Here is a 57,101-nt window from a genome sequence, read left to right on the forward strand (position 1 = left end):
ACCTGTGCGCTGATCTGGTTCGGCGTTGCAGGAAAGCGTGGGGGCAGGGTGGGTCTGGTCATTAGGATGGTCCGATTTCGACTCTGTTCAGGGGCGATATCCCGTTCTGGGGTCATGTGACAGGGGTGGTTTTGTCGCGCGGGTCCGGTGTCAGAATATGCCGCAGCAGGGCGACGGGATGCGCCCGTAGGCTGAGGCGGGTGGCGACGTAGTCCTCGACCACCTGCTCGCCCAAGGTCATTTTCGGCAGGTAGGCCTCGGGTTCATCCAGCGCCTCCCCCTCCAGATCTTGTGAGAACAGCGGCAGGGGTTTGGCTGTGGCGATCGCTTTGGCCTGCCACAATGCCTCGCGCCGTGTCAGGTCGCAGGCGGCGAAGGCATCCGCCTCGGCCAGCCGTTCGATCACCGATGGTCCCAAACCGGCACGGCGCCAGACATCGTCGACCTGATGATAGCCATTGCCGCGCGCGGCTGTCAGCCAGCTGGCATCTTCCTCGCTGAGGCCCTTGATTTGGCGGAAGCCCAGTCGCAGCGCCAGCCCGCCCTGACCGTCAGGTTCCATCACATTGTCCCAAAAGCTGGCATTGATGCAGACCGGGCGCACTTGAACCTCATGCTCGCGCGCATCACGGACGATCTGGGCGGGGGCATAGAACCCCATTGGCTGCGAATTCAGCAGGGCGCAGGCAAATATCCCCGGATGGTGGCATTTGATCCAGGCCGAGGCATAGACCAGCAGCGCAAAGCTGGCCGCGTGGCTTTCTGGGAAACCGTAAGAGCCGAAGCCTTCGATCTGGGAAAAACAGCGTTCGGCGAAGTCCTGTTCATACCCGTTGCGTTTCATCCCGCGCAAGAAAAGCGCGCGGAATTCGCTGACATTGCCGTGCTTCTTGAAGGTTGCCAGAGACCGGCGTAGCCGGTCGGCCTGTTCCGGGGTAAAGCCTGCGCCGACAATGGCAATCTGCATCGCCTGTTCCTGAAACAGCGGCACGCCCAGCGTTTTGCCCAGCACCTCGCCCAACTCGTCCGAGGGGAAGCTGACTTCCTCCTCTCCGTTCCGGCGGCGGATATAGGGGTGGACCATGTCGCCCTGAATGGGGCCGGGGCGGATGATGGCGACCTCAATCACCAGATCATAGAAATTGCGGGGCCGCATCCGGGGCAGAAAGTTCATCTGTGCTCGTGATTCCACCTGAAACACGCCAATCGAGTCCGCCTTGCACAGCATGTCGTAGACGACAGGGTCCTCGGGCGGCAGGGTCGCCAGCGTATAGCTGGTCTGATGGTGCTGACCGATCAGGTCAAAGGCCTTGCGAATGCAGGTCAGCATCCCGAGGCTGAGGACATCGACCTTGAGGATGCCCAGCGTGTCGATATCGTCCTTGTCCCAGCAGATGACCGTGCGGTCCTCCATCGTGGCGTTCTCGATAGGAACAAGCTCGTCCAGACGCCCCTCGGTGATGATGAAGCCGCCGACATGCTGAGACAGGTGACGGGGGAACCCGTCGATCTCATATACCAGCATTAGAGTCTGTTTTAGACGGCGATCTTCGGGGTCGAGGCCAATCTCGCGCATCCGTTCCGCCTCAAGCCCCGCAGCGGAGAAGAAGCCCCAAAGCTGAGATGAGAGCGCTGAGATCGTATCTTCGGTCAGGCCCATCGCGCGGCCAACCTCGCGGATGGCGCGTTTGCCGCGATAATGCACGACCGTTGCGCAAAGGCCGGCGCGATGGCGGCCATAGCGGTCATAGATGTGCTGGATCACCTCTTCGCGGCGCTCATGTTCGAAATCGACGTCGATATCGGGGGGCTCATCCCGCGCCTCGGAGACAAAGCGTTCGAAGACCATCGTGCCCATCTCAGGGCTGACCTCGGTGATGCCGAGGCAGAAGCAGACCACCGAATTGGCCGCCGAGCCGCGTCCCTGGCAGAGGATGTCGCGCGAGCGGGCGAAATGAACGATATCGCGGACTGTCAGAAAGTAGGGTTCGTATTTCAGCTTGCCGATCAGGGCGAGCTCATGCGCCAGCATCTTTTTCGCCTTCTCGGACGCGCCTGCCGGATAGCGCCATTGCAACCCTTCATGCGCCAGACGATGCAGGCGTTGGGTCGGGGTTTCCTGCTCGCTGCCCTCGCTGGGGTACTCATAACGCAGCTCGTCCAGCGAGAATGTGAGCTGTTCGCTGAGTTCATGCGCGCGGGCAACGGCCCCCTCATAACCTTTGAAGATGCGCAGCATCTCGGCCTCGGACCGCAGGCGTTGTTCGCCATTGGCCAGCGCCTCGCGGCCCAACTCATCGACCTTGCGGCGCAGGCGGATGGCGGTCAGCACATCCCCCAGCTTGCGGCGGCCCCCGTGATGCATCATCGGCGTGGCACTGGCGAGGGTGGGGATGTCGAGTTGCTTTGATTCAGTCTCTAATAAAAAGAAAAACGCGCTATCTGCGCCATCATACCGGGGGTGCATCAACAGATGCATCCGCCCGGCAAAGCGGCGCGTCAGCTGTTGCGCTTGTGTCCGCCATGCGTCCGCGCCGCCCGGAGACCGGGCCGTTTGCGGCCACAGCAGCAAGTGGAGGCCGTCGGAAAACTCCAGCAGGTCGGACAAGTGCAGGATGCAGTCGCCTTTTTCGGCGCGCAGGCGGCCTTTGGACAGGATACGGCATAGGTTGGCCCAGCCCTGCCGGTTCAGGGGCAGGGCGGTAACCGTGGGTGCGTCGGTAAAGATCAGTCGTGCCGCCGGTATCAGACGGGGCACCGCGTGGATCGGGTACGAGGGCGGTTTGGGGATGTGATCGGGGCAGGGTGGGCCTATGGAGGTGTTCTGCGCCTCCCACTCCAGCCGTTCGCGCACCTTGCGGGTGATCTCACGCGCCTGCGTATGGGCGCGGACGATCCCGGCGACCGAGTTGTCATCAGCGATGGCGATGGCGGGCAGGCCCAGGGTGACGGCACGCTCCATATACTCCTCGGGGTGGGACGCCCCGGTGAGGAAGGTGAAATTCGACGTGATCGACAGCTCGGCATACATGACGATTCCATATTATATTCACGTTTTGTTCTTTTTCGAGTCCTTTGCGCAGGAAACGGGTCGATTGGGTTTGGTCCGATGGGCAATGTCGGGAAAAAGGAGACCTGAAATGTTCAAAATCACCGCATTGCCCACCGAGGACGTACGCGCCCTTCAGGCCGGTCACCCGGATTCCTATGGCGCAACGCCAGAACGGACCGTTTCAACGGGTGCCGGTAACCCGTGTCGCCATTGTTTGCAGAACATTCCCGAGGACGAAGAAATGCTGATCTTGGCCCATAGGCCCTTTTTAGAGACACATCCATATGCGGAAACCGGGCCAATCTTTCTGTGTGCTGCACCCTGTGAGCGATACGAGGGGCAAGACCTGCCCGAGATCCTGACCTCGTCGCCCGACTACCTAATTAAGGGCTATGGCACAGATGACCGCATCGTCTATGGCACCGGGGCGATCACGCCCACGGATCAGATCGGTGCAAAAGTCAGAGATATCTTTGCCCGACCAGATGTGGACTACATCCACGTCCGATCTGCGCGAAACAACTGCTATCAGGCCCGAATCGACCGAGACTAAAGCTTGACCCTGTGCATCCCCCGGCGCGGCTGATCCGGATCAGCCGCCGGGGCGTCCTCGGAGCGGCTGGACGTCAAGGCGAGGAACACATCCTCTAGATCAGCCTCTTCAGTGCGGACGTCGCGAATGCGGATATTGGCTGCGCGGACGGATTCCAGAACTTGCTCGGCGTTGGTTTGGGCGCTGCGATATTGCAGAACAAGGTTACCATCGTCGCGCAAGGCGGCTTCGACCCCTTCGGTTGCGGGCAGATCGACGACTGGGCTGTCAGGAACGATGACCATGGTGCGGCTATCCATTCGGCCCAGCAGGTTGGCGGTGCTGTCCTGAGCGATTTTTTCACCGTGGTTGATGATGGCAATCTCGTCACACATTTCCTGCGCTTCTTCCAGGTAATGGGTGGTCAGGATGATGGTCATGCCCTGTTCGTTCAGCTTGCGCACATTTGTCCAGAGCATCTGGCGCAGTTCGATATCCACACCTGCCGTCGGTTCATCCAGCACCAGGATCTTGGGGTGATGCACCAGCGCCTTGGCCAGCAGCAACCGCCGCCGCATGCCACCCGACAGCGTGCGGGCATAGGCTTCGGCCTTGTCGCTGAGACCGACCAGTTCAAGGATCTCATCGCTGCGGCGTTGGGCCTTGGGTACGCCGTACAAACCGGCCTGCACCTCCAACGCGCCGCGGGGGGTGAAAAACGGGTCAAGGTTCAGCTCTTGGGGCATCACGCCAATCGCGGCGCGGGACTGGCGCGGGTTGCGGTCCTGATCGTACCCCCAAATCGACACTGTACCCGCAGATTTCACCACCAGACCGGCCAGAATGTTGATCAGGGTCGATTTACCGGCCCCGTTCGGACCCAGCAGGCCAAACACCGACCCCCGTGGAATGCTCAGGTCTATGCCCTTCAGTGCCTGTTTCTCGGGCTGGCCCTTGCCACCCCGATAGGTCTTGCGCAGTCCATCGATCCTGATTGCCGCATCGGTCATGAGACCCTTGCCCCCGGTTTGCTCATCGCTCATAAACGCACCTAATGCATGCCCGCGAGGCCGACAACCAATGAAGGATCGCCAGCCGTGACACTTGATGCACCGGAAACCAAGATCGTCGAAACCGCACGTGTTGCCTGTGACGGCGGCGAAGGCGCATTGGGCCACCCGCGCGTTTGGTTGCAGATCCCCGAAGATACGGGCTGGGTCGAGTGCCCGTATTGCGATTGTAAATACGTACTGTCGGAGCACAACGCGCAATAAATTCGGGGGCCGGATGCTTTTTGCAGTGCAGCTTTTGCGGGTGTCCGATCAGGACCCGATTGCCAGTGGCGGACATCGAGACGTGTATGCCTGCCCAGGGCAGTCCCACTTATTGGTAAAGGTGACGCGCCCGCGTAAACGGCCCAACCGATCCTTTGCAAAACGGTTGATCCGACGGCTCTTGCCCGATTCTGTCTTTCGCAATGCGCTGAAGGAAATCGAGGGTGAGATGAAGGCGGCGTTAAAAAGCGGCACCGACATCGAGCACCTGCCTTTGGCGCGATGTTTTGGCATAGCGCAAACCGACATTGGCCCGGCGATCATTGTGGAACGGATCGAATCCGATGACGGACAGCTCGCACATCCCCTAGCCAAGCTGTGCGAGGATGGAGCGCTGAGCGAAGATGTTCTGAATGAATTGAACAGCTTTGCCAAAAAACTGTTTAAGCTTCAAATTGTTGCCCGCGATATTCACGAGACCAACATTGTCTACGGGCTGCGCAATCAAAGCCGGATGTTTTTGCTGATCGATGGTTACGGAGAGCGCAATCTAATTCCCTTGCGCACGTTGAGCCGCAGATTGAACGACCGGTCGCTGCACAAGCAGATGAACGGCATCGCCGAGCGTGTGGGACTGATCTGGGACAGAACCGGGCAGGAATTCCGTGTCGCGTGATTGACGGCCTGCGTTGACGTTCCGGCACAGTTTTCCGGCCTCTTGTGTGGATTGACCACCTTCTTTGCTGGCCACCCGCGCGGGCCTGTGGCAGAACCGTTTCCAACCAGAACGGAGCGCGCGCATGAGCAATTTCGGAAAAGGGTGTCACCTGCATCTGATTGACGGATCGGCCTTTATTTTCAGGGCCTACCACGCGCTGCCGCCGCTTACACGAAAATCGGACGGACTGCCGATTGGCGCAGTTTCTGGCTTTTGCAACATGTTGCAGAAATATGTTGAAGGGAACGCTGGCCCGGACGCACCGACCCATGTGGCGGTGATCTTCGACAAAGGCTCGCACACGTTCCGCAACGATATGTATGACCTCTACAAGGCCAACCGTGAAGCGATGCCCGAGGACCTGCGCCCGCAGATGCCCCTGACACGCGAAGCAACGAAAGCCTTCAACATCGCTTGCAAAGAGTTGGAGGGGTACGAGGCCGACGACATCATCGCGACCCTTGCTGTGCAGGCGCGTGAGGCGGGCGGGCGTGTGACAATCGTAAGCTCGGACAAGGACCTGATGCAGCTGGTTGGCGGCGGTGTCGAAATGCTGGATGCGATGAAGAACAAGCGCATCGACCGCGATGGCGTGATTGAGAAATTCGGCGTTGGCCCTGAACGCGTGGTTGATGTGCAGGCACTGGCGGGCGACAGCGTCGATAACGTTCCCGGGGCTCCAGGCATTGGGGTCAAAACGGCCGCCCTGCTGATCAACGAATATGGTGATCTGGAAACGTTGCTGGACCGGGCCGAAGAAATTAAGCAGCCAAAGCGCCGCCAGACCCTGATCGAAAAGCGCGACCAGATCGAGCTGTCGAAGAAACTGGTGCAACTGGACGAGAACACACCGCTGGATTTCACGCTGGACGATCTTGAGGTGAAAGATCCCGAACCTGACACCTTGCTGGGTTTTCTGGCAGATATGGAGTTTCGCACGCTCACCAAACGGATAGCGGATAAGTTGGGTGCCGAAGCGCCAGCGATTGCCGATGCGCCGGCGCCGGCTGCTGAGGTGGTCGAAGCTGAAGCTATCCCCTTTGATGCGTCGAAATACGAATGTGTGCGGGATGCCGGTGCGCTGCAAAAATGGATCGACCAGGCGTATGAGCGCGGCTGGATCGCCATGGATACGGAAACCACCGGCCTGAATGAAATGATCGCTGATCTTGTCGGCATCTCTCTGTCAGTTGAACCGGGCGAGGCGTGTTACATCCCGCTGATCCACCGCGAAAGCGCCAGCGACGATCTGTTCGGTTCAGACGCGCTGGCCGAGGGGCAAATGCCCATAAATGAGGTTCTGAAGCTGCTGAAGCCGATGCTCGAGGATCCGTCGATCCTGAAGATCGGGCAGAACATGAAATACGACGCCAAGATTTTCGTCCGCTATGGTGTGAATGTGGCGCCAATCGATGACACGATGCTGATGTCCTACGCGATGCATGGGGGTGAGCATGGGCATGGTATGGATACCTTGTCCGAACGCTATCTGAATCACACTCCAATCCCGATCAAACCGCTGCTGGGTTCGGGTAAATCGGCGATCACTTTCGACAAGGTGCCGATTGATGAGGCGACCGCCTATGCGGCCGAAGATGCCGATATTACTCTGCGCCTATGGAAGCTGTTCAAACCGCAACTGCATCAGGTGCAGGTGACAACCGTCTATGAAACGCTCGAACGCCCGCTGGTGCCGGTTCTGGCCGAGATGGAGATGCACGGTATCAAGGTTGACCGCGATGTGCTGAGCCGGATGTCCAATGCTTTTGCTCAGAAAATGGCCGGATTAGAGGCTGAAATTCACGAGTTGGCGGGCGAGAATTTCAACGTCGGTTCCCCCGCTCAACTGGGCGAGATCCTGTTTGACAAGATGGGTCTGGAAGGCGGCAAAAAGGGGAAGACCGGGAAATATTCGACCGGGGCTGACATTCTCGAAGACCTCGCGACCGAGCATGAATTGCCTCGGCGGGTGCTGGATTGGCGGCAGTTGTCCAAGCTGAAATCGACCTACACGGACGCGCTGCAGACCCATATCAACCCCGATACGGGTAGGGTGCATACGTCTTATTCGATCACTGGGGCGAACACGGGCCGTCTGGCCTCGACCGATCCGAACCTGCAAAACATCCCAGTGCGCACCGAGGAAGGTCGCCGTATTCGCGAGGCGTTCATTGCCGAACCGGGCAATGTGCTGGTCAGCCTCGACTACAGCCAGATCGAGCTGCGAATTCTGGCCCATATCGCTGATATTTCGGCTCTGAAACAGGCGTTTTCCGACGGGCTGGACATTCACGCCATGACCGCGTCCGAGATGTTCGATGTGCCGCTGGACGAGATGACGCCGGATATCCGCCGTCAGGCCAAGGCGATCAACTTTGGTGTAATCTACGGCATTTCAGGCTTTGGGTTGGCGCGCAATCTGCGCATCCCGCGGGCTGAGGCGCAGGGGTTCATCGACCGTTATTTCGAACGCTTCCCGGGTATTCGCAAGTATATGGACGACACTGTCGCCTTTGCCAAAGAGCATGGCTATGTGCAGACTTTGTTCGGGCGTAAAATCCATACACCTGAGATTAACGCCAAAGGTCCGCATGCCGGTTTCTCGCGCCGGGCGGCGATCAACGCGCCAATTCAAGGAACGGCGGCGGATGTGATCCGGCGCGCGATGGTGCGGATGCCGGACGCGATCAATGGTCTGCCCGCCAAGATGCTGCTGCAGGTGCATGACGAATTGCTGTTCGAAGTCGCCGAGGATGCGGTGGACCCTTTGATCGATGTCGCACGCGACGTGATGGAAGGCGCATCTGATCCAGCTGTGAAGCTGGATGTGAAGCTGAGCGTGGATGCCGGGCAAGGCGCCAACTGGGCTGAGGCGCACTAGAAATTCATCAAGCGGGCGGCGCTGCTCATCAGGCCCGGCAGGCCCTCTTCGCAGCGGGTCAGCCCTGCGGTCTGACCCAGCCCTCGACCATACGTTTTACTGTTGGTCCAAGGGTCAGGATGACGGCGAAGGCGATGGGCCAGCAAAAAGCCCAGGAACTCATCCAGTCACCAAATGTGGACGGTCCGAAACCGACAGCTTTGACCGTGGCGATGCCAGTGACGATACAGGACATGAGGCCGGACATGATCAGTCCGAATACAGCGTGGGCCAAGCGGGCAGGGATCATTTCGGGCATCCTTAAAGTCGCGATGCCCCGGTTTTAGATATTTTCGCCCTGATTGCCAGACGGAATAGGGTATCTGGCGTCACATCCAGCCCAGTGAATGCACGGTTCTGGATGTTGACGGTGTGTATTCGGCGCTAACCCAACCGGAATATCCCGACGCCGTCATAGCGTTAAAAAGCTGAGCGAAATCCGTCGGACCGTGTCCCGGTTCAGAGCGGTCCGGGGCTGCTCCGACCTGGGCATGCACGACCCGTGGATGAAACTGTTCCCAAACCTGCAGCGCATCTCCGTGGATCATATGCGCGTGAAAGCTGTCATATTGCAGGCCGACATTCGGGCGATCCACACGATCCAGGATGTCAGCAGCCAGGTTGTAATCGTTGAGGAAGTAATCGGGCTGAGACACGGGGTTGAGCGGTTCAATCGTGAATTGTTGTTGTGGTGCAAGGTCGGCCGCCCATTGCAGGTTGTGCACCATGCATTCAAACGCGTCCGGTCCCGAGGAATAGCCTGACATGATGTGGATCAGCCCCGGGCGCAGAACCTGAGCATAGCGCAAAACGCGGCGGATATCCGACTGGAACCGGTCTTCACCACCGGGAACAGCGGCATAACCGGGATCGCCGCCGGTGTAATTGGGTGGGGGCGCATTGATCAGCACCAGATTCAATCCGTTGGCCAGCAACGCGCGGTGTGTCTCTTTGGCAGCCAGTTCGTAGGGGAACAGAATTTCAACCGCCTTGAACCCAGCCTTTGCTGCGGCCTGAAACCGGTCCAGGTAGGGAAGCTCGGCAAAGAGCAGAGAGATATTGGCGGCGAATTTTGGCATCGGAGGCCTTTGGTTAGCTGGTGCGCTGACCTTATCCGCGAGGCGATTTTAACAAAAGAGACTGAAAACGACAGTATGTCGAAATTCGACCAGATCCGGCTGACTGAATCAGCGAGGGTCCGGGCAACGCGGCGAATCATTTCAGAACGCCGTACCAACAAAAGGTTCGAACATAATGGCGATGAGCCCAGGCCCCGCGCGCGGGAACGCCCTTTCCGCGCCTGCCGGGCAAAATTCGGCCTTGTCCGGCAACGGCTTGGCAGTGGCGTCCATGCTGACGTGGGCGGCTGGGTTTCCGGCGGCCGAGGTGCTGTTGCAGACATGGCCGCCAGTTGCGCTGTTGGTTGCGCGCATGGCCATGGCTGTTGCGTTTCTACTCCCGATTTGGGTCATGATAGATGGCCCGGAACGGGTTCTACGTGCCCGTTGGGGACATGCGTTTGTCGTCGGCGGGTTTGGTATCGGTCTGGGGATGTTTCTGCTGATCGTGGCGCAAAAACTGACTGACCCGGTCACAACGGCCATCATTGCCTCATGCGCGCCATTGATTGCGACATTGCTGGAACTTGCGTCTGGTACTCGGCGACTCAAGTGGAATTTTGCTGTTGGGGTTCTAATCTCGGTAGTGGGCGGATTGATCGCCACCAGCGCGGTAGCCCCGGCACAGTTGGGTTTGGGCGCGGCCTGTGCCGTTGCAGCGACAGCCCTGTTTTGCTGGGGTAGCCAGGCAACCTCGCGAGATTTCCCCGAATTAAGCCAGACCGGGCGCGCAGCGGTCACATTTGTTGGCGGGTTCTTCATGGCAACCATCCTGATGGCCGGCGCACATCATCTGGGCATGGATATCGTGCCGTCCATTTCTATCGACACGCGTCAAATTGGGATGCTGGCGATCTATTCGCTGATTTCCATGGCGCTCAGCCAGATCCTGTTTGTCGCATCGATTGGCCAACTGGGCGTCGCGCTTACGTCCTTTCACATCAATGTCGCCCCCTTCTACGTGATGCTGATCATGCTGGTGCTGGGCGAAGAGTGGAACTGGACCCGAGCGCTGGGCGCAGGGGTCGTGGCAATGGCTGTTGTTCTGGCACAGGATCGTCGGGTCGCAAAACCGGCCTAGTCGGTCAGGCTGTCCGACCGGACAAGCGGGAAAAACTGCCCACTGGACCAGACGCCAAACCAGCCATCTTTGTGCGTTGCGATGTCCACAAGACGATAAAAGCTTTTGCGATCTATGCGCGCCTCAAGATTTGCGCGAACCAATACGTAAGGTGACGGCTCGTCTGTTTCGGGATCGATGACAATCCGGATCGGGTGATCAGGACCAGCTATCGCGGTATCACCAACACGGGTCGTAAATGTCAGTACTTGGGCCTGACCCTCGCCTGCCGCGTCAAAATCCACGGCCACAAAGGGCGCATCCTCGACAGTGATTCCCACCTTTTCCACCGGGGTCACAAGGTAGTATTTCTCGTCTTCTTTCTTAAGAATTGAGGAAAAAAGCTTCACAAGCTCGAACCGGTTGATCGGCGACCCTAAATAAGTCCAAGACCCATCTTTTGCGATATGGATGTCCAGATCGCCGCAAAACGGAGGATTCCACAGGTGAACAGGGGGTAAACCCCTGGTTTTGGCCGCTTTGACCGAGGCCGCCAGCCCATCCGGAGAGGGGGTCACAGGTTTTTGTCCGCTCATTGCTTTTGCCATTTCCTTTTCGCGCGATACACTTCAACCATAATAGTCCACGGAAGGGAAAGTCATGACCGAACCTGCCGACCTCGTGTCCGAGATCGAAGCGCTGGAAATTAAACTGCAAGAGGCCAAGGCCTCGATCACCCGTCGCTTTATCGGACAGGAAAGGGTCGTGGACCTGACGCTGACCGCGCTGTTGTGCGGTGGGCACGCCCTGCTGATCGGCCTGCCTGGGCTTGGCAAGACGCGGCTGGTTGAAACGCTGTCGACCGTGATGGGTCTGCACGGTAACCGCATCCAGTTCACACCCGACCTGATGCCCGCCGATATTCTGGGGTCCGAGGTTCTGGACACAGCCGAGGATGGCAGCCGCCACTTTCGCTTTATTTCCGGTCCGATCTTCTGTCAGCTGCTGATGGCGGACGAAATCAACCGGGCCAGCCCCCGGACTCAGTCAGCGCTGTTGCAGGCGATGCAGGAACGCACTGTGACTGTGGCTGGCGAAGACCGCGATCTGGGTGAACCATTCCATGTATTGGCGACGCAAAACCCGATCGAGCAAGAGGGTACTTATCCACTGCCCGAGGCGCAGCTGGACCGTTTCTTGGTTCGAATTGACGTGGATTATCCCGATCGCCAGACCGAGCGCGATATTCTTCTGGCCACGACTGGCGTGGAAGAGGACGAAGCGCACGAGATTTTCAGCAAGGAAGAGCTGTTGGCCGCTCAGACCCTGTTGCGCCGTATGCCGGTCGGGGACTCTGTTGTGGAACTGATCCTCGATCTTGTCCGCGCCTTCCGCCCCGAAGAGGCGGGTGTTTCCGAACGGGTGGCTGAAACCGTCGCCTGGGGCCCCGGTCCCCGTGCGGCGCAGGCACTCATGATGACGGTGCGCGCCCGGGCGATGCTGCAGGGGCGTTTGGCCCCAAATTCCGAGGATGTGCTGGACATGGCGCGTCCGGTGCTCAGCCACCGGATGGCGTTGAACTTTGCGGCGCGGGCGCGCGGTGACAGTTTGGCTGACCTGATCGACTCTACCGCCGCCGGTCTTGTCCGCACCGAGGCTGCGGCGTGAATGCGGCGCTGACCCTTCGAGAAAGATCTGAGGCCGAGGCGTCCCGGCTGCCGCCTTTGTTGGCACGAGCTGAGCAATTGGCCGGAACCGTTCTGCTTGGTGACCACGGCCGCCGCCGCTCGGGGCTTGGTGATGACTTCTGGCAATATCGCCCTGCTCAGATCGGTGACAGCCGCCGGATGATCGACCATCGACGCTCTGCCCGGGGGGATCAGCAATTCGTGCGCGAACGCGAGTGGCAGATTGCGCAATCGGTGATGCTTTGGGTCGATCAGGGCGCGTCGATGCGGTTTTCGTCTGACAAGAACCTGTCCACTAAGGCCGACCGCGCCCGCCTGCTGGGGCTGGCAACCGCGATCCTGCTAGTACGCGGGGGTGAGCGCGTCGGCCTGACCGGCACGACCCTGCCGCCACGGCGCGGCAACGCTCAGATCATCCGACTGGCCGAAGCGTGGTCCGAAGACGCCGAAAACGATTATGCGCCACCAGAACACCGCGCCATGATCCCGCATGCCCGCGCTGTTTTCATTTCCGATTTCCTTGGTCCACTGGATGAGGTTGAACTGGCCCTCACCAAAGCCGCCGACCGTGGGGTGCGAGGCTTAGTTCTGCAGGTTCTCGATCCCGGAGAAGAGACCTTTCCCTACCGGGGGCGCACGATCTTTGAAAGCGTCGGCGGGTCCGTTCGCCATGAAACCCTCAAGGCCGGAGATCTGCGCGAGCGGTATCTGGAACGGCTTGCCAAGCGCAAGGATGCGCTGACCCGGCTGTGCCGCGCGACAGGGTGGCAACTTGGGCTGCATCACACCGATGACAGTGCGCAAGCGGCTCTGTTGTGGCTCTATCGTGCGCTGGATGGGGGTACGGGATGACGGTTCTGGCGGGCATTGGCTTTACCGCACCGTGGGTGTTGATGGGTCTTTTGACCCTGCCGATCCTGTGGCTGATCTTGCGCGCCGTGCCACCCGCGCCGATCCGCCGGTTGTTCCCGGCCGTGACGCTACTGCTGGGGTTAAGGGATGACGAAAGCGTTTCTGACCGCACCCCATGGTGGCTGCTGTTGCTGCGCATGCTGGCGGCGGCGGCGATTATCATTGGATTGGCCGGACCGGTCCTGAACCCCTCGCGCGATCAGGCAGGCTCGGGTCCGTTGCTGCTGGTGCTGGATGCCAGCTGGGCCGGGGCGACCCGCTGGTCAACGACGCTGGATCAGATCAATGTGCAGCTGACCGAGGTCGGGCGCGCGGGTCGCACCGTGGCTATCCTGCGCCTGACCGAACCTGAAGCCCCCGTTTTCCAAGCCGCCGAAGCATGGCGCGGCCGTTTACCCGGGCTGACCCCGACACCGTGGCAACCGACCCGGGCGCAAGTCGATATGGCGCTGGCTGCCCTGGCTCAGGTGGACGGAGGGTTTGACACCCATTGGTTCAGCGACCGCCTGACCTACGAGGGGCACGAGGCGATTTTGGCTGCCCTGCGCGCGCGCGGTGATGTGACAGTCTATCAGGCCCCGTCGCCTGCGGTTGCGATTCTGCCTGCTACATATCAGGACGGGGTTATTCAATTGTCCGCGCAACGGGCGGAACCCGGTCCAGCAGATCGCATCACGATACTGGCTCAGGGGCGTGACCCCGCCGGTGCAATGCGTGTTCTGCAATCGGCCGAGATGGAGTTTGCCAGCGGTGAGACACAGACGCAGGTAGAACTGTCGCTGCCTTCAGAACTGCGCGCGCGCATCACCCGGTTTGAGATTCAGGGTGAGCGTTCGGCAGGGGCCGTCACGCTGACCGATGACAGCTTGCGGCGACGCGAAGTCGCCCTGATTGCCGGATCGCTGAACCGCGAAGGGTTAGAGCTGTTGTCGCCGTTGCATTACCTGACGCAAGTGCTGACCCCAACGGCGGACTTCGTCGATGGCGGATTGCTGGAAGTCCTGCCCGCCAATCCCGATGTGATCGTGCTGGCCGATGTGGCGAAACTGGCAGGGTCTGAACAAGCGGCTCTGGTCGAATGGGTGGAACAGGGCGGTTTGCTGCTGCGCTTTGCCGGTCCGCGGATGGCGGCCAGCGATCTTGGCCGGGATGCCGAGGACACCCTTTTGCCGGTGCGCCTGCGCAGCGGCGGACGCTCGGTCGGTGGCGCGATGAGCTGGGGCGAAGCCAAAGGGCTGGCACCTTTCCCGGAGAACTCGCCCTTCTACGGACTTCAGGTGCCGGAAGATGTCACAGTGACCACGCAAGTCATGGCGCAACCAGACCCTAATTTGGCGGACCGGGTGATTGCCTCACTTTCGGATGGTACGCCGTTGGTGACCCGCAAAGCGTTGGGTTTGGGGCAGGTGGTACTGTTCCATGTCACGGCGGATGCGGAATGGTCCAGCCTTCCCTTGTCTGGGCTTTTTGTTGAAATGCTGGACCGGCTGGCGGTGTCGTCAGCGGCGAAATTACGGCAGGAGTCACAGTTGCAAGGCACCACGTGGGAACCGATTCAGGTTATGGATGGCTTTGGTGTTCTGTCTGATGCCGGAAATCTACCGGGCGTCGATGGTGTTGAGCTTGTGACCGGTCAGATCGGTCCCGATTTGCGACCCGGCCTTTACGAAAGCGGCAAACAGAAATTGGCACGCAATGTTCTGACCGATGAAACGGTTCTCAGCCCAGTTGTCTGGCCGTCGGATGTTCCGATCAAGGGCCAGGAGGTCAGCACCGAAACACCCATTGGGGGCATCCTGCTGAGCCTTGCATTGTTGTTACTGACGATCGACGTCATCGCCTCGCTGGCGTTGTCCGGTCGCCTGGGTCTGGCCAGGGCGGCCGCTGTCGCACTGGGGGCGATTTTGCTGGTGCCCGAAGTACAGGCGCAAACGCCCGAAAGTACAGATTTCGCGTTGAGCGCCACACAGGAATTGGTTCTGGCGCATGTTCTGACGGGTAATCAGCAGGTTGACGATATTGCGGCTGCAGGAATGCGGGGATTGGCTCAGACGTTGTTTTTCCGAACCTCGGTAGAACCTGCTGAACCCATAGGCGTGGATCTGGAACGGGACGAGTTGGCGTTTTTCCCGCTGCTTTATTGGCCGATCTCACCCGATCAGCCGCAGCCGTCGGCTGAGGCTTATGTCAAGCTCAACGCTTACCTGCGCTCGGGCGGAATGATCCTGTTCGACACGCGCGACGCGGATGTAGCCCGCTTCGGGGCCGCCAGCCCGAATGGGCGCAAGCTGCAACAGATCGCGGCTCCGCTGAATATCCCTTCGTTAGAGCCTGTTCCGCGTGATCATGTCCTGACCCGTGCCTTCTACCTTTTGCAGGATTTCCCAGGTCGCTACGCCGGCACCGAAGTGTGGGTCGAGTCGGCACCCATGGATGCTGAGCAGATCGAAGGCATGCCCTTCCGCAACCTCAATGATAACGTGACGCCGGTGGTGATCGGCGGCAATGACTGGGGTGCGGCCTGGGCCATTGATCGCAACGGTCAGGCACTGCTGCCGGTCGGCCGCGGGTATGCGGGTGAGCGGCAGCGTGAGCTTGCAAACCGCTTTGGTGTCAATCTGGTGATGCATGTGCTGACCGGGAACTACAAATCAGATCAGGTGCACGTGCCTGCCTTGCTGGACAGGTTGGGACAATGACAGGAACCGTCATCTTCGATCCGCTGATCCCTTGGCCCATTCTCGCCATCGTAGTGGCGATTGCTGTCGCTGGGGTTGTTCTGGCCCTGTGGCGCGGTCTGTCTGGCTGGGCTTTGCGCGGTTTGGCGGCGCTGGTTGTGATCGCTGCGCTGTCAGGTCCGGTCTATCAGGTCGAGGATCGCGCGCCGCTGACCGATATCGTTCTGATGATCGAGGATGAAAGCGCCAGTCAGACCCTTTCGGACCGGGCGGATCAGACTGCACAGGCCACAAAGGAATTGGCGGCCGCGATTGAATCCCGTGACAATACGGAACTGCGCCGCATTCGCGTAGGCGACGGAGACGGGGACGAAGGCACCCAAGTTATGGCGGCCCTGAACGAAGCGTTGGCCGAAGAACCACGCGCGCGGATCGCGGGCATTTTGTTGGTGTCGGACGGCATCGTGCATGATGCCGATCAGGCCCCCGACCTGCCCGCGCCCATGCATCTTTTGCAGACAGGGCGCAAAACGGATTGGGATCGCCGTCTGATCGTCCGCAATGCACCTGCCTTTGCCATTATTGATGAACCCGTTACCTTGACCTTAAGGGTTGAGGATAGCGGTGCAGCACCCACTGGGGCCTCGACCGCGCCGCTCGAAATTTCGGTCGATGGGGCCGAAGCCGAACAATTCACGATTCCCATTGGTGTTGATGTTGAGCTGCCGGTCACGCTGCCCCATGGCGGGCGCAATGTGATTCAGTTCACTGTGCCAGAGGCCGAGGGCGAACTGACCGACCGTAACAACACCGCCCTGATCCAGATGAACGGCGTCCGCGACCGGCTGCGCGTGTTGCTGGTGTCCGGAGAGCCGCATCCGGGCGGGCGAACATGGCGCAACCTGCTAAAATCTGACAGTTCTGTGGATCTGGTGCATTTCACCATTCTGCGTCCCCCTGAAAAGCAGGACGGGGTGCCAGTGGACGAGCTTTCGCTGATCGCTTTCCCGACGCGCGAGCTGTTTCTGGAAAAGATCAACGATTTCGACCTGATCATTTTTGACCGCTACAAGCGGCGCGGCATCTTGCCAGCGATCTATCTGGACAATGTCACCAACTATATCAACGAAGGCGGTGCCGTTCTTGTTGCTGCCGGACCGGATTTTGCCAGCGCCGACAGTATCTTCCGCTCACCCCTGGCACCGATCTTGCCTGCGCAACCTACCGCGCGGGTGATCGAGGAACGCTATGTGCCGATGGTCACCGACCTGGGGCATCGCCATCCGGTTACGACTGACCTTGGCGACTCGGATAACTGGGGTGCTTGGCTGCGCCAGATCGACGTCAATCACCGCACGGGTGAGGTGTTGATGACGGGCGTGGATGACCGGCCCCTGTTGGTGCTCAACCGTGTTGGCGAAGGGCGCGTGGCGCTGCTGGCCTCGGACCATGCCTGGTTGTGGAGCCGGGGATTCGAAGGCGGCGGACCGCAGCTGGAATTACTGCGCAGGTTGGCGCATTGGATGATGAAAGAGCCGGAGCTTGAGGAAGAGGCTCTGTGGGCTGAGGCCAATGGTCAGGTGATGCGCATCATCCGTCAAACGCTGGGGGATGAGGTCGGGCCGGTAACCATAACTCGTCCGAACGGCGAAACGGTCGAGATTACCCTCGATGAGGTCTCTCCAGGGCGGTTCGAAGCACAGTATTTCGGGCCGGAAATTGGCCTCTACCGCCTGCAGGAAGGGGAACAATCCACCGTCATCGGGCTGGGCCCTGCTGCCCCCAAGGAATTCGAACGCACGATCGCAACGGCCGAGGTACTGGAACCTGTGACGGCAGAATTGCGCGGCGGTACGGTACGTTTGGAGGAGGGTTTGCCGTCGATCCGCAACGTACGTGCCGGGCGTCCCGCATCAGGGCGCGGATGGATCGGTCTGACCCCGCGCAACGCCTATGAAACACGTGACGTGACGCAGGCCGGGCTATTGCCACCTTGGCTTGTATTGCTGCTGGCGGGCGGGTTCCTTTTGGCGGGCTGGCTGCGCGAGGGGCGGTGACAGGTCAGTCAAACACCACGCTGACCGTGGGATTGCCGGGCAAGCCGTCGTAGGACACTGATGCCCCGCCTTTACCCTTTACAGGCGGGAATAACGGCCCGAATGATCCGACGGAAATCAAGTCCCCCGGTTGAAATTCAATCCCTTTGGACATCAGCCAAAGGGCGGCATTGGCCGGATGCCCCAGTACCGCTGTGCCCGGTACCTGCGCCAGAATCTCGTCATCTGCGGCACGGAGGGTGACAGTCATATCAGCCAAGGCCTGCACCATATCTGCCGGATCGGACACAGGGATTTCTACACCCAAAACGCCCAGTTTCGGAGCAACGCTAATTGCTGTCAGTGTGACCGGGGTGATCGGTTCACCCTCGGCAAAGGTCAGGTCAGGTAGTTCGATAAACGGGCGGATGGCTGAGACGCCTTGCAGCACCTCCTCTGGCGATGTGGCCTGATTGATATCCGCGTCGCCCACAACCAGCACCAGATCGGCCTCAAACACCGGTCGCGCACCCCAGTCTGATGGAACGGTCGCGCCGTCATCCAGCATCATGTCGCGGAACAAAACGCCCTGCACCGGTTCCGACGCGCCAAACCTTTCTTGTGCCGGCGCGCTGGTCAGACCGGCCTTGTAGCCGATGACCGGCCCTAAATGTGGCTCTAATGCGTACACTATTCGCGCTTGCGTACACAGTGCATCGTTCATTGTGCCATCAGGCGAAAGGGCAGATGTAGGCGTAGCTGAGAGGTAATCCGCGACGAACCGATCGATCTGACCATCCGTTGCGCAGCCCGCCGCCACAGGATGAGCAAATACGCCACAGGCCAACAACGCGCCGAAGAAACACCGCATATCACACCTCCGTTTTGGCAAGAGTGGCATGAGGTTCGATCATTGGGCAACGGCTTAAACAGTTCTTCACTCTCTGCCCGGATGCTGGACGCAGATTGTCCCGGAAACACCAAAGATGAGTCTTGCAGGAAAACTGTCACAGGAACGGCGCGCACGTCTGGCGGCCGAGCGGTTGTTGGAAATGAAACAGGCAGAGCTGTCGGCTGCAAACCGCAAACTGGGCCTGCATGCGATGGCATTGACCAAGCGGATCGGTGAAACCCAGGCCGAGGTTGAAACGGTTCGGGGTGAGAATGAAAAGGTCAAATCCGATCTGACGGTCGCCAACGCCAAAATCGAGGTGGCCGAGCGTCGCCTGTGGCATTCAATCCAAACCATTCAGGATGGATTCGCGTTCTTTGACGAGGAAAGTCGCCTGATTGGGGCAAACGCGGCTTACTTAAGCGTCTTTGACGGGCTGGAAGAGGTTGCGCCGGGTGTGACCTATCCGAGGATTTTGGAGATCCTGACGACCGAGGGGCTGATTGATCTTGGGTCCGAGCCGACGCCCGGCTGGCGCGATAGAATGCTGCAGAGATGGGCGATGCCGCACCCCCAGCCCGAGGTTATCCGGCTGTGGAACGGCCATTATATCAAGCTGATCGACCAGCGCGGTCATGGTGGCGATGTGGTGAGCCTGGCCCTAAACATCTCCGCATCCGTGCGGCATGAGGCCGAATTGACCGCTGCTCGTGAACGGGCCGAGGCAGCAAACCGCGCCAAATCGGCCTTTCTGGCCAATATGAGCCATGAAATTCGAACCCCGATGAACGGTATCGTGGGCATGACCGAATTGCTGACCGAAACACCTTTGGATGAAGAACAACGGCTGTATTTGAACACCATCCGCAATTCGGGCGAAGCGCTTTTGGTGATTATCAACGACGTCCTGGACTATTCCAAGATCGAGGCGGACAAGCTGACCCTGCACCCGGAACAGTTCGACTTTGAACGCTGCATTCTTGAAGTCGCGATGCTGCTGCAACCCAGCGTGCGCGATAAAGGTCTGACGCTATTGGTGGATTACGATCTGTTCCTGCCCACATTGTTTGTCGGCGATCCGGGGCGGGTCCGGCAGGTTTTGACCAATCTCGTCGGCAATGCAGTCAAGTTCACGTCCGAGGGCCATGTCCTGATCCGTGTCACCGGTGTGCCGAACCCGGATACCCAATCCTGCGGCGTGCATGTTGCAATCGAAGATACCGGCATCGGCATCGACGAAGACAAGATCGGGCACATTTTTGGTGAATTCAATCAGGTCGAAGACGAACGGAACAGGGCCTTTGAGGGGACCGGTCTGGGCCTTGCCATTACCAAGCGACTGATCACATTGATGGGCGGCGCTATCTGGGTGGATAGCGAGCCGGGGCAGGGGTCCTGCTTTGGCTTTCGTGTCTCACTGCCGACCGCTGAAGGCCCGCAACCTGCCCCGCCCGATCTTGACGGGCGCCTGCGCCATGTGATGATCGTCGAGGATTTGGCCGCCAACTGCGCGATCCTGTCCAAACAGCTAGGGCGGCTGGGGGTTCAGGGCACCGTTTGCACGTCGGGGCGAGAGGCGCTGACGGCGCTGGACGACAGTGTGGACCTTCTGCTGTGCGATCATGACCTGCCCGACATGGACGGGCTTGAGCTGGCTGTCCTGCTGAAAGACAGGGGGTGGGGCGCTCTGCCGATTGTCGTGATGTCGGCCAATCCCGGTGTCATTCACGCCCACCCCGCGCGCCACCTGATCGAAGGCGTTCTACAAAAGCCGATCCCCAGGGCTGAGCTATACGCGCGCCTGAAAGCGCTTGGCCACCCACAGGGCGTTGAGTCGCTTTCGGAGACCGCACCGATCAATCAGGCACCTAACCAACCCGCATGTGAAGGAACGCAGCGTATCATGCGTGTTCTGGCGGCCGAAGATAACCGGACCAATCAACTGATCCTTAAGAAGATGGTCAAAGATCTGAACATCGACCTGCGCTTTGCCGGCAACGGGATCGAAGCGGTGCAGGCGTATCAGGAGTTTGACCCAGACCTTATCTTTATGGATATCTCGATGCCTAAAATGGACGGCAAACAGGCCACAGCCGAAATCCGGCGCCGTGAGATTGAGACTGGCCGCCATGTTCCTATTGTCGCCCTTACGGCTCATGCGATGGCTGGTGACGATCAGGGAATCTTATCTGCCGGGCTGGATCACTACCTGACCAAACCGCTGCAAAAGCAGACGATTCACCATATGGTTCTGACCCATAGGCCGGATGATTGTTGCCCGGTTGTTGCAGAGGAAATCCGGGCTGACTAGATTGAACCCATGTCTGAAGATCGTGGATTTCAGCCCCGCGCGCTGGGTGAGATTGCCATCCGCTGTGTGGATATGGCCGCCATGGTCGCGTTTTATGAAAACGTGATCGGGTTAAAGCGTCTTAGCGGTGACCACAACAGCGCGATCACTTTTTTCCAAATCGCGCCCGGATATGGTGGCCATACGCAGGTTCTGGCCCTGTTTCACCACACTGCCGCCCCGCGACCAGGGTTGCACCCGACCGGGTCGCAAAACCCGGTGACGGGTGGCGCGTCATCCCTTCATCATATCGCATTGTCGCTGCCATTTGACGAACAAGATGCGGTAATGCGGTGGTATGACCACCTTGGCCAGCCCTACCGCGTCGAGCAGTTCGGATGGATCGGCTGGCGCGGCATCTTCACCGAAGACCCCGAAGGCAATACGGTCGAACTGGTCGCTTATGACCCATCTATGTTGGATCAGGCCTGATAGGGGCGCACGAAGACTGGTTTGTTTTCTTCTGACAAATCGGGGCGGTATTCATAACCACCTGAGTCAAAGTCCAGCAGTCCTTTGGGGGCGTCCAGCCTGTGCTGAATGACATACCGTGCCATCGCACCGCGCGCTTTTTTGGCAAAAAAGCTCACGATCTTAGGCGTGCCTGCTTTGTCTTCCATGAAAACAGGGGTGATAACGCGCAGCTTCAGTGCTTTTAGGTCTACTGCGCCGAAATATTCCTGGCTGGCGCAGTTCACCAGGACTTCTGATCCAACCTCAGCACCTTGCGCATTAAGCGCTTTGCTCAGTTGATCGCGCCAGTACTCATACAGGTTCTTTCCGCGGCGGGTTTTAAGCTTGCTGCCCATCTCAAGCCGATAGGCCTGAATGGAATCCAGCGGGCGCAGCACACCGTAAAGACCGGACAGAATGCGAAGATGATCCTGCGCCCAGGCCATCTCCTCGGCATCCAGCGACGCAGCTTCGAGCCCCTGATAGGTGTCGCCCGCAAAGGCCAGCGCGGCGGGGCGTGTCACATCCTCCTCGGGCGCGTCTGAGAATGCGCGATACCGGTCGCGGTTCAGGCGCGCGAGATCATCGCTTAGATCCATCAGTTTTTTCAGATCACCCAACGTCAGATTGCGGGCGGTTTTCGACAGGCGAATGGCATCGTCCTGAAAGTCTGGCTGCGTGACTTCGACATCCCGTTCTGCCCAGTCCAGCCGCTTGGCCGGGGAAATAACTACCAGCATATCCGCTCTCTTTCCTTGCCTGTTCTGGGCCGTATCTAGTCCGTCTGTCGCAGCACGTCCAGAAAGGCCGCTCCAAACCTTTCGTGACGGCGGTCACCCAGAACATGTTCGATCGCGCGCGGGTCACCTGACCGCAACTGTGCGACCTTGGCCAGTTGCGAGGCCGAGCAAGTTAGCGGCTTGTCGATCCCCTCCGGACCGCGTGACAGCTGCGACTGCACTTCAAGCAACTGATCATAGATATCGCCCTGATCGCGGCCAGCCAATTTGCGGCGCGCGGGATGAACGGCTTCAACCTCACCGGTGACGACTTCAAGAAACGTGTCACCATAACGTTCCAGCTTTTTCGCGCCGACCCCGCCAATTCGGGCCATATCGTCCAGCGACAGGGGGCGTTTCTCAGCCATTTCGATTAGCGTGCGGTCAGGGAAGATGACATAGGCCGGTACCCGCGCGGCTTCGGCCAAAGCGCGCCGTTTGGCTTTCAAGGCCGATAGCAGCGGCGCGTCTTCTTCGGACACCATCATTTTGACCGCCGGGCGGCGTCCGGCCTTGCGCAATGTGTCCTTGCGCAGGTTTATCCGGGCCTCACCCTTCAGGATGGGCTTGGCAGCCTCGGTCATTTGCAGTGCGCCGTGGCGTTCGGGGTCCGGGCGGACCAGATCATACCCCATCATCTGCCGGAAGATGGCCTGCCATTGGGGCCGCGACCACTCTTTGCCGATCCCATAGGTCGACAGTTGGTCATGGCGCCGGGCGCGGATCTTGTCGGTTTCATTGCCCAGCAGGATGTCGATCAGGTGGCCGGCGCCGAACCATTCCTCGGTGCGCAGGATTGCAGACAAGGCCATGCGGACGGGCGTGGTCCCATCGAACACTTCGGGCGGGGTGTCACACAGATCGCACTTGCCGCAAGGTTCTGCCTGTTCTCCGAAGTAGCCCAACAGAGTCTGACGGCGGCATACCAATGCTTCGGCCAGACCCAATAGAGAATTCAGGCGTGCATGGTCGGCCATGCGACGTTCTGGCGGGGCCAACCCTTCGTCGATTTGCGAGCGGCGCAGGCGAATATCGTCGGGGCCAAACAGGGTCAGCGTTTCGGCAGGGCCACCGTCACGGCCGGCACGGCCGATTTCCTGATAATAGGCCTCGATGGATTTGGGCAGGTCGGCATGGGCGACCCATCGAATGTCGGGCTTGTCGATGCCCATGCCAAAAGCCACGGTGGCAACCACGATCAACCCGTCTTCGCGGGCAAAGCGGGTTTCGACGATACGGCGATCCTCGGCCTCCATTCCGCCATGATAGTGGCAGGCAGAGTGACCTTCCGCGCGTAAGGCTTGCGCGAGCACCTCGGTTTTGTTGCGCGTGCCGCAATAGACGATGCCAGATTGCCCTTTTCGGGCACTGGCAAAGTCGAGGATCTGTTTGCGGGGGCCATCCTTGGCCCCAAAGGCAAGGTGGATATTGGGTCGGTCGAACCCGCGCAGAAACTTGTTGGGGGGCGTGCCGTCGAACAGTTTTTCGACAATCTCGTCCTGCGTTTCGGCATCCGCGGTGGCGGTGAAGGCGGCCAAAGGAACGCCCAACGCGCGCCGCAGCTCACCGATCCGCAGGTAATCGGGGCGGAAATCATGGCCCCACTGGCTGACGCAATGGGCTTCATCCACGGCAATCAGACTGACGTTGATCCGGCGCAGCATCCCCAGCGCCGACCCTGCCGCCAGACGTTCGGGGGCCATGTAAAGCAGCTTGAGCCGCCCGTCCTCCAGCGCTTCCCACACGGCATCTGTTTCTTCGGGCGTGTTGCCCGAGGTCAGAGCACCTGCTTCAACGCCGGCCTCTTGCAGCCCGCGAACCTGATCGCGCATCAGGGCGATCAGCGGGGAAATCACCACCGTCACGCCGTCCCGCATTAACGCAGGTAGTTGAAAACAAAGGGATTTACCGCCACCCGTCGGCATGATCGCCAGCACGTTTTCACCTGCGGTCACGGCATCGACGATCTCTTCCTGCCCGGGGCGGAAGTCATCGAATCCAAAGACATCTCGCAGCATCGGTGCGGCGTCGAACATGTGCGGGGTTGCCCTGTTTTAAGGTTTATCTGCTCTTAAGACAGGACAATCACATACTAAGATTCGGTGAACAAGAGGGATCAGCCTCAGCTCAGGGCCAGAAAGAGTTCCGGCAGGACGTAGCTTCGCAGTGAAATGATGATGATCAACACGACCAGAGGCGTCAGATCGATGCCGCCAAGATCGGGCAGCACTTTGCGAATAGGGCGATAAATCGGCTCCAGAATCCGATTCAACCCGTACCAAATCTGGGCAACGAATTGCTGGTGAAGGTTCAGAACCTGAAAGTTGATCAGCCAGCTCATTATGACCTGAATCAAGACGAACCAATAGGCGATGCTCAATACCAAGTCGATCGGGCCGAAAATTGCCATCATATTCGTATTCTCCAAGTCACGTTTCGCGAGAGGTAGTGGCTAGCGCGGCAAAGAGCAAGTGTGCGCTAACAGAACCCTTGCGAAATAGGCCAAAGACCCGTCTTATGAAAACAACGATAAACAGGGGCAGTTATGGCAGAAATTTCCAAGCGCAAGCGCATTTGGGGTTGGTGGTTTTTCGACTGGGCCAGTCAACCGTATCACACCTTGCTGGTTACATTTGTCTTTGGTCCCTACTTTGCCGGGGTGGCGGCAGAGTATTATCTGACGTCCGGTCTGGATGCCGATGCGGCCGATGCGCGGGCGCAGACGGTGTGGGCGAATTGCATGACCATCATTGGTCTGATCATCGCTTTTGGCGCGCCGTTGATGGGGGCCATGGCCGATGTTTCGGGTCGCCGAATGCCATGGATTTTCGCGTTTTCGGTGATGTATGCGGTTGGCTCTGCCGCGCTTTGGTACACGATGCCCGACGGGTCGAATATGTGGCTGATGCTGTCGGCCTTTGGTCTGGGCTTTGTTGGCGCGGAATACGCTCTGATCTTCATCAATTCGCAGCTGCCCGATTTGGGGGACGAAAATGAGGTTGGTGAGATTTCGGGGTCGGGATTTGCCTTTGGCTATTTTGGTGGGCTGATCTCACTTGCGATCATGCTGGCGCTGTTCGTCGAGCAGGCCAACGGCAAGACCCTGATCGGGATGGATCCGCTGTTTGGGCTGGATGCCTCAATGCAGCAGGGCACACGTTTCGTGGGGCCATTCACGGCGGTTTGGTTCGTTCTGTTCATGATCCCCTACTTCCTTTGGGTCCGGGATGATGCGCCGACCGACAAAAAAGGCAATGTGGGCGACGCCCTGCGCCTGTTGGCCAAGTCGATTTCCAATCTGCGTCATCGGGTCAGCCTGGCCACCTACCTTGGATCATCCATGTTCTACCGCGACGCGCTGAACGGGCTTTACACCTTTGGCGGTGTTTATGCGCGACTGGTGCTGGAATGGGACCTGATCAAGATCGGCGTCTTTGGTATCGTCAGCGTTCTGGCTGCGGCTGCGTTTTCGTGGGTCGGCGGTAAGTTGGACAAGAAATACGGCCCTAAACCGGTGATTTTGGTGGCCATCTGGGTGCTGATCTTTGTGTGCATCACCATCGTGTCGATGGACCGTACACAGATCTTTGGCATGTCTATACCCGAAGGGTCCGGCCTGCCTGATCTGGTGTTCTTTGGCTGCGGGGTTCTGATCGGCGGAATGGGCGGTATTCTGCAATCCGCCAGCCGTTCGATGATGGTGCGTCACACCGACCCCAAAGCCCCGGTCGAGAGCTTTGGGCTTTATGGTTTGTCGGGTCGTGCCACGGCCTTTGCCGCCCCCTTGCTGATCGGAATAGCCACAACTGTAACCGGCAGTGCAAGACTAGGGGTGTCACCCATCGTTCTGTTGTTTATTCTGGGGCTAATACTGATGCGCTGGGTGAAACCGGAAGGGGATCAGAGCAGATGATTTTATTACGTTTTTTGACGATACTAGCCGCGATTGTTCTGACGAACGCTGCTACGGCGCAGCCTCTGGCAAAGCAGTTGTTCGGGGCGCAGAAAGCAAGTTCGCAGCAAAAATCCGCAGCCTTCGGCAGTTATTCGCGTGGGTGCGCTGCAGGGTCGGTGCAATTGCCCGAAACGGGACCGACATGGCAGGCGATGCGGCTGTCGCGCAATCGAAATTGGGGGCATCCTGAGGCGATTGATTATGTGCAGGACCTCAGCAGGTTTGCGGCAAAGCAGCCCGGGTGGAACGGGCTATATGTCGGCGATATCAGCCAGCCGCGCGGTGGGCCGATGACATCCGGGCACCGCAGCCATCAACTGGGTCTGGACATCGATATCTGGATGCTGCCCGGCGACAACATGCGCTTAAGCCGCAAAGCACGTGAGAATATATCGTCGATTTCGCTGCGCCGGTCGAATGGCGCGTTTGTCAACGGCAACTGGACGAAACAACACCATGCCGTGCTGCGCCAGGCCGCAAAGGACAAGCGAGTTGCGCGAATTTTCGTCTTTCCCGGTGCCAAGGCGGAAATGTGCAAAAACGAGAAGGGCAATCGTGCCTATTTACGCAAGATCAGGCCCTGGTGGGGACATCATTATCATTTCCATGTCCGTCTGAAATGCCCACGCGGCTCTAAAGGTTGCGTTAATCAGGATCCTCCGCCAAAAGGGGATGGCTGTGCCGAGGCGCAACAATGGGTGAATAATATCCTTAACCCACCCCCACCCGACCCAAATGCCCCAGCGCCCAAGAAACGGCGTGAATTTCGATTGGCCGATCTTCCTCAGCAATGCACACAAGTTCTGCAATCCAACTGATCGTCGCGGTATTACTGGCCGGAGCGGCTTGGGCAGTTGATCTCAAGACACCCAACCACCTTGGTAGTTTTACATGGCGTCACACGGCCGAGTGGTTTGGCGGGATTTCTGCCATCCACATCTCGGATGATGGCCGCCATTTGATTGGAATGACCGATCGTTCGACACTGATTACTGGACGGGTCGAGCGTAATGATGACGAAATTTCTGACATTCAGATCACTGAAAATTGGCCTCTCATTTCCAGCAGAGGACGCCCTCTGACAGGTGGGGCCGGGGATTCTGAAGGCATAGCCATTGCCCCCGATGGCGCCCTGTTCGTCTCGTTCGAAGGTATCCACCGCGTGGTTTATTACCCCGCGCCAGGGAACAAAGCGCAGGTTCTGCCGCGGCCCAAGGCGTTCGACGGCTTTGAGGTCAACGGCTCGCTCGAGGCGTTGGCTATTGATCAGCGCGGCCACATTTTCACAATGCCCGAGGAAAACCGAACAGCGACGGGTGATATCCCTGTCTATCGGTGGGATGGTCAGGCGTGGTCGACGCCTTTCGTTTTGCCGCAACGGGGGGACTTTCTGCCAGTTGCAGCAGATTTCGGACCGGATGGCAGGCTTTACGTTTTGGAACGGGATGTTGGTTGGATCGGGTTCCGTTCGCGTCTGCGGCGATGGGAGTTGGACGGTGACACCCCAAGCGCCGAAGAGGTTCTTTTCCAAACTGGGACCGGTGCACATGACAACCTCGAGGGTTTGTCTGTCTGGCGCGACGACGAGGGCCGTTTGCGGGCCACTATGGTGTCAGATGATAATTTTCTGGCGCTTCAGCGTACTGAACTGGTCGAGTATGCTCTGCCCGATTGACACGTCCAAAGCAAAGGTCTAGAAGCGCGGCTTGCCTTGGGACGGTCCCTTGGCCAAGTCGCCGCTACCTTGTCAAAACGGGCATCTGAAAATGCAACGCGCTTATATACCCGGCATTATTGCCATGGCTGCCATTGTTGTGGCCTCGAATTTTCTGGTTCAGTTCCTGATCTTTGACGGGCTGCTTACCTGGGGTGCTTTCACCTATCCGCTGGCCTTTCTGGTCACCGACATCATGAACCGCGTCTATGGCGTGGCGACCGCCCGCAAAGTCGTGTTTGCCGGGTTTATCACCGGTATCATCTGCTCGCTGATCGGCAGCCAGATCATGCTGCAAGGTGACGGTTTCACTTATGCCGCTGTGCCGCTGCGAATCGCCGTTGCGTCCGGGACCGCTTTCCTGCTCGCGCAGCTTACGGACGTGACCGTGTTCAACTCATTGCGTGGCGGCCGTTGGTGGCGCGCGCCGCTGGTCTCGACCCTGATCGGATCGGCGTTGGACACCACTTTGTTCTTCACCATCGCATTCTCGGCTTCGATTACTCTCTTTGGTGCCGACGCCGACGCCGCAATCAGCTGGGCGTGGGAGCCTGTACCCTTCATGCTGACCGGTCCGATGGCGCCCCTGTGGGTAACGCTGGCCTTTGCGGATTGGCTGGTGAAATTGTCGCTGGCGATGATCGCGCTGATCCCGTTCAAGGTGATCGTGGCGCGACTGACCGCTCAGCCGGCGTAAAAAAAACGTTTTGAGTTTCGTGCAACTCGTGGCACGATTCCAGTAACCGAAACAGTTTGAAAGGAGGTGATCCAATGTCGAGAAAGGGATTGGAGAGAGGTGTTGGAACAACCGGGGGGATCGCCTGTTAAGGCAGCCCTTGGCGGAGCGCTCGCTCCGGCTGGTCGATTGATCTAACCGACCCAACCTCCTGAGCTTTCGAAGGGCCGTCCCATGCGGGGCGGCCCTTTTTGTTTTCGGATCAGGCCTGTAAGGTCAGCCTCATGTTGCGCATCACCGACGATATCACCCTGCAAGACTGGGAAATGACCGAGAGCTTTGTTCGCTCATCCGGTCCCGGCGGGCAGAACGTGAACAAGGTGTCCACCGCCGTCGAATTGCGGTTCGAGGCGGCGCGCTCACCTTCTTTGCCTGATCCCGTCAAATCGCGGCTCAAGCGACTGGCGGGGCGACGCTGGACCAAAGAGGGCGCGATCATCATTCAATGCGACGAAACCCGCAGCCAGGCGCGCAACCGCGAAATAGCGCGCAACCGGCTGGCCGACTTGATCACCCGCGCTATGGTTAAACCCAAGCGCCGTATCGCCACCAAACCCACCTACGGTTCGGTCAAGCGACGTCTGGCTTCCAAAAAGGCACGCTCAGACGTCAAAGCCCTGCGCGGTAAGATACCCGAAGATTGATCTGGTATCTTTACGGCGCATCGCTACTCTGATTTTGCGCAGCTGCAAAAGGACAAGATCATGAGGTTAGAGGGTAAAACCGCAATCGTGACTGGTAGCGCATCAGGTTTTGGTGCCGGGATCGCACGCAAGTTCTTGTCCGAGGGCGCCCGCGTCATGATCGCCGATATCAACGGTGATGCGGCCGAGGTTCAGGCCAATCAATTGGGCCCGAACGCCTTTGCACATCAGGTCGATTTGGCCAACGGCGCATCGGTTGAGGCGATGGCAGACGCAGCCTTTGATCGACTGGGGCATCTCGATATCCTAGTCAACAACGCCGGCGTCACCCACCTTCCCACCCCGCTGGAGGATGTGAGCGAAGAGGATTTCGACCGCGTTTTCAACGTGAACATGAAATCTGTCTATTTAACGGCCCGTGCATTGGTTCCGCATATGAAATCGCGTGGTACCGGTGCAATCCTGAACGTGGCCTCGACGGCTGGCCTGTCGCCGCGTCCGAAACTCAACTGGTACAACGCCTCCAAGGGGTGGATGATCACCGCGACCAAGACTATGGCGGTCGAACTGGCCCCATCGGGTGTCCGGGTAAACGCCATCTGCCCGGTTGCAGGGGAAACGCCCCTGCTCAAGTCCTTTATGGGCGAGGACACGCCCGAGATACGGGCCAAGTTCCTGTCGACCATCCCGCTGGGCCGTTTCTCAACGCCTGAGGACATGGCCAACGCGGCCTGTTTCCTGTGTTCCGACGAGGCCAGCATGATCACCGGCACAGCTTTGGAGGTCGACGGTGGCCGCTGCATCTGATCCGCTCTTCATCTGGCAAGAAATATCCCCGCCGGAGGCAGCGCGCCTGCGCGCTCTTCTGCTCCAGCATCTGAAAACGCAATGACCTCCGGACCCCGAAACCTGATCACTGATGTTCCCGGCCTTTTGGTTGGAAACGCTCAGGATGACGCGCTCAAATCCGGCGCAACTGTTCTGACGGCACCCAATCCCTTTACGGCCTCCGTTCACGTGATGGGCGGTGCGCCGGGCACGCGGGAAACCGACTTGCTGGCACCTGACAAATCTGTGTCGCGCGTGGATGCCATCGCTCTGTCCGGTGGCTCGGCCTTTGGCCTGGACGCCTGTTCCGGGGTGGCCGACGCCCTGCGCACGCAACACCGCGGTTTTGAGGTTGGCAATGTCGTGGTCCCTATCGTTCCGGGGGCGATCCTGTTTGACCTGCTTAACGGTGGCGACAAAGCCTGGGCCGAGAACCCCTATCGCGCGCTGGGGCGCCGCGCATTCGAGGGCGCGTCCGATCAGTTCGATCTGGGTACTGCTGGCGCAGGGACTGGTGCCTTGGCTGCCATGCAAAAGGGTGGGCTCGGATCCGCCTCGTTTGTGATGGAAAACGGGGTCACGGTTGGCGCATTGGTTGCCGCCAATCCGCTCGGCAGTGTCACCACGCCGGGTGACCGTCATTTCTGGGCCGCTCCGTTTGAAATCGGCGACGAATTCGGTGGATTAGGGCCTGATTCCAACACTGGTCTTGGTCGTGTCTTGACCAGTCGCAAGGCCAAAGCAATGCGACCCGCCCAGCCGGACAAGGCCAACACCACCATCGCAATTGTTGCCACTGACGCGGCGCTGTCTAAGCCGCAATGCCATAGGTTGGCGGTGGCTGCCCATGACGGGATCGCGCGGGCGATTGTTCCCGCGCACACACCAGGCGATGGCGATCTGGTGTTCGGCGTCAGCACAGGCAATCACGACCTTCCACAGGCTGAACTGGGGCTTCTTGGCCATGTGGCTTCGATCTGTCTGGCGCGGGCCATCGCGCGGGCCGTATTTCTTGCCTCGCCAGCGTCGGGGGATCTTTTGCCCTGTTGGTCCGGCTTACATGACTTAAGTTAAGGACGGCCTATATGCCGCAGTGGCACAGTGCCCTCGCGCGGCAATCTGCGCGTTGACTCTTTTTTGCGCCGACGGTCCATTCGGTGCAGCCAATTCGTATCGGAGCAAAAGCTATGAATCGCATTCTCGCGACCGCAATCGTCGGCCTTCTGGCCCTTCCCGCATATGCCGAAGGTGACGCCGAAGCCGGAAAGAAGACTTTTAACAAGTGCAAATCCTGTCACCAAATTGCCGATCCTGAGGGTGAAGTCATCGTAAAGGGCGGTAAAACCGGTCCGAACCTGTATGGGATTGCAGGCCGGACCGCAGGCACCGTTGAAGAGTTCAAATATGGTGACAGCATCGTTGCCGCTGGTGAAAACGGTTTGGTCTGGGACGAAACGACATTCGTTGAATACGCAAAGGACCCCAAGGCGTTTCTGAAAGATTATCTGGGTGAAACCTCGGCCAAATCCAAGATGACTTTCAAGCTGAAGAAGGGTGCCGAGGATGTTTACGCCTATATCGTAAGTGTTTCTGGCGAATAAAACCGCAGACCAAACACCGTTTGAGGTTACAAAAGGCCGCAGCCCCTGCGGCCTTTCGTGCGCTTGATAACCGCGTTGAACAGCGCCAATTTGAAAGCGCGCGGTATTTCATGCATTGCACGCATAAATTCGCAGAGCCAAGCCGACCCGGTGGCAGCCAATTTCGAATTTCCGGCCCTTCGGGTGGATCGGCAGCAGGAGACGACAGATGGGAATCATGATCCCGGCCTGGGTTGATGGCGAGTTGACCCCAGTGGACAAGCTTGAGGCGCATGAAAAAGGCCTGCGGCACAAGGCGGTGTCTGTCTTTGTCGTGCGTGGGACCGAAATTTTGATGCAGCGTCGGGCTTTGGGCAAATATCATACCCCTGGCCTTTGGGCGAATACCTGCTGCACCCACCCCGACTGGGGTGAGACACCGTCTGTCTGCGCGGTGCGCCGGCTGCGCGAGGAATTGGGAATTACCGGACTTTACCCGGAATACCGTCACCGGCTGGAGTATCACGCCGATGTCGGCAACAACATGATCGAGCACGAAGTGGTCGACATCTTTCTGGCCCATGTGCGCGGCCCGCTGAAGATTGAGCCCAACCCGGAAGAGGTCATGGAAATTCGCTGGGTCGATTACCACGATCTTCTGGCCGAAGTGCAGCGCTATCCCGAGCGATTTACACCGTGGCTCAAGATCTATTTGCACAATCACGCCGATACGATTTTCGGACCTGATCTGATTATCTCGGCCACCTCCTGACGGCTACGCCTTGCAAGGGCCGCCCAAGCCGCATAGATCAACGCGTCATGGCTAAGCAAAAGACAGACCCGAATTACAAAGTCATCGCCGAAAATCGGCGCGCACGCTTCGATTACGCAATCGAGGACGATCTTGAGTGCGGCATCATGCTGGAAGGGTCCGAGGTCAAATCCCTGCGTGTAGGTGGGACGAACATCGCCGAAAGCTATGCCTCAGTCGATGATGGCGAGCTGTGGCTGGTCAACAGCTATATCGCCCCTTACGAGCAGGCTAAATCGTTCAAGCACGAGGAACGCCGCCGGCGCAAACTGCTGGTGTCACGTAAGGAATTGTCGAACCTGTGGAACGCGACCCAGCGCAAAGGCATGACACTGGTGCCGCTGGTTCTGTATTTTAACCACAAGGGCAAGGCCAAGATCAAAATCGGTATCGCCAAGGGTAAGAAAAACCACGACAAGCGCGAAACCCAGGCCAAGCGTGACTGGTCACGACAAAAGCAGCGGTTGATGAAGGATCATAGCTGACCCTTCATACCTCTCAGAACGCCATCGCAGCTGATACCGCACGTTTCCAGCGGTCATAGGCGGCATCACGCTCTTTGGCAGAGAGTTCCGGTTCGAACCGGCGATCCAGCGCCCAGGTTTCCGCAAATCCCTGTTGATCCGGATAAACGCCTGCGCGCATACCGGCCAGCCAGGCCGCGCCCAATGCGGTGGTTTCCTGCATTACCGGCCGGTCAACCTCGGCACCCAGGTAGTCCGACAATCCCTGCATCGCCCAGTTCGACGCGCTGGCGCCACCGTCGACACGCAGGATAACGTCGGTATCTGCACCCCAGTCGCCCTGCATGGCGTGCCACAGATCGCGCGTCTGGTATGCGATACTTTCCAGCGTGGCCTTGGCAAATTCGGCACGGCCTGAATTCCGGGTCAGACCGAACACCGCGCCACGGCAATCGGGTTTCCAATAGGGCGCCCCGAGGCCGGTAAAGGCGGGCACCAGCACGACATGCTGGTTCGGGTCTGCCTTTTGGGCCAGCTCGCCACTTTCCGGGGCGTTCTCGATGATCTGCAACGCGTCGCGCAGCCATTGCACGGCTGCCCCGGCCACAAAGATTGACCCTTCCAGCGCATACGTCCGTTTGCCGTCCAATTGATAGGCGATGGTGGTCAACAGGCGGTTCTTCGACTCGACCGGCTTATCCCCTGTGTTCAACAGAGCAAAACAACCGGTGCCATAAGTGGATTTCATCATGCCGGGTTGGAAGCAGGCCTGACCGATGGTGGCGGCCTGTTGATCACCGGCCACGCCCAAAATTGGAATATTTCCCCCAAATAGGGTCGTATCTCCAAAATCCGAGGCGCAATCATGCACCTGGGGTAACATGTTCATCGGCACGTCCAGCAGATCACAGATCTCGGCGCTCCATTCACCCTTGTGGATGTCGAACAAAAGCGTGCGCGCCGCGTTGGTGGCATCTGTGGCGTGGCTGCGCCCTTCGGTCAGGCGCCAGATCAGAAAGCTGTCGATGGTGCCGAACATCAGCTCTCCAGCCTCGGCCCGGTCCCGCGCACCCGGCACGGTGTCCAGCAACCATTTAACTTTGGTACCCGAGAAATAGGGGTCCAGCAGCAGCCCGGTCTGGGCGGTCACGTCATCCTCGCACCCGGCCTGCTTGTAGCGCGCGCAGATCTCGGCGGTACGGCGGTCCTGCCAGACGATCGCGTTGTGGATTGGCGCGCCAGTAGCGCGGTCCCAAACTACTGTTGTTTCGCGCTGGTTGGTGATGCCGATGCCCGCGATCTGATCAGAGGTTACCCCGACGCTATCCATAACTTCGCGGCAAACGCGCAGAACACTGTTCCAGATTTCCTCGGCGTCGTGTTCGACCCAGCCTTCCTGCGGGAAGTGCTGAGTGAATTCGTGCTGCGCGGTGCCTGCGCGCTGCATCTCTGCGTCGAACAGAATTGCCCGCGATGATGTGGTGCCCTGATCAATGGCAAGAATGTAGGTCACGCCTGCGCCCCCCGTCGTTTGGTTTTGCGGGACTTTAGCGCAAACAATGACGAACGTGCCAGTGTGTTCAGACAGGAATATTGTCGATCAGCCGCACACCATCCGCCCAAGCTGCTGCGAACAGGCGGGCAGGCCGGTTTGCGTGGGTTATTGGGTCCAGCGTTTCGGCACACCGCAGTTGAATATATTCCACCTGCGTGAAGCCCGCGGCCAGCAGATCGATCTCGGCCTGTGCAGCCAAAGGGTCAAACGGCGCGCCGTCTTTCAGGGCGGCTGCCAATTCCCCCATGATCCGGTATTTGTGGGCGGCAATATCCAGCCCCTCGGACGACAGTCGCAGGTTGCGCGATGACATGGCCAGACCCGAGGGCTCGCGCACCGTGGGGCATCCAACAACCTCGGTCGGAATGTCCAGATCGCGGGCCATTCGGGTCACGATCATCAGTTGCTGATAGTCTTTTTCCCCAAAATAGGCTCTGTCCGCCTGCGTTTGCAGGAACAGTTTGGCCACAACTGTGGCAACGCCGTCGAAATGTCCGGGACGGAATTCACCTTCCATCACATCGGTCAGGCCCGCGACGGAAACGGTGGTGGCAAAGCCCTGCGGGTATATCTCTTCGGGTTCCGGAACATAGATCGCATCAACGCCGTAGGGGGCCAGTTTCTGCGCATCCTCGTTCTCGGTGCGCGGGTACTTTGCCAGATCCTCGGGGTTGTTGAACTGTTTGGGGTTCACAAAGATCGTGACGATCACCCGGTCACAACCTGCCTTTGCGGCCTCGACCAGCGACAGATGCCCCTGATGCAGCGCGCCCATGGTCGGAACCACGCCGATCTCTTCACCCTTCCGCGTCCATTCCGAGGTCAAGGCACGCAGGTCGGCCAGACGGCGAAAAATTGGGGCGGTCATGTCTTTGGTCCTTTGGTCGGGGCCTGATCGGAAAAGACGTGTTCGTCCGCTGGAAAGGTTCGTGCGCGCACCTCGGCAGCATATTCGGCTATGGCGGCTTCGGCCAATGGGCCAAGCTCAGCATAGCGTTTGACGAATTTCGGTTTGAAGGCGGTGAAAAAGCCAACCATGTCGTCGACAACCAGAATCTGACCGTCGCACCCCGCCGAGGCTCCGATTCCGATTGTCGGAATCTCGATTTCACCGGTGATCTGGTCGGCCAGTTTCTGCGGCACTTTTTCAAGAACGACCGAGAACGCGCCCGCCTCGGCCACAGCGCGGGCATCTTCCAGTACAGCCTCGGCCTGTTCGTCGCGACCCTGAACCTTGTAGCCGCCAAGTGTGTTGATCGACTGCGGGGTCAGGCCAATATGCGCCATCACCGGAATCCCGCGCTTGACCAGAAAGCGGATGGTCTCGGCCATCTCGACGCCGCCTTCCAACTTAACTGCGCCCGCGCTGGTTTCGGACATCAGCCGGGCGGCGTTCCGGAATGCCTCGGCAGGCGAATGCTCGTAACTGGCAAAGGGCATGTCGATGACCATCATCGCACTTTCCAAACCGCGCGCGACGGCCTGACCATGCATCACCATCATCTCCATCGTCACACCCAGCGTCGATTCCAGCCCGTGCAACACCATGCCGACGCTGTCGCCCACCAAAACGAAATCACAATGATCATCCATCAACCGCGCCATCGGCGTGGTGTAGGCTGTCAGACTGACCAGCGGCTCGCCGCCTTTGCGGGCGCGGATATCCTGTGCATTCGGGGCTTTTTTGCGGGCGGTGGCGCTCATTGTCGCTCCTCCGGTTGTCATGTTGCAGCGCGGCATAACAGATCGTTGCGGGCTATAGAAACCCCGGTTGCGCGAACATTTCCTTGAATGACCTAAGGTTTAAAGGGAAGTTGGGTGCAGTACGGCGCAAAAAAACGCAGGTTGCCATATTCAGTGGGGAGTAATTTACATGACAAAGCAGACATTTCGGTCCTTTGCCTCGGTGCTGGCGGTTAGCGCCAGCCTGTTTGGTACACAGGTTTTCGCTAAATCCGACATTACCATAGCGTTGCAACTAGAGCCGCCGCATCTGGACCCGACCAGTGCCGCAGCACAGGCTATCGATTCGGTGGTTTACACCAATATCTTCGAAGGCCTTACCCGGTTTATGGGTGACGGATCGGTGGTTCCTGGTCTGGCTGAAAGCTGGGAAATCTCGGATGATGGCAAGGTCTATACCTTCAAGCTGCACGATGGGGTTACCTTCCACGACGGCACCACGATGGATGCCGAGGACGTCAAGTTCAGCCTGGACCGCGCCCGATCCGAGGATAGCGCAAATGCGCAAAAAGCCCTGTTTGCCGGGATTGAACACATCGAGGTGGTCGACCCGTTGACCGTCAAGGTGACCCTGTCTGAGCCAAACGGGAACTTCCTGTTCAACCTGGCCTGGGGTGATGCGGTTATTGTCGCGCCCGATAGTATCGAGGGCATCAAGACCAACCCCGTCGGAACCGGCGCTTTTACCTTTGGTGAATGGGTGCAGGGCGACAGTATCACTCTGAATCGCAACCCGGACTATTGGGGCGATCAGCCTGCGTTAGAGACTGCTACGTTCAAGTTCATCTCGGACCCGACGGCGGCTTTTGCGGCCATGATGGCCGAAGATATCGACGTGTTCGACAACTTCCCTGCGCCAGAAAACCTGCCGCAATTTGAAGCTGATCCGCGCTTTCAGGTGCTTGTCGGTTCGACCGAAGGGGAAACCATTCTGTCCACCAATAACAAGATGCCACCCTTTGATGATATCCAAGTGCGTCAGGCATTGGCCCACGCGATTGACCGTCAGGCGATCATCGATGGAGCGATGTTTGGCTACGGGACGCCCATCGGCACCCATTTCGCGCCGCACAACCCGGCTTATGTAGATCTGACCGGGAACTCGGCCTACGACCCAAAAAAGGCAGCTAAGATGTTGGCCGATGCTGGATATGCGGAAGGGTTTGAAACGACGCTGCATTTGCCGCCCCCATCGTATGCCCGCCGCGGGGGTGAGATTGTGGCCGCCCAACTGGCCGAGGTCGGGATCACGGCCAATATCATCAACGTTGAATGGGCTCAGTGGCTGGAATCGGTGTTCAAAGGCAAGGACTTTGGTCTAACCATCGTCAGTCATACCGAGCCTATGGATATCGGGATCTATGCGCGTCCTGACTATTACTTCCAATATGACAGTACGGATTTCCAGGCGCTGATGGACACGTTGAATTCGACGACAGACCCAGAAGAACGCACCCGTCTGCTGGGTGAGGCACAGCGCCTGATCGCAGACGACTACGTCAACGGGTACCTGTTTCAACTGGCCAAGCTAGGCGTGGCCAAGGCTGGAGTTCAGGGCCTGTGGGAAAACGCGCCCACAGCCGCAATCGATCTGACGCAGATCAGCTGGTCCGAGTGACTCAAGGCAGGGGCCGCTGGTTCACGGCCCTTGCATTTAATGTTGTCGAGTGAGCCAAGGATGATTTTGTTTCGTGTCCTGTTTCTGGTTTTTGTGACCGTTGCCCTGGCGGCAACGACTGTGGAACCGGTTGTGGCGCAGAACATTCTGGACAGTCGGTTGGATACACCTATCGGGACGCCAGAGAACCCGCTGGATGTTGGCATCGGTATTCGAATCGATCAGATCACCAGCGTTGACCAGAAGGCCGAAAACTACGGTGCCGTGGTTGTGCTGCGTGTTGAGTGGGCCGACCCTGCGTTGGCTTTTGACCGGCAAGAGCTGGGGCGCGATTTCCGGGTTTTCAACCCCCCGGCGCTGGCCGATCATGCCGCTGAGATCGGGACGGTGGTACCAGCATTCGTCATTCACAACCAACAATCCAACAAGTGGATTCACGAAGCCGCCGCCTCTCTGCGATATGACGGGCGGGTGTTGTATGTCGAGAAATCCTCGCTGACATTACAGGCCCCACATTTCGATTTTCGGAAATACCCTTTCGACACACAGGAGTTTCATTTCGAGGTCGTTTCGATCTTTCCATCCCAATATGTGTCCTATCATCCGATGAACGAGTTCTCGGGCCTTGGTGACCTGCTGGGCGAAGAAGAGTGGATTCTGGACAATGCGCGGCTTGAAACCTCTCAGGTCACGGGCCTTTCCGGTCAGGACAGCGATCAGGTTGCGCTGATCTTCGAAGGCCACCGGCATCTGACCTACTATGTCATTCGGGTGTTTCTGCCGATGCTGGTGCTGATCTCGGTCGGCTGGGCACTGTTCTTTCTTGATGAATACCGCAAAAGGATCGAAATTGCCGGAGGAAACTTGCTGGTATTCGTAGCTTTCAACTGGGCGATTTCTGCTGATCTGCCAAAGCTTGGATACCTGACATTTCTGGATTTCGTTCTGCAGTGCATGTTCCTGATGACCGGGGCTTTGATTGTGTTCAATGTCGCCCTGCGCAGGCTCAAAGTCTCGGGTCGCGAATCCGGGGCGCGCAAGTTGGATAACTACGCCATCAAGTGGATTTACCCGCTGGGTTACGCTGCAATCGTTGGCTATGCAGTTTTTGCCTATCTTCTGGCTCCATAGGTGCTGGACCGGGAAGGCGCGCACCCCTAACGTGGCCTCGATGCTTCGCTATGCCCTCAAACGACTGATATCGCTGGTGATCAGCCTCGCCGTCGCCTCGGTCGTTATATTTGCCGTGATTGAGGTGGCGCCCGGTGATCCGGCGTCATTCATGTTGGGCGTCAATGCGCAAGAGGATACGCTTGCCGCTCTGCGGGCCGAGTTGGGTTTGGATGTATCCAAGGTGCAGCGGTATTTCAATTGGGTTGGCGGGATGATGGTGGGGGATTTCGGAACCTCTTACACCTATCGCACGCCCGTGTCGCAGATGATCGCGGATCGGCTGTGGGTCTCGCTGCCTCTGGCGCTGTATGCGCTTACCCTGTCCACCGCGATAGCGTTTCCGGTTGGCATCTATGCTGCCGCGCGCCGGGGCAAACCGGGCGATCTGACGGTGATGGGGGCAACGCAACTTGGCATTGCGGTGCCGAATTTCTGGTTCGCCATGATGCTGGTTCTGGTCTTCGCCATCAACCTGCGCTGGTTCAATGCCGGAGGGTTCGCAGGCTGGGCTATGGGGTTCTGGACCGGAATGCACTCCCTGACACTGCCGGCCATCGCGCTGGCCCTGCCGCAGGCGGCCATTCTGGCGCGGGTCATGCGGTCGTCTTTGTTGGACATATTGGGCGAAGACTTCATGCGCACCGCACGTGCCAAAGGGCTTTCGCGTCGTCAGGTCCTGTGGCGGCACGGGGTGCGCAACGCGCTGATCCCGGTTCTGACCATCATCGGGTTGCAGTTTTCCTTCCTGCTGGCGGGATCTATTATTATCGAACAAGTCTTTTATCTGCCCGGTCTTGGGCGATTGGTGTTTCAGGCAATCTCGGCCCGCGATCTGATTGTGGTGGAATCCGTGGTAATGCTGCTGGTCTTTGCGGTCATCACCGTGAACTTTCTGGTCGATCTGGCCTATGCAGCCGTTGATCCAAGGTTAAGGAGCCGGACATGAGCCGGAGCCTGATCCTTGGGGCTTGTCTGTCCTCGCTGGTGCTGTTGGCGGCGGCGATTTCATTTGTCTGGACGCCCTATGATTACGCTGCGCTGAACATCCCCGACAAACTGCAGCCTCCCAACGCGTTGCATTGGTTTGGTACGGATCATTTTGGACGCGACATGTTCTCGATGATCATGGTCGGTGCCCGTACCTCGATTGCCGTGGCTTTGGTGGCGGTGGGGATTGGCATGGCGCTGGGCGTGCCTTTGGGCCTGACAGCGGCTGCGCGCAAAGGGTCGTGGCTGGACGAGCTGATCATGCGCGGCAACGATCTGGTATTTGCTTTCCCGTCTCTGGTCATCGCCATCCTGATCACTGCTGTGTTCGGTGCTGGCGCGATAAATGCGATCATCGCCATTGGCATTTTCAACATCCCGGTTTTTGCACGCATCACTCGCGGCGCAGCGCTATCTCTATGGGAACGGGAGTTCATCCTGGCCGCGCGCGTTTCGGGCAAAGGTGCGGCACGGATATCGGCTGAGCATATCCTGCCTAACGTCGCCAACCTTCTGATCGTTCAGGGCACCATCCAGTTCTCTCTGGGCATTCTGGCTGAGGCTGGTCTGTCTTATGTCGGTCTGGGCGCGCAACCGCCCACGCCAAGTTGGGGCCGGATGCTGGCAGATGCGCAGACAATGGTCAGTTTTGCCCCACATTTGGCTCTGATTCCGGGTCTGGCGATCATTGTCACGGTGCTTGGGTTGAACCTGCTGGGAGATGGGTTGCGCGATTGGCTGGATCCCCGGATCAGGGTGGCGCGCGCATGAGTTTGCTTGAGATCGAAAACCTGACGCTGTCCATTCACGGCACGAACATCCTGAAACAGGTCAATCTGTCCATTGCGCCCGGTCAGATCGTGGCCGTGACCGGGGAAAGCGGATCGGGCAAATCGATGACCGCGCTCGCGGTGATGCAGCTTTTGCCGGACGGAGCAAAGACAACCGGAGCCATCCGGCTGAACGGCTCAGATATGTTAGACCGCGATGAAAACGATTTGTGTGCCTTGCGCGGTGCCGCGATCGGTATGGTGTTCCAAGAACCTATGACCGCACTGAACCCGGTCAAAACCATTGGCGATCAGGTGATGGAGACTATCCTGATCCACAAGGCCATGCCGCCCAGACAGGCGCGTGACCGGACGGAGGAAGTTCTGACCCGTGTTGGCCTGCCGCCGGATCGCTTCCCGCTGTCCCGCTTTCCGCACGAACTGTCCGGGGGGCAGCGTCAGCGTGTCGTGATTGCGATGGCGATCGCGTTGCGTCCCAAGCTGTTGATCGCGGATGAGCCGACCACAGCGCTAGATGTGACAACGCAGGCGCAAATCCTCAAGCTTCTAAAAGGGCTGGTGTCGGAATACGACATGGGGCTGTTGATGATCACCCATGATCTTGCCGTGGTTGCGGATATGGCCGACCAAATTGTTGTTATGCGCCATGGCGAAGTGGTCGAATCTGGGGCCACTGCCCATCTGCTACACCACATGCAGCATCCATATACCCGTATGCTGTTCAAGGCTTCGGGGCATCAGGTATCCCTGCCCGAACCCGCGAAATCCCGCCCTTTGCTTGAAGCGACAAATGTCATTCGCGACTATCGTCTGCCTCGCAAGGGGCTGTTTGATACACCGGGGCACCACAGGGCAGTGGACCAAGTCAGCTTTACGCTCAATAGCGGAGAACGTCTGGGCCTGGTCGGCGAGTCGGGGTGTGGAAAATCGACCCTAACAAAGGCAATTCTGGGTCTTGAAGAAGTTCAGGGTGGTGACATTCGTCTGGATGGCCAGCCTGTCTTTTCGGGTCACAATCCCAACCTCGCCGTGCGGCGCAAGATGCAGGTGGTCTTTCAGGACCCCTATGGCAGCTTCAATCCACGTCACCGCGTGGCCCGGTTGATCACTGAACCGTTCCATCTGCTCGATGCTCCTGTAATGGGGTCCGAGAGGCAGGACCGGATCGCTGAAATGTTGACAGCGGTGGGTCTCAGCCCGGATGACGCTGGTAAGTATATTCATGAATTCTCGGGCGGTCAGAGACAGCGCATTGCCATCGCCCGTGCCTTAATCATCCGGCCCGAACTGATCTTGTTTGACGAGGCTGTTTCCGCCCTTGATGTGTCGGTCCGGGCGCAGATTCTCGACCTGTTGGCCGAACTATGTGAGGCCTATGATCTGACTTATCTGTTCATCAGCCATGATCTGAGCGTCGTGCGCACCATCACTGACCGCGTTATGGTGATGCGGGCCGGAAAGATCGTCGAAGAAGGCGATACCGAAAGCGTCTTCTCTGACCCACAACACCAATACACAAAAGACCTGATTAATGCCGCGCCAGTGCTGCCAGACATTGGTCGGGATGTGGCGTGAACCACATATTAGAGCCGAATATAGGAGTATCTCATGTCCAGCCCCCTTTGGTTTGATCCAAGCCTGTGTCTGATCGGCGGCAATTGGGTGCCGCCAGCCTCAGAACAAACATTGCCTTTGATCAATCCTTCTGACGGCTCAGATATCTGCCAGATCGCAAGGGGTGGCGGGCATGATGTTGATGCTGCGGTCAAGGCTGCTCAGACTGCGATTGACGGGGATTGGGGACGAAAGACTGCGCTGGAGCGGGGCCGTATCCTTACGCGTATGGGAAGGATGGTTTTGGAGCGTGTCGAGGGCCTGGCCACGCTAGAGGCCATGGATGTCGGCAAGCCCCTGACGCAGGCACGCGCAGATGCGGTTGCGTTGGCACGGTATTGCGAATTCTATGGTGGGGCCGCGGACAAGGTCATGGGCGAGACCATCCCGTATCTGGATGGCTACACCGTCTATACTTTACGGGAACCGCACGGCGTGACGGGGCATATCGTGCCGTGGAACTATCCGATGCAGATCATCGGGCGGTCGGTTGGGGCTGCGCTGGCGATGGGCAATGCCTGCGTTCTGAAACCTGCGGAAGAAGCTTGCCTGACCGCGCTGGCCTTTGCGCATCTGGCGCAAGAGGCCGGTTTACCGGCCGGTGCCCTTAATGTCGTCCCCGGGTTGGGGGCCGAGGCGGGGGCGGCTTTGGCGGGCCATACGGGCGTGCACCACGTCTCGTTTACCGGGTCAGTCGCTACTGGGGCGCTGGTGCAGCAGGCAGCGGGGCAAAACGTGATTCCTGTGACGCTGGAGCTTGGGGGGAAGTCACCTCAACTGGTGTTTGACGATGCCGATCTGGATGCGGCCCTGCCCTTTCTGGTGAATGCGGGCATTCAGAATGCCGGACAAACCTGCTCGGCCTCGTCACGCATTTTGGTGCAGCGCGGGGTTTATGATCAGGTCAAGCATCGTATGGCAGCGGCCTATGCAGATTTGACCGTTGGCCCTGCGCAAGACGATCTGCGCGTCGGCCCGCTGATATCGGCCCGTCAAAAGGACATCGTTTCGGACTTTCTGGCCAGGGGCGCAGACCTGACCGTCGCAGGGCAAGGACAGATCGTAGACGGTGCGCCGTCCGAAGGAGCCTATGTTGTGCCGACCCTTTTTGCGGACGTTCCGCCGGATCACTGTCTGGCCAAGGATGAGATCTTCGGTCCCGTGCAGGTGCTGATCCCATTCGATTCAGAAGAAGACGCGGTGAAGATTGCCAACGGCACCGATTACGGGTTGGTCGCCAGCATCTGGACCCGCGACGGCGCACGGCAAATGCGGCTGGCAAAGCAACTGCGCTCGGGCCAGGTGTTCATCAACAACTACGGCGCGGGTGGTGGCGTAGAGCTTCCCTTTGGTGGTGTCGGAAAATCTGGACACGGCCGCGAGAAAGGGTTCGAGGCCCTATATGGCTTTTCACAGTTGAAAACGGTCGCGGCGTACCATGGTTAGAGCCTAAACAATCACCTCGATCGCCTCTTGCGCGCCTACGCCGAACACTCGTTTGTAGCGTTCGATCTGATCCTTCGGTCCCATCGCCTTTTCCGGGTTGTCCGACAGTTTCACGGTCGGCTGGCCATTGGCGGACACAGCCTTGCAGACCAGCGAGAACGGCGCCAACGCGTCGTTTGGCACGAGCCCGCGGAAGTCGTTGGTCAGCAAGGTGCCCCACCCGAACGAGACTTTGGTTCTGTGGGCGAATTGAGTGTGCAGTTCCCGAATTTTATCCACATCCAGACCATCCGAGAAGATCACGCGCTTTTCCAGGGGGTCTTCTCCACGGGATTGCCACCACTTGATCGCGGTTTCCGCGCCTGTTGCGGGATCACCGCTGTCGATGCGAATGCCGGTCCATCCGGCCAGCCAATCGGGTGCGCGATCCAAAAAGCCCTGCGTGCCATAGGTGTCGGGCAGAATGATGCGCAGATTGCCGTCATGTTCGTCGTGCCAGTCGCTCAGCACGTCATAAGGCGCTTGCGCCAGTTCAGCATCGTCTTTGGCAAGGGCGCTGTAGACCATCGGCAGTTCGTGCGCGTTGGTGCCGATGGCTTCAACTTCGCGCCGCATGGCGATTAGACAGTTCGACGTACCGGTAAAACTCGATCCCAGACCCTCGATCATGGCCTGCACACACCAGTCTTGCCAAAGAAAGCTGTGTCGACGCCGGGTTCCGAAGTCAGCGATCCCAAGCCCGTCAATATCCCGCAGTTGTTCGATCTTCTTCCAAACGCGGGTCATGGCCTGGGCATATAGCACCTGCAGCTCAAACCGCCGCATGTTGTTCAGCACAGCGCGCGAGCGCAGCTCCATCAGAACCGCAAGCGCCGGGATTTCCCACAGCATAACCTCGTGCCACTTACCTTCAAATGTCAGCTCGTACTGATCGCCCTTCCGTTCCAGGTGATAGGGCGGCAGGCGCATGTTTTCGAACCATTCCATAAAATCCGAACGGAACATCTGGCGCTTGCCATAGAACGTATTGCCCCGCAGCCACGTGCTTTCGCCCCGGCTCAGGCCAAGCGATCGGATATGATCCAATTGCTCGCGCAGCTCGCCTTCATCGATAAGTTTGGCCAATGGAATGTGATTCGACCGGTTGATCAGGGAAAAAGCCACATCCGTTTGGGGCTTATTTCGAAACACTGACTGGCACATCAGCAGTTTGTAGAAGTCAGTGTCGATCAAAGACCGTACAATCGGGTCAATCTTCCATTTATGATTGTACACGCGTGTCGCAATATCGACCATGGGGAACTCCTGCGATTTCCGTTGTTAGATCAATCGGTGCGTGGAATGGCAAGAGTCGCTAGAATGATAACAATGACAAGGTCAGGTCACATTGCGAGCATATTGTGTGATCTTTTCACAGTTTAGTGAAAAGAGAGGGATGGTTGAACGAGGTTAATTTGGTGAATGGTTCTCGAGTACGATTTTGACATCGTTGTTAATGAGGAATTGGAAGATAACGCCGGTTCAGAGCGATTGGACAATTCCGTCGCGCGTGCCCGATTCCGTCACGTGAAAACGGCTGACGCGCTTCGGGCGACGTCACCGAAGATTCGACAAATTTTCCAGGAAGCCGGCTTTGATCTGGATTCAACCGACAGCAAGTTGTCGCAAGGGTACTATTCGTCACGGGACGTAGACCAACGCAAACGCATTCTGCACGCGCTTTTTGCCAATATTCGCGAAATGGGAATTGAGGGCGAATACTGCGGTGAATTCGACTTCCATCGATTTTTGGACAATGTCAAAACGGCCAAACCGCGCAACGACCAACGCCCAAAAGTCGAGAATTGGACGCCGAACCCGCGCTACAAATCACCCGCAACGCCCGAGCGCCGCACATTGCCCGGACGAATTGGCGTTGCATTGGGACTGGCGGTGATCTTGTTTGCAGTGCTCAGGTATCTTGCCGAAAAAGGCGCTACGCCTTAGGTCAACGCAACGCCAGCTTCACGCATCGCGGCCACGGCGGCTGCCAGTGATCCATCCAAATCAATCGCCCGACATGCGTCCATTCGGACCGTGACGTCAAAACCCAACCGGGCAGCGTCAACGGCTGAAAAATGAACACAGAAATCTGTGGCCAGCCCAACCAGGGTCAGTTTGGTGATGCCACGTGATTTCAAGTAACCTTCCAAACCGGTCGGAGTCTTTTGGTCGTTCTCGAAAAATGCGGAATAGCTATCGATGCTGCTCCGAAAGCCTTTGCGAATGACAAGGTCAGCATGGGTATTCAGATCCGGATGGAATTCCGCACCGTCGGTGCCCTGCACACAGTGATCCGGCCACAAGACCTGCGGCCCATAATGCATTTCGGTCATGTCCAAGGGGGCTTTGCCGTCGTGCTCGCTGGCAAAGGACGAATGTCCCGCCGGGTGCCAATCCTGCGTCAGGATCACGGCGTCGAACTCTGCCATCATAGTGTTGATGGGGTCCACGATCTCGTGACCTCCGGGCACCGCCAGCGCACCACCGGGGCAGAAATCGTTCTGAACGTCGATTACAATTAGGGCATGGGCCATCGGGAATCTCCTCGCATTGTCCTATCGGTAGGGGGCAGGGCGGGGAGCGTCAATCCGGTCTCTTGCGACTCTTGTCCAGCAGGTTTAGACCGCGCGCATGTATACGATCGCTGCTCTCTATCACTTCACCCGTTTTTCGGATCACGTGTCCCTGCGCGACCCGCTGCTGGACCTTTGCCGCGCGCAGTCAGTCAAGGGCACCTTGTTGCTGGCCGCCGAGGGGATCAACGGAACCATCGCCGGCCCGCGTAGTGGGATCGATGCGGTGTTGGCCCACATCAAGGCTCTGCCCGGTTGTGCGGATCTTGAGTGGAAAGAAGCCACATCCGATCACCCGCCCTTTGGCAAAATGAAGGTGCGTCTGAAAAAAGAGATCGTGACCATGGGTCAGCCGGACGTCGATCCGCGCGCCCGTGTCGGCAATTATGTCGAGCCCGAGGACTGGAACGATCTGATCCGGTCTGACGATGTGGTCGTGATCGACACACGCAATGACTACGAGGTGGCGATTGGTACGTTTGAGGGCGCAGTAGACCCTGAAACAGCCAGTTTCCGTGAGTTCCCAGTCTGGTGGGAAGAAAACAAAGACCGCTTTCACAACAAACGAGTCGCGATGTTCTGCACTGGCGGTATTCGCTGTGAGAAATCCACCAACTACCTGCTGGGGCAGGGGGTTGAGGATGTGTACCACCTGAAAGGCGGCATCCTGCGGTATCTCGAAGAGATGCCCGCCGATGACAGCACCTGGCAGGGCGAGTGCTTTGTGTTCGACAATCGCGTCTCGGTTGGACATGGGTTGGTCGAAGGACCGCACAACCTGTGCCACGGCTGCCGCCGCCCGATTCTGCCAGAGGATATGAAGCGCGCGGAATACGAGCACGGCGTGTCTTGCCATCGGTGCATAAACGAGACATCAGACGCGGACAAAATGCGGTTCCGCGAACGCCAGAATCAAATCCTGCTGTCACGTCAGCGCGGGCAGGAACACCTAGGCATTGAATGATGGGTGAATGATTAAGGTTGCGGGTACAGGCCGGAACCCTGATGATCGCGGAAAAACCTAGGCCATCGGAAGTTTTATGCACCGCGAACCTACAACACTGGAAGAGTGGAAATCGACGCTTATCGCAGCGGTCGGACTGGTTATTGCGAGTTTTTTCGCGTGGTATGGTCTGTCGCGCCTGAGTGAGGCGGCCGCAGGCGAAACCATCGGTACTATTGTGTCGGTCTGCCTGGTGGTTTGGGTCGCATCGCAATCTTGGTACTACATGACACAGGTGAAACTGCCGCATCGACGCTTGTTTCTGATGGGTGTGTCCTTCATTCAGGTCGTGCCGTTCTTGTTCGCGGCGGCGTATGGCGCTTTCGGCTACGCCGACAATTGCGTGGTCGGTGCAGATGCTCCAGCCGATTTCCTGTATTTTTCATACGTCACCTTCACCACTGTGGGATATGGCGACATGATCCCAACAGGTTTATGTCGCGGGCTGGCCGTCGCTGAGGCTGTTACCGGCTACATCCTCTTGGGTATGTTTGTTGCTGCTACGGTTGCGCTATATACCCGCCACCATAAACATTAGACGGCCATTATTTGTTCTGATCAATCCAGCGGGACATCATCTGTTTGTCGCGGAAACACTCGGATGGGATAGGTCTGCGCCTGCTACGGGAAATGCGTTCGGCAAAGGCAACCTGCTTGCCGGATGGATAGTCCGCAAAGGGCGATGGATCGGCTGGCTTGTGGGCCGAAATCCAGGCAGACATCGACTTGCGATCCCGTTGTGCCTCGACTGGGATTTCCAAGGCCGACTGCTGGGCAATTGCACGAGCGTATCGCATTTGCCGGTCTGTGACGGGCAACAGGTGATAGTCGTTCGATGGGCCATCCATGGCCGGGTTGCGGGCGTGGTAAGACATCGGATTGTTCCTCTGACTATGTAGAACATAAATGGAACATTAAGCTTTTTATTCAAGAGGGAGCCGATTCACATCAGCGGGAGTCCGCCGTGAATTGCTTTTATTGACTGGTCAATCAATAAAATATAAACGCGAAAGAAAGGACTTCTGAGAAGGAAATCGGCATGAAGTTTCAGCCCAAAGCGAGCCATTTCATCAACGGCGCATATGTTGAAGATACCAACGGCGCCCCTATCGACGTGATCTACCCGGCCACCGGTGAAATCATCGCCCGGCTGCACTCTGCCACGCCGGATATTGTGAAACAGGCTCTAACAAGTGCCAAAAACGCTCAGGCAGAGTGGGTGACAATGTCCGGGACCGAGCGTGGTCGTATCTTGAGACGGGCATCTGACATCATGCGTGACCGCAATCGCGCGCTTTCGATCCTCGAAACCCACGACACCGGTAAACCCTTGCAGGAAACCCTGGTGGCCGACGCCACATCGGGTGCGGATGCGCTGGAGTACTTTGGGGGGCTGGCTGCGTCATTGACAGGTGAGCATATCCCGCTGGGCGGCGGAGACTTTGTCTACACCATCCGCGAGGCGCTGGGCGTTTGCGTCGGTATCGGGGCATGGAACTACCCGACCCAGATCGCATGCTGGAAAGGCGCCCCTGCACTGGCCTGCGGCAATACGATGGTCTTCAAGCCCTCGGAAACCACGCCTTTGTCGGCGCTGAAAGTGGCCGAGATCCTGATCGAGGCTGGCGCGCCCAAAGGTATTTACAACGTGGTTCAGGGTTATGGCGACGTCGGTGCATCCCTTGTGACTGACCCGCGCGTGGCCAAAGTGTCGCTTACCGGCTCTGTGCCGACCGGTCGCAAGGTCTATGCCGCGGCCGCTGATGGCATGAAGCATGTCACCATGGAACTGGGCGGCAAGTCCCCGATGATCGTGTTCGACGACGCGGATATTGAAAACGCCGTGTCCGGCGCGATTCTTGGGAACTTCTATTCTTCAGGTCAGGTCTGTTCGAACGGCACACGTGTCTTTGTGCAGAAAGGCATCAAAGAGGCCTTCCTGAACCGCCTTTCAGAACGTCTGGCCACCGCGAAAATTGGCGATCCGCTGGATGAGGATGTGAATTTTGGCCCTATGGTCAGCGAAAACCAGATGAATATCGCACTAAGCTACGTTGAAAAGGGCACGGCGGAGGGCGCACGTCTGGTATTCGGCGGCAAGCGGATCGAAGGCGACGGTTTCTACATGCAGCCCACCGTTTTTGCGGATGTAACCGACGATATGGCCATCGCGCGCGAGGAAATCTTTGGCCCGGTGATGTCCGTGCTGGACTTTGACACAGAAGAAGAGGTTATTGCCCGCGCCAACGACACCGAGTTTGGATTGGCCGCCGGTGTCTTCACCAACGACCTGACCCGTGCGCATCGCATCGTTGCCGGGTTCGAGGCCGGCACCTGCTATATCAACACCTATAACCTGGCTCCGGTCGAGGCCCCTTTTGGTGGATCTAAAATGTCAGGTGTCGGGCGCGAAAACTCGAAACTGGCGATCAATCACTTCAGCGAGATGAAGACAGTCTATGTTTCGATGAACGACGTCGAAGCGCCTTACTAATCAAAACCGGCCATTCAAGCTCTGTTCCCGACATTTCGCGTCGGGAACAGAGCATAAGCCACATAAGACATGTGGCTGACTTCCTCCAAAGGGTGCCGTTTTCGGTTCCGTCGGTGGGAGATCAAGTTCATGAAAACGCATGCACAGGCCGTAGTCATCGGCGGAGGATTGGCTGGCTGTTCAATCCTGTACCATTTGGCCAAGCTTGGTTGGCGGGACGTTGTCCTGCTTGAACGGGATGAACTGACCAGCGGATCAACCTGGCACGCGGCGGCCAATATCCACGGGCTGCATGACAATAACAACATCACCCGCATCCAGCATTACACAATGAACCTGTATAAAGAGCTGGAGCAGGAAACCGGCCAGAGTTGCGGAGTGTTCCAGCCCGGTTCCCTGTATCTGGCTCAGACCGAAGATCGTGAGCACCAGTTGCGCCTGCAAGAGGCCAAGGCTCGGTTCTATGGCCTGAATTTCTACGAGGTCAGCCGAGAACAAGCGATGGAACTTCACCCGCTGGCGCGGTTCGACGATATCCGCTGCATTATGTTTGAACCCGAAGGCGGCAACGTGGATCCCTCAGGCGTGCCGCACGCCTATGCCGCAGGCGCGCGCGCCATGGGTGCAACGATCGAGCGCTTTTGCCCAGTGTTAGGCACTGATCAGCAGCCAGATGGGTCGTGGATCGTGCGTACCGAAAAGGGCGACGTCCATACGCAATGGGTTGTGAATGCCGCAGGCCTTTGGGGCCGCGAAGTTGCGGCGCTGGCTGGTCTGAACCTGCCGTTGCAACCAACTGAACACCAGTATTTCGTAACCGATTCCATTGATGAGGTTGCCAGCCTGGGTCGCCGTTTACCTTCGATCGCCGATCGAGACGGTGAGTACTACTTCCGACAGGAAGGCAACGGCCTGCTGATCGGGGCCTATGAGAAGGATATGAAGTTCTGGGCCGAAGACGGGACGCCGCTGGACTTCGCCCATGATCTGTTCCCCGACGATCTGGACCGGATCATGGAGAACGTGATCCGCGCAACCGAACGCGTGCCCGCCGCGGCGACGGCTGGCGTGAAACGGGTGATCAACGGGCCTATGATCTGGTCCCCGGACAGTTCCGCCCTTTGGGGCCCGGTGCCGGAATTAAAGAACTACTTCCTATGTGGGGGCTTGATCCCTGGCTTCTCGCAATCGGGCGGGCTGGGGTTGCTGGCGGCGCAGTGGATGATCGAGGGTGAGCCGCAATACGACATGTTCGCATGGGATCTGGCCCGGTTTGGCGATTGGGCGGACAAGAAATTCACCAAGGCGCGGGTTGAGGATCAGTATACTCACCGTTTTGCCATCCATTTCCCGAACGAGGAACGCAGCGCTGGCCGCCCGGCCCGTGTGCGCCCGGCGTATGAGATGCAAAAAGACATGGGCTGCGTCTTTGGTCTGAACTGCGGCTGGGAACACCCGCTTTGGTTTGCGGATCGGCCCGGCACCACTGATACAAACGGTTTCACCCGCCAGAACTGGTGGGAACCGGTTGGCCAAGAGGTCAAGATGCTGCGCGAGAATGTCGGTGTGATCGACATCTCGAACTTCGCCAACTACGTCATTAAGGGCCCGGGTGCTTATGACTGGCTGGACCGTTTGGTCGCGAATAGGGTGCCGACCGAGATTGGGCGGTCGTGCCTGACACCGCTGATCTCAGTCCGGGGCGGTGTTGCCGGGGATTTCACCATCACCAAGGTGGCGGAGGACGAATACATGATGATCGGCTCGGGCATGGCCGAGCGTTATCATCAGCGGTTCTTCAACATGGTCGACCTGCCCGAAGGCACAACATTCGAAGTGGCCACGGATCGCATTGCGGGTTTCAATGTAGCGGGTCCCAAGTCGCGTGACCTGTTGCAACGACTGACAAATGCCGACCTGTCGAACGAAGCGTTCCCTTTTATGCGCTCACAAACGATCGAGGTGGCAGGCGTCACCTGCCTTGCCATCCGCGTCAGCTTTACCGGCGATCTGGGGTGGGAGCTGCACTGCGCGAAAGAAGATCAGATCAGGCTCTATTCGGCGCTTCTTGAGGCTGCGAAGGAGTGCGACGGTGGTCCGGTGGGCGGCCGCGCGTTGGGATCACTGCGTATCGAGAAGGGCTATGGCTCTTGGGGCCGCGAGTATTCTCAGGAATACTGGCCGCAGGAAGTCGGGCTGGCGGGTCTGATCAAGCTGGACAAGGACTTCCTGCACAAAGACGCCTATGTGCAGATCAAGGACAACGCCGCGCGCGAGGTTCTGTCGATTTTTGAGGTCGAGGTGACGAATGCTGACGCGTCCGGTGGCGAACCTATCTTTACACCAGATGGCGCACCGGTCGGACGTGTGACCTCAGGGGCCTATGGCTATTCAGTCGGCAAATCCCTGGCCATCGGCTATTCAAATCCGGCAGTCGTAAAGCCGGGGGATATGGTGGAAATCTTCATCCTCGGCAAACCGCATAAAGCCAGAGTTTTGGCCGAACCGCCCTTTGATCCATCGGGTCTCCGGCTGCGCGATGTCCAACCCAAGGTGATGGAGGCAGCCAAATGACCGGCACGCTGGATCGGGTCACGGATTTTGCCCTGAACCTTTCAGCGCACGAGATGCCTGACAGCGCGAAAGAGGCCGCTGCCCTGATGATGCTCGACACAATGGGCATCCTGATCGCCTCCGGCCCGATGGAGGTCGGCGTGATCGCCCGCGATACTGCCGCGCTGCTCTATGCAAGCACTGATGCGGCATTCAGCGTTCCGATGATGTTTGATGGCCGCCTCGTCAGCACGGCGGGCGCTGCCTACGCAGCAGCCACACAAATCGACAATTTGGACGGGCATGACGGCTACAATCCGACTAAGGGGCATATTGGTGTCGTCGTCCTGCCTGCGTTAGTTTCACTTGGTGCGCATTGCCCTGATTTGTCCGGCCCCGAAGCCCTGGCTGCCGTCGTCACGGGATATGAAATCGCAGGACGTGCCGGGCTGTCGCTGCACGCATCGGTCAGCGATTACCACACGTCCGGCGCCTGGAATGCCCTTGGCGTGGTCGCCATGGCCGCGCGCATGCGCGGGTACACGCCAGAGCAATTTCGACAAGCGTTGGGAATAGCAGAATACCACGGCCCCCGAAGCCAGATGATGCGCGAGATTGCGAATCCGACGATGCTGCACGACGGATCGGGTTGGGGCGCGATGGTTGGCATATCATCTGCGATTCTGGCCGAACGTGGTTTCACGGGTGCCCCGGCCATCACAATCGAAGATGCTGATGTTGCGTCGTTTTGGGATGATTTAGGTCAGTTCTGGCAGGTCGAACACCAATACGTAAAACCCTATCCGATATGTCGCTGGGCCCATGCAGCCATTGACGGCGTTCGGGCAGTGATGATGGAGAATGACCTGGCCCACGACCAAATCCGATCCATCCATATCAACAGTTTTCATGAAGCGGCCTGCCTGTACGCAGGGATGCCTGACACCACGTCTCAGGCCCAGTATTCTCTGCCTTTTGCTGTGGCGGTTCAGGCGATCCATGGTCGGATCGGGGTCGAACATATCTCGGGTTCGGGTTTGTCTGATCCGGCGGTGGCAGAGTTGGTGTCGCGTATTCACGTTCTGGAAGATGCGCGCCACAGTGCACGCTTCCCGCAGGGGCGGTGGGCCGATGTCATCTTGAAATCGACCGATGGGCGTGTGTTCGAATCCGGCGACACTCACGCGCGCGGAGGGCCGGAGGCTCCGCTCAGCAGGGGAGATGTGATCGCCAAGTACACCGAGTTTGCCGCGCCAGTCGTCGGTTCGGACCGCGCGGACGCGATCCGCGCGGCCATATTGGGTTGGGTCGAACCTACATCCAGATTGTCGGACCTGATGTCGTTGGTCTTTGATCCGTAAAAGCGGCCGGTGCGGGCTGCGGGCCGACGCTCAGTGGGCACCTAATGAAAGACAAATCGTGAATGCAGGTGGCGCCGACCTGATCCGCTATTGGTCCACTTTCGTAAGCAAATCCAGAATGTGCTGGCGTGTTTTTGCGCTGTCATCCAACAAGCCCTTCGCGTCAGCTAAGGGTTTGTCCTGCATTCGTATTGGCGGCACGGACAGGAGCCGCGTTGTTTGCTGAACTGCGAAGAACTTTGTGTCGCGTTCGGGTTCGACCGCTTCCGGACGGTCGGCCAACCAAAAGAACCGATCGGCTTCTTCATCCTCACCAATAGCACGCAAAAGCTGACCAGCTGCCACGTAATCATCCGTCATCTGCATTGCTTGCCCTCGCAAAAGCTGGGCCGCGTCGGACGGATCGTCGACCAGTTCCAACATCGCTTGATGTGGTCGGTGTTGCAGTAAGGCAGCGCGCGCACGTAACCGTGCCCTTTCTGCGCGCCGGGCCTTGTCCTGTGACCGACTGGCCAGTTCCAGCGCCGCGCCCGCAAAACCTAGGGTGACCAAGCGCTCGGCCAATCCCACGCTTGTGTCTGTGAATAGAGCCAGTTTCTGCTCTGGTGTCAGGGTTACGACACGCCTTAGAAATGTCGCGTCGTCGGCGCGTTCGGTCAGGATCTGGGCAACGCGGTTCAACGTTTCGACGGCTATGTCCTGCGCATTTTGGGCGCCCAGCAGATCCATCGCCTTATCGAATTCATGGCTAAGGCTCAAAGCGACGATCTGTGTTTGCAGCATGCGCGGCCCGATTTCAGACCGTCGAAACTCCACGACGTAAGAGGCCGCAAGATCAAGCTCTTGTGGGGATATTGCTCCACGTTCCGACCACCGCTTGTCGACCAGTCGCGCAAGCGCAAGCGGTGCCTCCAACTCTGCACCCGACGCGACGATGACCTCGTTCAACAATGCTTCTGACTTCGGGCCGTCGCCCTCGGCAGCCGCGACTTTAGCCTTGGCTTGGGACGTATCGGCGCTGTCCTCAGTCGCAACGCGGTCGACCGCGCGCAACACGCGCCTTGCTGGTTCAAGTTTCCCAGCATCTGTCAGAATTTCCGCCAATGTTGGCCCAACTTGACGGCGAAGATGGTTGGGCAAGCGCGCAAATGACTGTTCGATCGACTGCAACTGGGCCTCTTCCTGCATCTCTCCTTCGATCAAAAGAGCCCAAAGCGCGGCGTCGCTTTCACACCGCTGAAGACTGGTAAATGGGTTCGGATGGGACGGCTGTGCGCCATCAAGATACCGGGCTATCGAGGCAACCCGATCTGTGTCTGGCGCATGCTGCCCAAGCAATTCAAGCGTCCGAATAGCCTCTGCGCCGAACCCGGAATAGGCGTATAGCTGCGCCAGCTTCAGCGCCTTTTCTTCGTCGAGATGATCGAATTCTTTGAACAGGGCGGCGCGCAACGAAGCCACCTGTTCTGGAAAGGGAGTTGCCCCAGACCAACTGTCAAACCCAAGCTCAGCGCTTGAGATGCAGGGTGGGCGTTGTTCAAGCTGCGGCAGGGATGGTCCTAAAAGTTCATTCAAGCCGTCCAGAACGGATGTCACATGAATATTGGCATTAAGGTCTGAGGGGCTAAAGGGATCGTTCTTGGGGACCGACAGCCTTGGTCCAACCGGAGCAAGCCTCAAATCAACGACTTCCCGGTCAGAGCCGCGCAGCAGCAGCGTAGAGAGCTGTTCTTCAAAGCGCTGTGCGTTCAGGTTTAGCAGTGGCAATTCGAGACTCTGTAAATTTTGCCCAACCAACGGGTCTTTCTCTTTGGGCGCTTTGGGCAAAACAGGCGACGGTATATCAGCGCTGATTGGGGGCAGCGCCGAGCCTGGTGCAATATCCACCACGATCATCGTGCCCTTGAACAGAAAGGCATTGGCAACACAGTCGCAGCCAAATTGCATATCAAGTGCCGCGCCCGGTTCGGACTGAGAGATCGCGGCCAAGCGGTTTTGCGTCAAACGCCGGAACACGGCTGCTGTGTCGAAGTTAACCTTTTCCAGTTGGACAGTCAGACGCGCACCATTTTTCTTGTGCGACAGCGCCCATTTAGTGCCCGGCGGAACCTGTGCGACCAGCCGTGTATACCCTTCATGTTCGCCCGAGCGTACCTGCACATCTTGTGCTTGAACTTGCGTTGCCGCGGCGGTTAGCGCCAAAGCAAGAAAAACTGTTCGGATCATGCCGCCGCCTGTTTGAGTTCCTTCAACGCATCTTCCAGCTCAGAAAATGCTGGGCGGTTATGCGTCGGCGTGTTCTGGCGGCCAACTTCAATGCACATGGCTGCATTGTGGTTGTGCAGATTAGCGACCAGAACCTCTTTGATCAACTGGTAGAAATGGTTGTCCTCCTCGACAACTGCTTTCAGCTTGCCAGCGAACGGGCCAACCAGGCCATAGGCGAGAAACACGCCCAGGAACGTCCCGACCAAAGCGCCTCCGATCAGTTTGCCCAGTACTTCGGGCGGCTGGTCGATGGACCCCATCGTTTTGATTACGCCTAAAACGGCGGCCACGATACCAAGTGCGGGCAAACCATCGGCGACGGTTTGCAGCGCGTGGCTGGAATGCATGGCGTGGTGAAAATTGGTCTCCATCCGTTTTTCCAGCACTTCTTCAACTTGATGTGGATCGTCGTAATTCATCGACGCGGATCGCATCGTGTCGCAGATCAGATCGACAGCTTCCTTGTCCTTCTGAATCTTCGGATAGGCTGAGAATAGGGTCGAATTCTCGGGGTCTTCGATATGCTGTTCCACCTCGACCGGGTTGGCCTTGGCAATGCGGATCAGAGAAAACAAAAGGCAAAGCAGATCGCGGTAATCTTCGGGTTTCCATTTGGGGCCCTTGAACACTTTACCCATGTCCTTGATCGTATGTTTGACAGCGCTCAAGTCGTTGCTGATCATGAA

51 protein-coding genes (2 of these 51 running past the window's edge) are annotated in these 57,101 nt (G+C 58.4%); 33 read left to right on the top strand and 18 right to left on the bottom strand.

The features are described from left to right. Both AC2FID_RS10380 and AC2FID_RS10385 read right to left on the bottom strand, forming a co-directional pair. A protein-coding gene (locus tag AC2FID_RS10380) for a group III truncated hemoglobin (protein WP_496836696.1) crosses the window boundary here: on the bottom strand, positions 1-62 show its start. 352 nt of this gene lie to the left of the window's left edge; 62 of the gene's 414 nt are visible here — the first part of the coding sequence; the start codon lies at positions 60-62; its stop codon lies off the left edge, out of view. Between the two features lie 50 nt (positions 63-112). Then, positions 113-3,031 carry an error-prone DNA polymerase gene (locus AC2FID_RS10385; RefSeq protein ID WP_496836264.1) on the bottom strand — a complete coding sequence of 973 codons (2,919 nt, stop codon included), beginning with the start codon at positions 3,029-3,031 and terminating at the stop codon, positions 113-115. A 109-nt stretch (positions 3,032-3,140) separates the two neighbouring features. Between AC2FID_RS10385 and AC2FID_RS10390 the strand changes: the two genes are divergently transcribed. Beyond that, entirely contained in the window at positions 3,141-3,605 is a 465-nt protein-coding gene (locus AC2FID_RS10390; RefSeq protein WP_496836698.1) for a DUF1203 domain-containing protein, read from the top strand. Here AC2FID_RS10390 and AC2FID_RS10395 read toward each other — a convergent pair. Continuing rightward, entirely contained in the window at positions 3,602-4,594 is a 993-nt protein-coding gene (locus AC2FID_RS10395; RefSeq protein WP_496705706.1) for an ABC transporter ATP-binding protein, read from the bottom strand. The genes AC2FID_RS10390 and AC2FID_RS10395 overlap by 4 nt on opposite strands. 87 nt (positions 4,595-4,681) lie before the next feature. Here AC2FID_RS10395 and AC2FID_RS10400 point away from each other — a divergent pair, with 87 nt between their 5' ends. The 3 genes from AC2FID_RS10400 (at position 4,682) to polA (ending at position 8,457) form a co-directional block, all read left to right on the top strand. Beyond that, positions 4,682-4,858: a zinc-finger domain-containing protein gene (locus AC2FID_RS10400; RefSeq protein ID WP_082649241.1), complete on the top strand. Its 177-nt coding sequence runs from the start codon at positions 4,682-4,684 to the stop codon at positions 4,856-4,858. A gap of 13 nt (positions 4,859-4,871) precedes the next feature. After that, positions 4,872-5,534 (top strand): YrbL family protein, encoded by a 663-nt coding sequence (locus AC2FID_RS10405; RefSeq protein WP_496836700.1) that lies wholly within the window; start codon positions 4,872-4,874, stop codon positions 5,532-5,534. 124 nt (positions 5,535-5,658) lie between these two features. After that, on the top strand, positions 5,659-8,457 hold the full coding sequence (gene polA, locus AC2FID_RS10410) for a DNA polymerase I (protein WP_496836702.1): 2,799 nt from the start codon (positions 5,659-5,661) through the stop codon (positions 8,455-8,457). Between the two features lie 58 nt (positions 8,458-8,515). Here the strand turns inward: polA and AC2FID_RS10415 are convergent, their stop codons facing one another. Both AC2FID_RS10415 and AC2FID_RS10420 read right to left on the bottom strand, forming a co-directional pair. Next, positions 8,516-8,746, bottom strand: a complete 231-nt coding sequence (locus tag AC2FID_RS10415) for a DUF2798 domain-containing protein (protein WP_282170127.1) — start codon at positions 8,744-8,746, stop codon at positions 8,516-8,518. Positions 8,747-8,825: 79 nt separating this feature from the next. Continuing rightward, positions 8,826-9,575, bottom strand: coding sequence for a hydroxypyruvate isomerase family protein (locus AC2FID_RS10420; RefSeq protein WP_282170128.1), 750 nt, complete (start codon positions 9,573-9,575; stop codon positions 8,826-8,828). A gap of 175 nt (positions 9,576-9,750) precedes the next feature. On the opposite strand from AC2FID_RS10420, the gene AC2FID_RS10425 reads away from it, so the two are divergent. Beyond that, positions 9,751-10,695 (top strand): DMT family transporter, encoded by a 945-nt coding sequence (locus tag AC2FID_RS10425; protein ID WP_496836705.1) that lies wholly within the window; start codon positions 9,751-9,753, stop codon positions 10,693-10,695. Here AC2FID_RS10425 and AC2FID_RS10430 read toward each other — a convergent pair. Then, a complete protein-coding gene (locus AC2FID_RS10430; protein ID WP_282170130.1) occupies positions 10,692-11,270 on the bottom strand; it encodes a DUF1285 domain-containing protein in 579 nt (192 codons plus the stop codon). The genes AC2FID_RS10425 and AC2FID_RS10430 overlap by 4 nt on opposite strands. Before the next feature lie 64 nt (positions 11,271-11,334). Between AC2FID_RS10430 and AC2FID_RS10435 the strand changes: the two genes are divergently transcribed. The 4 genes from AC2FID_RS10435 to AC2FID_RS10450 are packed head-to-tail and all read left to right on the top strand — an operon-like array spanning position 11,335 to position 18,009. Beyond that, positions 11,335-12,342, top strand: a complete 1,008-nt coding sequence (locus AC2FID_RS10435; RefSeq protein WP_058272869.1) for an AAA family ATPase — start codon at positions 11,335-11,337, stop codon at positions 12,340-12,342. After that, positions 12,339-13,214 (top strand): DUF58 domain-containing protein, encoded by an 876-nt coding sequence (locus tag AC2FID_RS10440; protein ID WP_282152230.1) that lies wholly within the window; start codon positions 12,339-12,341, stop codon positions 13,212-13,214. Before AC2FID_RS10435 ends, AC2FID_RS10440 begins: the two co-directional genes overlap by 4 nt. Continuing rightward, on the top strand, positions 13,211-15,973 hold the full coding sequence (locus tag AC2FID_RS10445; protein WP_496836708.1) for a DUF4159 domain-containing protein: 2,763 nt from the start codon (positions 13,211-13,213) through the stop codon (positions 15,971-15,973). Before AC2FID_RS10440 ends, AC2FID_RS10445 begins: the two co-directional genes overlap by 4 nt. Then, the gene (locus tag AC2FID_RS10450; protein WP_496836710.1) at positions 15,970-18,009 is read left to right on the top strand and encodes a hypothetical protein; all 2,040 of its coding nucleotides are present in this window, start codon (positions 15,970-15,972) and stop codon (positions 18,007-18,009) included. The genes AC2FID_RS10445 and AC2FID_RS10450 overlap by 4 nt, the downstream gene beginning before the upstream one ends. Before the next feature lie 4 nt (positions 18,010-18,013). Here the strand turns inward: AC2FID_RS10450 and AC2FID_RS10455 are convergent, their stop codons facing one another. Next, positions 18,014-18,859 (bottom strand): 2-keto-4-pentenoate hydratase, encoded by an 846-nt coding sequence (locus tag AC2FID_RS10455; protein ID WP_496836712.1) that lies wholly within the window; start codon positions 18,857-18,859, stop codon positions 18,014-18,016. Positions 18,860-18,974: 115 nt separating this feature from the next. On the opposite strand from AC2FID_RS10455, the gene AC2FID_RS10460 reads away from it, so the two are divergent. Further along, positions 18,975-21,191: a response regulator gene (locus AC2FID_RS10460; RefSeq protein ID WP_496836714.1), complete on the top strand. Its 2,217-nt coding sequence runs from the start codon at positions 18,975-18,977 to the stop codon at positions 21,189-21,191. A 9-nt stretch (positions 21,192-21,200) separates the two neighbouring features. Beyond that, positions 21,201-21,662 carry a VOC family protein gene (locus AC2FID_RS10465; RefSeq protein WP_282119644.1) on the top strand — a complete coding sequence of 154 codons (462 nt, stop codon included), beginning with the start codon at positions 21,201-21,203 and terminating at the stop codon, positions 21,660-21,662. On the opposite strand, the gene yaaA is transcribed toward AC2FID_RS10465, so the two are convergent. From yaaA to AC2FID_RS10480, 3 genes are all read right to left on the bottom strand, one after another. Next, positions 21,653-22,423, bottom strand: a complete 771-nt coding sequence (gene yaaA / locus AC2FID_RS10470) for a peroxide stress protein YaaA (RefSeq protein WP_496755400.1) — start codon at positions 22,421-22,423, stop codon at positions 21,653-21,655. The genes AC2FID_RS10465 and yaaA overlap by 10 nt on opposite strands. Before the next feature lie 35 nt (positions 22,424-22,458). Beyond that, positions 22,459-24,498 carry a DNA helicase RecQ gene (gene recQ / locus AC2FID_RS10475; RefSeq protein ID WP_496836716.1) on the bottom strand — a complete coding sequence of 680 codons (2,040 nt, stop codon included), beginning with the start codon at positions 24,496-24,498 and terminating at the stop codon, positions 22,459-22,461. 86 nt (positions 24,499-24,584) lie between these two features. Then, positions 24,585-24,875 (bottom strand): YggT family protein, encoded by a 291-nt coding sequence (locus AC2FID_RS10480; RefSeq protein WP_108860000.1) that lies wholly within the window; start codon positions 24,873-24,875, stop codon positions 24,585-24,587. A gap of 132 nt (positions 24,876-25,007) precedes the next feature. On the opposite strand from AC2FID_RS10480, the gene AC2FID_RS10485 reads away from it, so the two are divergent. The 10 genes from AC2FID_RS10485 to smpB all read left to right on the top strand — a co-directional run bounded on the left by AC2FID_RS10485 (position 25,008) and on the right by smpB (position 33,215). Then, a complete protein-coding gene (locus AC2FID_RS10485) occupies positions 25,008-26,375 on the top strand; it encodes an MFS transporter (RefSeq protein ID WP_496836718.1) in 1,368 nt (455 codons plus the stop codon). Next, positions 26,372-27,235, top strand: coding sequence for a penicillin-insensitive murein endopeptidase (gene mepA / locus AC2FID_RS10490; RefSeq protein WP_496836719.1), 864 nt, complete (start codon positions 26,372-26,374; stop codon positions 27,233-27,235). The genes AC2FID_RS10485 and mepA overlap by 4 nt, the downstream gene beginning before the upstream one ends. After that, complete coding sequence (locus tag AC2FID_RS10495; RefSeq protein ID WP_496836721.1) at positions 27,208-28,092, top strand: esterase-like activity of phytase family protein; 885 nt, start codon at positions 27,208-27,210, stop codon at positions 28,090-28,092. The genes mepA and AC2FID_RS10495 overlap by 28 nt, the downstream gene beginning before the upstream one ends. Positions 28,093-28,183: 91 nt before the next feature. After that, entirely contained in the window at positions 28,184-28,828 is a 645-nt protein-coding gene (locus AC2FID_RS10500; RefSeq protein WP_058279096.1) for a queuosine precursor transporter, read from the top strand. A gap of 263 nt (positions 28,829-29,091) precedes the next feature. Then, the gene (gene arfB / locus AC2FID_RS10505; protein ID WP_282170143.1) at positions 29,092-29,511 is read left to right on the top strand and encodes an alternative ribosome rescue aminoacyl-tRNA hydrolase ArfB; all 420 of its coding nucleotides are present in this window, start codon (positions 29,092-29,094) and stop codon (positions 29,509-29,511) included. 60 nt (positions 29,512-29,571) lie between these two features. Next, positions 29,572-30,318 (top strand): SDR family oxidoreductase, encoded by a 747-nt coding sequence (locus AC2FID_RS10510; RefSeq protein ID WP_496836723.1) that lies wholly within the window; start codon positions 29,572-29,574, stop codon positions 30,316-30,318. An 81-nt stretch (positions 30,319-30,399) separates the two neighbouring features. Continuing rightward, entirely contained in the window at positions 30,400-31,413 is a 1,014-nt protein-coding gene (locus AC2FID_RS10515; protein WP_496836725.1) for a P1 family peptidase, read from the top strand. Positions 31,414-31,526: 113 nt separating this feature from the next. Further along, a complete protein-coding gene (locus tag AC2FID_RS10520; protein WP_058272885.1) occupies positions 31,527-31,940 on the top strand; it encodes a c-type cytochrome in 414 nt (137 codons plus the stop codon). A gap of 208 nt (positions 31,941-32,148) precedes the next feature. Further along, complete coding sequence (gene idi, locus AC2FID_RS10525; protein WP_058272886.1) at positions 32,149-32,691, top strand: isopentenyl-diphosphate Delta-isomerase; 543 nt, start codon at positions 32,149-32,151, stop codon at positions 32,689-32,691. A gap of 47 nt (positions 32,692-32,738) precedes the next feature. Further along, entirely contained in the window at positions 32,739-33,215 is a 477-nt protein-coding gene (gene smpB, locus AC2FID_RS10530; protein WP_058272887.1) for an SsrA-binding protein SmpB, read from the top strand. Positions 33,216-33,228: 13 nt separating this feature from the next. Here smpB and glpK read toward each other — a convergent pair whose 3' ends face one another. The 3 genes from glpK to panB form a co-directional block, all read right to left on the bottom strand. Next, positions 33,229-34,707, bottom strand: coding sequence for a glycerol kinase GlpK (glpK, locus tag AC2FID_RS10535; RefSeq protein ID WP_496836727.1), 1,479 nt, complete (start codon positions 34,705-34,707; stop codon positions 33,229-33,231). A 67-nt stretch (positions 34,708-34,774) separates the two neighbouring features. Then, positions 34,775-35,617, bottom strand: coding sequence for a pantoate--beta-alanine ligase (gene panC, locus AC2FID_RS10540; RefSeq protein WP_496836728.1), 843 nt, complete (start codon positions 35,615-35,617; stop codon positions 34,775-34,777). Further along, positions 35,614-36,453: a 3-methyl-2-oxobutanoate hydroxymethyltransferase gene (gene panB, locus AC2FID_RS10545; protein WP_109313659.1), complete on the bottom strand. Its 840-nt coding sequence runs from the start codon at positions 36,451-36,453 to the stop codon at positions 35,614-35,616. Before panB ends, panC begins: the two co-directional genes overlap by 4 nt. A 169-nt stretch (positions 36,454-36,622) precedes the next feature. Here panB and AC2FID_RS10550 point away from each other — a divergent pair, with 169 nt between their 5' ends. From AC2FID_RS10550 to AC2FID_RS10575, 6 genes are read left to right on the top strand one after another with little or no spacing between them, the layout of a single operon-like run. After that, entirely contained in the window at positions 36,623-38,110 is a 1,488-nt protein-coding gene (locus tag AC2FID_RS10550; RefSeq protein WP_496836730.1) for an ABC transporter substrate-binding protein, read from the top strand. A 60-nt stretch (positions 38,111-38,170) separates the two neighbouring features. After that, the gene (locus AC2FID_RS10555; protein WP_496836732.1) at positions 38,171-39,241 is read left to right on the top strand and encodes a ligand-gated ion channel; all 1,071 of its coding nucleotides are present in this window, start codon (positions 38,171-38,173) and stop codon (positions 39,239-39,241) included. Positions 39,242-39,281: 40 nt separating this feature from the next. Further along, positions 39,282-40,229 carry an ABC transporter permease gene (locus tag AC2FID_RS10560; RefSeq protein WP_496836733.1) on the top strand — a complete coding sequence of 316 codons (948 nt, stop codon included), beginning with the start codon at positions 39,282-39,284 and terminating at the stop codon, positions 40,227-40,229. Continuing rightward, on the top strand, positions 40,226-41,041 hold the full coding sequence (locus AC2FID_RS10565; RefSeq protein WP_282170150.1) for an ABC transporter permease: 816 nt from the start codon (positions 40,226-40,228) through the stop codon (positions 41,039-41,041). The genes AC2FID_RS10560 and AC2FID_RS10565 overlap by 4 nt, the downstream gene beginning before the upstream one ends. Beyond that, positions 41,038-42,636: an ABC transporter ATP-binding protein gene (locus AC2FID_RS10570; protein WP_496836735.1), complete on the top strand. Its 1,599-nt coding sequence runs from the start codon at positions 41,038-41,040 to the stop codon at positions 42,634-42,636. The genes AC2FID_RS10565 and AC2FID_RS10570 overlap by 4 nt, the downstream gene beginning before the upstream one ends. Positions 42,637-42,669: 33 nt before the next feature. After that, complete coding sequence (locus AC2FID_RS10575; protein ID WP_496836737.1) at positions 42,670-44,121, top strand: aldehyde dehydrogenase family protein; 1,452 nt, start codon at positions 42,670-42,672, stop codon at positions 44,119-44,121. Between the two features lie 3 nt (positions 44,122-44,124). On the opposite strand, the gene pncB is transcribed toward AC2FID_RS10575, so the two are convergent. Next, entirely contained in the window at positions 44,125-45,417 is a 1,293-nt protein-coding gene (pncB, locus tag AC2FID_RS10580) for a nicotinate phosphoribosyltransferase (RefSeq protein ID WP_058279083.1), read from the bottom strand. A 165-nt stretch (positions 45,418-45,582) separates the two neighbouring features. Here pncB and AC2FID_RS10585 point away from each other — a divergent pair, with 165 nt between their 5' ends. Continuing rightward, positions 45,583-46,107 carry a hypothetical protein gene (locus AC2FID_RS10585; RefSeq protein ID WP_108860017.1) on the top strand — a complete coding sequence of 175 codons (525 nt, stop codon included), beginning with the start codon at positions 45,583-45,585 and terminating at the stop codon, positions 46,105-46,107. Here the strand turns inward: AC2FID_RS10585 and pncA are convergent. Then, positions 46,104-46,697: a bifunctional nicotinamidase/pyrazinamidase gene (gene pncA / locus AC2FID_RS10590; protein WP_058275024.1), complete on the bottom strand. Its 594-nt coding sequence runs from the start codon at positions 46,695-46,697 to the stop codon at positions 46,104-46,106. The two genes, AC2FID_RS10585 and pncA, sit on opposite strands and share 4 nt — an antisense overlap. 97 nt (positions 46,698-46,794) lie before the next feature. Between pncA and trhO the strand changes: the two genes are divergently transcribed. Continuing rightward, positions 46,795-47,700: an oxygen-dependent tRNA uridine(34) hydroxylase TrhO gene (trhO, locus tag AC2FID_RS10595; protein ID WP_496836740.1), complete on the top strand. Its 906-nt coding sequence runs from the start codon at positions 46,795-46,797 to the stop codon at positions 47,698-47,700. A 76-nt stretch (positions 47,701-47,776) separates the two neighbouring features. Further along, positions 47,777-48,277: a potassium channel family protein gene (locus AC2FID_RS10600; protein WP_058275022.1), complete on the top strand. Its 501-nt coding sequence runs from the start codon at positions 47,777-47,779 to the stop codon at positions 48,275-48,277. A 7-nt stretch (positions 48,278-48,284) separates the two neighbouring features. Here AC2FID_RS10600 and AC2FID_RS10605 read toward each other — a convergent pair whose 3' ends face one another. Beyond that, positions 48,285-48,614: a hypothetical protein gene (locus AC2FID_RS10605; RefSeq protein ID WP_282152256.1), complete on the bottom strand. Its 330-nt coding sequence runs from the start codon at positions 48,612-48,614 to the stop codon at positions 48,285-48,287. 164 nt (positions 48,615-48,778) lie between these two features. Here AC2FID_RS10605 and betB point away from each other — a divergent pair, with 164 nt between their 5' ends. From betB to AC2FID_RS10620, 3 genes are all read left to right on the top strand, one after another. Beyond that, positions 48,779-50,233 (top strand): betaine-aldehyde dehydrogenase, encoded by a 1,455-nt coding sequence (gene betB / locus AC2FID_RS10610; RefSeq protein ID WP_496836742.1) that lies wholly within the window; start codon positions 48,779-48,781, stop codon positions 50,231-50,233. 129 nt (positions 50,234-50,362) lie between these two features. Then, positions 50,363-52,807: a GcvT family protein gene (locus tag AC2FID_RS10615; RefSeq protein WP_496836745.1), complete on the top strand. Its 2,445-nt coding sequence runs from the start codon at positions 50,363-50,365 to the stop codon at positions 52,805-52,807. Beyond that, complete coding sequence (locus tag AC2FID_RS10620) at positions 52,804-54,147, top strand: MmgE/PrpD family protein (protein WP_496836747.1); 1,344 nt, start codon at positions 52,804-52,806, stop codon at positions 54,145-54,147. Before AC2FID_RS10615 ends, AC2FID_RS10620 begins: the two co-directional genes overlap by 4 nt. Before the next feature lie 87 nt (positions 54,148-54,234). On the opposite strand, the gene AC2FID_RS10625 is transcribed toward AC2FID_RS10620, so the two are convergent. Both AC2FID_RS10625 and motA read right to left on the bottom strand, forming a co-directional pair. Next, positions 54,235-56,373: a hypothetical protein gene (locus tag AC2FID_RS10625; protein ID WP_496836748.1), complete on the bottom strand. Its 2,139-nt coding sequence runs from the start codon at positions 56,371-56,373 to the stop codon at positions 54,235-54,237. Then, positions 56,370-57,101: the 3' portion of a flagellar motor stator protein MotA gene (gene motA / locus AC2FID_RS10630; protein WP_282119619.1), read on the bottom strand. It continues 138 nt past the right edge of the window; only the last 732 of its 870 coding nucleotides appear in the window; its start codon lies beyond the right edge, outside the window; its stop codon occupies positions 56,370-56,372. The genes AC2FID_RS10625 and motA overlap by 4 nt, the downstream gene beginning before the upstream one ends.

The sequence above is a fragment of the Ruegeria sp. CDSC068 genome (assembly GCF_059610545.1).

Excerpts from the sequence above, each read along its gene's own strand:
- AC2FID_RS10565 (WP_282170150.1), top strand. The coding sequence starts at position 40,226 with ATGAGCCGGAGCCTGATCCTTGGGGCTTGTCTGTCCTCGCTGGTGCTG.
- betB (WP_496836742.1), top strand. The coding sequence starts at position 48,779 with ATGAAGTTTCAGCCCAAAGCGAGCCATTTCATCAACGGCGCATATGTT.
- AC2FID_RS10560 (WP_496836733.1), top strand. The coding sequence starts at position 39,282 with ATGCTTCGCTATGCCCTCAAACGACTGATATCGCTGGTGATCAGCCTC.
- recQ (WP_496836716.1), bottom strand. The coding sequence starts at position 24,498 with ATGTTCGACGCCGCACCGATGCTGCGAGATGTCTTTGGATTCGATGAC.
- AC2FID_RS10450 (WP_496836710.1), top strand. The coding sequence starts at position 15,970 with ATGACAGGAACCGTCATCTTCGATCCGCTGATCCCTTGGCCCATTCTC.
- AC2FID_RS10465 (WP_282119644.1), top strand. The coding sequence starts at position 21,201 with ATGTCTGAAGATCGTGGATTTCAGCCCCGCGCGCTGGGTGAGATTGCC.
- AC2FID_RS10460 (WP_496836714.1), top strand. The coding sequence starts at position 18,975 with ATGAGTCTTGCAGGAAAACTGTCACAGGAACGGCGCGCACGTCTGGCG.
- AC2FID_RS10425 (WP_496836705.1), top strand. The coding sequence starts at position 9,751 with ATGGCGATGAGCCCAGGCCCCGCGCGCGGGAACGCCCTTTCCGCGCCT.
- idi (WP_058272886.1), top strand. The coding sequence starts at position 32,149 with ATGGGAATCATGATCCCGGCCTGGGTTGATGGCGAGTTGACCCCAGTG.
- AC2FID_RS10395 (WP_496705706.1), bottom strand. The coding sequence starts at position 4,594 with ATGACCGATGCGGCAATCAGGATCGATGGACTGCGCAAGACCTATCGG.
- AC2FID_RS10570 (WP_496836735.1), top strand. The coding sequence starts at position 41,038 with ATGAGTTTGCTTGAGATCGAAAACCTGACGCTGTCCATTCACGGCACG.
- AC2FID_RS10390 (WP_496836698.1), top strand. The coding sequence starts at position 3,141 with ATGTTCAAAATCACCGCATTGCCCACCGAGGACGTACGCGCCCTTCAG.
- yaaA (WP_496755400.1), bottom strand. The coding sequence starts at position 22,423 with ATGCTGGTAGTTATTTCCCCGGCCAAGCGGCTGGACTGGGCAGAACGG.
- panB (WP_109313659.1), bottom strand. The coding sequence starts at position 36,453 with ATGAGCGCCACCGCCCGCAAAAAAGCCCCGAATGCACAGGATATCCGC.
- panC (WP_496836728.1), bottom strand. The coding sequence starts at position 35,617 with ATGACCGCCCCAATTTTTCGCCGTCTGGCCGACCTGCGTGCCTTGACC.
- AC2FID_RS10500 (WP_058279096.1), top strand. The coding sequence starts at position 28,184 with ATGCAACGCGCTTATATACCCGGCATTATTGCCATGGCTGCCATTGTT.
- AC2FID_RS10585 (WP_108860017.1), top strand. The coding sequence starts at position 45,583 with ATGGTTCTCGAGTACGATTTTGACATCGTTGTTAATGAGGAATTGGAA.
- polA (WP_496836702.1), top strand. The coding sequence starts at position 5,659 with ATGAGCAATTTCGGAAAAGGGTGTCACCTGCATCTGATTGACGGATCG.
- AC2FID_RS10605 (WP_282152256.1), bottom strand. The coding sequence starts at position 48,614 with ATGTCTTACCACGCCCGCAACCCGGCCATGGATGGCCCATCGAACGAC.
- AC2FID_RS10420 (WP_282170128.1), bottom strand. The coding sequence starts at position 9,575 with ATGCCAAAATTCGCCGCCAATATCTCTCTGCTCTTTGCCGAGCTTCCC.
- AC2FID_RS10615 (WP_496836745.1), top strand. The coding sequence starts at position 50,363 with ATGAAAACGCATGCACAGGCCGTAGTCATCGGCGGAGGATTGGCTGGC.
- AC2FID_RS10600 (WP_058275022.1), top strand. The coding sequence starts at position 47,777 with ATGCACCGCGAACCTACAACACTGGAAGAGTGGAAATCGACGCTTATC.
- AC2FID_RS10430 (WP_282170130.1), bottom strand. The coding sequence starts at position 11,270 with ATGAGCGGACAAAAACCTGTGACCCCCTCTCCGGATGGGCTGGCGGCC.
- AC2FID_RS10550 (WP_496836730.1), top strand. The coding sequence starts at position 36,623 with ATGACAAAGCAGACATTTCGGTCCTTTGCCTCGGTGCTGGCGGTTAGC.
- pncA (WP_058275024.1), bottom strand. The coding sequence starts at position 46,697 with ATGGCCCATGCCCTAATTGTAATCGACGTTCAGAACGATTTCTGCCCC.
- AC2FID_RS10625 (WP_496836748.1), bottom strand. The coding sequence starts at position 56,373 with ATGATCCGAACAGTTTTTCTTGCTTTGGCGCTAACCGCCGCGGCAACG.
- AC2FID_RS10520 (WP_058272885.1), top strand. The coding sequence starts at position 31,527 with ATGAATCGCATTCTCGCGACCGCAATCGTCGGCCTTCTGGCCCTTCCC.
- AC2FID_RS10575 (WP_496836737.1), top strand. The coding sequence starts at position 42,670 with ATGTCCAGCCCCCTTTGGTTTGATCCAAGCCTGTGTCTGATCGGCGGC.
- AC2FID_RS10515 (WP_496836725.1), top strand. The coding sequence starts at position 30,400 with ATGACCTCCGGACCCCGAAACCTGATCACTGATGTTCCCGGCCTTTTG.
- AC2FID_RS10415 (WP_282170127.1), bottom strand. The coding sequence starts at position 8,746 with ATGATCCCTGCCCGCTTGGCCCACGCTGTATTCGGACTGATCATGTCC.
- AC2FID_RS10405 (WP_496836700.1), top strand. The coding sequence starts at position 4,872 with ATGCTTTTTGCAGTGCAGCTTTTGCGGGTGTCCGATCAGGACCCGATT.
- smpB (WP_058272887.1), top strand. The coding sequence starts at position 32,739 with ATGGCTAAGCAAAAGACAGACCCGAATTACAAAGTCATCGCCGAAAAT.
- AC2FID_RS10510 (WP_496836723.1), top strand. The coding sequence starts at position 29,572 with ATGAGGTTAGAGGGTAAAACCGCAATCGTGACTGGTAGCGCATCAGGT.
- pncB (WP_058279083.1), bottom strand. The coding sequence starts at position 45,417 with ATGGTCGATATTGCGACACGCGTGTACAATCATAAATGGAAGATTGAC.
- AC2FID_RS10485 (WP_496836718.1), top strand. The coding sequence starts at position 25,008 with ATGGCAGAAATTTCCAAGCGCAAGCGCATTTGGGGTTGGTGGTTTTTC.
- AC2FID_RS10495 (WP_496836721.1), top strand. The coding sequence starts at position 27,208 with ATGCACACAAGTTCTGCAATCCAACTGATCGTCGCGGTATTACTGGCC.
- trhO (WP_496836740.1), top strand. The coding sequence starts at position 46,795 with ATGTATACGATCGCTGCTCTCTATCACTTCACCCGTTTTTCGGATCAC.
- AC2FID_RS10385 (WP_496836264.1), bottom strand. The coding sequence starts at position 3,031 with ATGTATGCCGAGCTGTCGATCACGTCGAATTTCACCTTCCTCACCGGG.
- AC2FID_RS10620 (WP_496836747.1), top strand. The coding sequence starts at position 52,804 with ATGACCGGCACGCTGGATCGGGTCACGGATTTTGCCCTGAACCTTTCA.
- AC2FID_RS10455 (WP_496836712.1), bottom strand. The coding sequence starts at position 18,859 with ATGCGGTGTTTCTTCGGCGCGTTGTTGGCCTGTGGCGTATTTGCTCAT.
- AC2FID_RS10555 (WP_496836732.1), top strand. The coding sequence starts at position 38,171 with ATGATTTTGTTTCGTGTCCTGTTTCTGGTTTTTGTGACCGTTGCCCTG.
- AC2FID_RS10445 (WP_496836708.1), top strand. The coding sequence starts at position 13,211 with ATGACGGTTCTGGCGGGCATTGGCTTTACCGCACCGTGGGTGTTGATG.
- mepA (WP_496836719.1), top strand. The coding sequence starts at position 26,372 with ATGATTTTATTACGTTTTTTGACGATACTAGCCGCGATTGTTCTGACG.
- AC2FID_RS10480 (WP_108860000.1), bottom strand. The coding sequence starts at position 24,875 with ATGATGGCAATTTTCGGCCCGATCGACTTGGTATTGAGCATCGCCTAT.
- arfB (WP_282170143.1), top strand. The coding sequence starts at position 29,092 with ATGTTGCGCATCACCGACGATATCACCCTGCAAGACTGGGAAATGACC.
- AC2FID_RS10435 (WP_058272869.1), top strand. The coding sequence starts at position 11,335 with ATGACCGAACCTGCCGACCTCGTGTCCGAGATCGAAGCGCTGGAAATT.